At 67.5% G+C, this 56,661-nt stretch carries 54 protein-coding genes (2 of these 54 only partly in view); 42 read left to right on the forward strand and 12 right to left on the reverse strand.

Annotated features, from left to right (window positions below):
- The 12 genes from AAIL68_RS02595 to AAIL68_RS02650 all read left to right on the forward strand — a co-directional run.
- Positions 1 to 1,103, forward strand: partial view of a 2-isopropylmalate synthase gene (locus tag AAIL68_RS02595; protein WP_347137930.1) — the 3' portion only. 454 nt of this gene lie to the left of the window's left edge; 1,103 of the gene's 1,557 nt are visible here — the last part of the coding sequence; its start codon lies beyond the left edge, outside the window; the stop codon is at positions 1,101 to 1,103.
- Positions 1,104 to 1,403: 300 nt separating this feature from the next.
- Positions 1,404 to 2,000, forward strand: a complete 597-nt coding sequence (locus AAIL68_RS02600; protein ID WP_347137931.1) for a VPLPA-CTERM sorting domain-containing protein — start codon at positions 1,404 to 1,406, stop codon at positions 1,998 to 2,000.
- A gap of 240 nt (positions 2,001 to 2,240) precedes the next feature.
- Entirely contained in the window at positions 2,241 to 3,275 is a 1,035-nt protein-coding gene (locus AAIL68_RS02605) for a rod shape-determining protein (protein ID WP_347137932.1), read from the forward strand.
- 27 nt (positions 3,276 to 3,302) lie between these two features.
- Complete coding sequence (gene mreC, locus AAIL68_RS02610) at positions 3,303 to 4,238, forward strand: rod shape-determining protein MreC (protein WP_347137933.1); 936 nt, start codon at positions 3,303 to 3,305, stop codon at positions 4,236 to 4,238.
- Positions 4,238 to 4,762, forward strand: coding sequence for a rod shape-determining protein MreD (locus AAIL68_RS02615; RefSeq protein ID WP_347137934.1), 525 nt, complete (start codon positions 4,238 to 4,240; stop codon positions 4,760 to 4,762). The genes mreC and AAIL68_RS02615 overlap by 1 nt, the downstream gene beginning before the upstream one ends.
- Positions 4,762 to 6,702, forward strand: a complete 1,941-nt coding sequence (gene mrdA / locus AAIL68_RS02620; RefSeq protein ID WP_347137935.1) for a penicillin-binding protein 2 — start codon at positions 4,762 to 4,764, stop codon at positions 6,700 to 6,702. Before AAIL68_RS02615 ends, mrdA begins: the two co-directional genes overlap by 1 nt.
- A 4-nt stretch (positions 6,703 to 6,706) precedes the next feature.
- The gene (gene rodA / locus AAIL68_RS02625; RefSeq protein ID WP_347137936.1) at positions 6,707 to 7,846 is read left to right on the forward strand and encodes a rod shape-determining protein RodA; all 1,140 of its coding nucleotides are present in this window, start codon (positions 6,707 to 6,709) and stop codon (positions 7,844 to 7,846) included.
- 2 nt (positions 7,847 to 7,848) lie between these two features.
- The gene (locus AAIL68_RS02630) at positions 7,849 to 8,763 is read left to right on the forward strand and encodes a glyoxylate/hydroxypyruvate reductase A (RefSeq protein WP_347137937.1); all 915 of its coding nucleotides are present in this window, start codon (positions 7,849 to 7,851) and stop codon (positions 8,761 to 8,763) included.
- A 138-nt stretch (positions 8,764 to 8,901) separates the two neighbouring features.
- Positions 8,902 to 9,402 carry a biliverdin-producing heme oxygenase gene (locus AAIL68_RS02635; protein WP_347137938.1) on the forward strand — a complete coding sequence of 167 codons (501 nt, stop codon included), beginning with the start codon at positions 8,902 to 8,904 and terminating at the stop codon, positions 9,400 to 9,402.
- Positions 9,399 to 11,993, forward strand: coding sequence for an HWE histidine kinase domain-containing protein (locus AAIL68_RS02640; RefSeq protein ID WP_347137939.1), 2,595 nt, complete (start codon positions 9,399 to 9,401; stop codon positions 11,991 to 11,993). Before AAIL68_RS02635 ends, AAIL68_RS02640 begins: the two co-directional genes overlap by 4 nt.
- Positions 11,994 to 12,133: 140 nt before the next feature.
- On the forward strand, positions 12,134 to 13,432 hold the full coding sequence (locus tag AAIL68_RS02645; RefSeq protein ID WP_347137940.1) for an MFS transporter: 1,299 nt from the start codon (positions 12,134 to 12,136) through the stop codon (positions 13,430 to 13,432).
- Between the two features lie 10 nt (positions 13,433 to 13,442).
- The gene (locus AAIL68_RS02650) at positions 13,443 to 14,498 is read left to right on the forward strand and encodes an AbrB family transcriptional regulator (protein ID WP_347137941.1); all 1,056 of its coding nucleotides are present in this window, start codon (positions 13,443 to 13,445) and stop codon (positions 14,496 to 14,498) included.
- 255 nt (positions 14,499 to 14,753) lie between these two features.
- On the opposite strand, the gene AAIL68_RS02655 is transcribed toward AAIL68_RS02650, so the two are convergent.
- Positions 14,754 to 15,413, reverse strand: a complete 660-nt coding sequence (locus AAIL68_RS02655; RefSeq protein ID WP_347137942.1) for a GntR family transcriptional regulator — start codon at positions 15,411 to 15,413, stop codon at positions 14,754 to 14,756.
- Positions 15,414 to 15,575: 162 nt separating this feature from the next.
- Here AAIL68_RS02655 and AAIL68_RS02660 point away from each other — a divergent pair, with 162 nt between their 5' ends.
- From AAIL68_RS02660 to AAIL68_RS02670, 3 genes are read left to right on the forward strand one after another with little or no spacing between them, the layout of a single operon-like run.
- The gene (locus AAIL68_RS02660) at positions 15,576 to 16,955 is read left to right on the forward strand and encodes an SLC13 family permease (protein WP_347137943.1); all 1,380 of its coding nucleotides are present in this window, start codon (positions 15,576 to 15,578) and stop codon (positions 16,953 to 16,955) included.
- A gap of 30 nt (positions 16,956 to 16,985) precedes the next feature.
- Positions 16,986 to 18,365, forward strand: coding sequence for a malonyl-CoA decarboxylase (locus tag AAIL68_RS02665; RefSeq protein ID WP_347137944.1), 1,380 nt, complete (start codon positions 16,986 to 16,988; stop codon positions 18,363 to 18,365).
- Positions 18,362 to 19,873 carry a malonyl-CoA synthase gene (locus AAIL68_RS02670; RefSeq protein ID WP_347137945.1) on the forward strand — a complete coding sequence of 504 codons (1,512 nt, stop codon included), beginning with the start codon at positions 18,362 to 18,364 and terminating at the stop codon, positions 19,871 to 19,873. Before AAIL68_RS02665 ends, AAIL68_RS02670 begins: the two co-directional genes overlap by 4 nt.
- Positions 19,874 to 19,930: 57 nt before the next feature.
- Here AAIL68_RS02670 and AAIL68_RS02675 read toward each other — a convergent pair whose 3' ends face one another.
- Entirely contained in the window at positions 19,931 to 21,511 is a 1,581-nt protein-coding gene (locus tag AAIL68_RS02675) for a glucan biosynthesis protein D (RefSeq protein ID WP_347137946.1), read from the reverse strand.
- Positions 21,512 to 21,723: 212 nt separating this feature from the next.
- Between AAIL68_RS02675 and AAIL68_RS02680 the strand changes: the two genes are divergently transcribed.
- Complete coding sequence (locus AAIL68_RS02680) at positions 21,724 to 22,782, forward strand: endonuclease/exonuclease/phosphatase family protein (RefSeq protein WP_347137947.1); 1,059 nt, start codon at positions 21,724 to 21,726, stop codon at positions 22,780 to 22,782.
- Between the two features lie 193 nt (positions 22,783 to 22,975).
- On the opposite strand, the gene AAIL68_RS02685 is transcribed toward AAIL68_RS02680, so the two are convergent.
- From AAIL68_RS02685 to AAIL68_RS02725, 9 genes are read right to left on the reverse strand one after another with little or no spacing between them, the layout of a single operon-like run.
- Entirely contained in the window at positions 22,976 to 23,344 is a 369-nt protein-coding gene (locus tag AAIL68_RS02685; RefSeq protein ID WP_347137948.1) for a hypothetical protein, read from the reverse strand.
- A 7-nt stretch (positions 23,345 to 23,351) separates the two neighbouring features.
- Complete coding sequence (locus AAIL68_RS02690) at positions 23,352 to 24,413, reverse strand: flagellar type III secretion system protein FlhB (protein WP_347137949.1); 1,062 nt, start codon at positions 24,411 to 24,413, stop codon at positions 23,352 to 23,354.
- On the reverse strand, positions 24,410 to 25,165 hold the full coding sequence (locus AAIL68_RS02695; protein WP_347137950.1) for a flagellar biosynthetic protein FliR: 756 nt from the start codon (positions 25,163 to 25,165) through the stop codon (positions 24,410 to 24,412). Before AAIL68_RS02695 ends, AAIL68_RS02690 begins: the two co-directional genes overlap by 4 nt.
- A complete protein-coding gene (locus tag AAIL68_RS02700) occupies positions 25,165 to 27,246 on the reverse strand; it encodes a flagellar biosynthesis protein FlhA (protein ID WP_347137951.1) in 2,082 nt (693 codons plus the stop codon). The genes AAIL68_RS02695 and AAIL68_RS02700 overlap by 1 nt, the downstream gene beginning before the upstream one ends.
- Positions 27,243 to 27,527, reverse strand: a complete 285-nt coding sequence (locus AAIL68_RS02705) for a hypothetical protein (protein ID WP_347137952.1) — start codon at positions 27,525 to 27,527, stop codon at positions 27,243 to 27,245. The genes AAIL68_RS02700 and AAIL68_RS02705 overlap by 4 nt, the downstream gene beginning before the upstream one ends.
- Positions 27,527 to 28,393: a flagellar motor stator protein MotA gene (motA, locus tag AAIL68_RS02710; RefSeq protein ID WP_347137953.1), complete on the reverse strand. Its 867-nt coding sequence runs from the start codon at positions 28,391 to 28,393 to the stop codon at positions 27,527 to 27,529. The genes AAIL68_RS02705 and motA overlap by 1 nt, the downstream gene beginning before the upstream one ends.
- A gap of 3 nt (positions 28,394 to 28,396) precedes the next feature.
- Positions 28,397 to 28,948, reverse strand: a complete 552-nt coding sequence (locus AAIL68_RS02715; protein WP_347137954.1) for a hypothetical protein — start codon at positions 28,946 to 28,948, stop codon at positions 28,397 to 28,399.
- Positions 28,941 to 29,300 (reverse strand): hypothetical protein, encoded by a 360-nt coding sequence (locus AAIL68_RS02720; RefSeq protein WP_347137955.1) that lies wholly within the window; start codon positions 29,298 to 29,300, stop codon positions 28,941 to 28,943. The genes AAIL68_RS02715 and AAIL68_RS02720 overlap by 8 nt, the downstream gene beginning before the upstream one ends.
- A complete protein-coding gene (locus AAIL68_RS02725; protein WP_347137956.1) occupies positions 29,297 to 29,773 on the reverse strand; it encodes a flagellar basal body protein FliL in 477 nt (158 codons plus the stop codon). The genes AAIL68_RS02720 and AAIL68_RS02725 overlap by 4 nt, the downstream gene beginning before the upstream one ends.
- 126 nt (positions 29,774 to 29,899) lie before the next feature.
- Here AAIL68_RS02725 and fliF point away from each other — a divergent pair, with 126 nt between their 5' ends.
- The 11 genes from fliF to AAIL68_RS02780 all read left to right on the forward strand — a co-directional run bounded on the left by fliF (position 29,900) and on the right by AAIL68_RS02780 (position 39,075).
- A complete protein-coding gene (gene fliF / locus AAIL68_RS02730) occupies positions 29,900 to 31,438 on the forward strand; it encodes a flagellar basal-body MS-ring/collar protein FliF (RefSeq protein WP_347138039.1) in 1,539 nt (512 codons plus the stop codon).
- Complete coding sequence (locus AAIL68_RS02735) at positions 31,435 to 32,040, forward strand: hypothetical protein (protein ID WP_347137957.1); 606 nt, start codon at positions 31,435 to 31,437, stop codon at positions 32,038 to 32,040. The genes fliF and AAIL68_RS02735 overlap by 4 nt, the downstream gene beginning before the upstream one ends.
- On the forward strand, positions 32,028 to 32,285 hold the full coding sequence (locus tag AAIL68_RS02740) for a FliM/FliN family flagellar motor C-terminal domain-containing protein (RefSeq protein ID WP_347137958.1): 258 nt from the start codon (positions 32,028 to 32,030) through the stop codon (positions 32,283 to 32,285). The genes AAIL68_RS02735 and AAIL68_RS02740 overlap by 13 nt, the downstream gene beginning before the upstream one ends.
- Positions 32,282 to 33,013, forward strand: a complete 732-nt coding sequence (gene fliP, locus AAIL68_RS02745; protein ID WP_347137959.1) for a flagellar type III secretion system pore protein FliP — start codon at positions 32,282 to 32,284, stop codon at positions 33,011 to 33,013. The genes AAIL68_RS02740 and fliP overlap by 4 nt, the downstream gene beginning before the upstream one ends.
- 116 nt (positions 33,014 to 33,129) lie before the next feature.
- Positions 33,130 to 33,846, forward strand: coding sequence for an ABC transporter ATP-binding protein (locus AAIL68_RS02750; RefSeq protein WP_347137960.1), 717 nt, complete (start codon positions 33,130 to 33,132; stop codon positions 33,844 to 33,846).
- Entirely contained in the window at positions 33,821 to 34,444 is a 624-nt protein-coding gene (locus AAIL68_RS02755) for an energy-coupling factor transporter transmembrane component T (protein ID WP_347137961.1), read from the forward strand. Before AAIL68_RS02750 ends, AAIL68_RS02755 begins: the two co-directional genes overlap by 26 nt.
- A gap of 4 nt (positions 34,445 to 34,448) precedes the next feature.
- Positions 34,449 to 34,994, forward strand: a complete 546-nt coding sequence (locus AAIL68_RS02760) for a biotin transporter BioY (protein WP_347137962.1) — start codon at positions 34,449 to 34,451, stop codon at positions 34,992 to 34,994.
- Between the two features lie 162 nt (positions 34,995 to 35,156).
- Positions 35,157 to 36,281, forward strand: coding sequence for an extracellular solute-binding protein (locus AAIL68_RS02765; RefSeq protein WP_347137963.1), 1,125 nt, complete (start codon positions 35,157 to 35,159; stop codon positions 36,279 to 36,281).
- Between the two features lie 55 nt (positions 36,282 to 36,336).
- Positions 36,337 to 37,401 carry an ABC transporter ATP-binding protein gene (locus AAIL68_RS02770; protein ID WP_347137964.1) on the forward strand — a complete coding sequence of 355 codons (1,065 nt, stop codon included), beginning with the start codon at positions 36,337 to 36,339 and terminating at the stop codon, positions 37,399 to 37,401.
- A complete protein-coding gene (locus AAIL68_RS02775) occupies positions 37,394 to 38,275 on the forward strand; it encodes an ABC transporter permease (RefSeq protein WP_347137965.1) in 882 nt (293 codons plus the stop codon). Before AAIL68_RS02770 ends, AAIL68_RS02775 begins: the two co-directional genes overlap by 8 nt.
- On the forward strand, positions 38,272 to 39,075 hold the full coding sequence (locus AAIL68_RS02780) for an ABC transporter permease (protein ID WP_347137966.1): 804 nt from the start codon (positions 38,272 to 38,274) through the stop codon (positions 39,073 to 39,075). The genes AAIL68_RS02775 and AAIL68_RS02780 overlap by 4 nt, the downstream gene beginning before the upstream one ends.
- On the opposite strand, the gene AAIL68_RS02785 is transcribed toward AAIL68_RS02780, so the two are convergent.
- Positions 39,053 to 39,997 carry a LysR family transcriptional regulator gene (locus AAIL68_RS02785; RefSeq protein ID WP_347137967.1) on the reverse strand — a complete coding sequence of 315 codons (945 nt, stop codon included), beginning with the start codon at positions 39,995 to 39,997 and terminating at the stop codon, positions 39,053 to 39,055. The two genes, AAIL68_RS02780 and AAIL68_RS02785, sit on opposite strands and share 23 nt — an antisense overlap.
- 120 nt (positions 39,998 to 40,117) lie before the next feature.
- Here AAIL68_RS02785 and chvE (AAIL68_RS02790) point away from each other — a divergent pair, with 120 nt between their 5' ends.
- The 15 genes from chvE (AAIL68_RS02790) to AAIL68_RS02860 form a co-directional block, all read left to right on the forward strand.
- Complete coding sequence (chvE, locus tag AAIL68_RS02790; protein ID WP_347137968.1) at positions 40,118 to 41,173, forward strand: multiple monosaccharide ABC transporter substrate-binding protein; 1,056 nt, start codon at positions 40,118 to 40,120, stop codon at positions 41,171 to 41,173.
- 64 nt (positions 41,174 to 41,237) lie between these two features.
- Positions 41,238 to 42,299: a multiple monosaccharide ABC transporter substrate-binding protein gene (gene chvE, locus AAIL68_RS02795; protein WP_347137969.1), complete on the forward strand. Its 1,062-nt coding sequence runs from the start codon at positions 41,238 to 41,240 to the stop codon at positions 42,297 to 42,299.
- Positions 42,300 to 42,350: 51 nt separating this feature from the next.
- Positions 42,351 to 43,886: a multiple monosaccharide ABC transporter ATP-binding protein gene (mmsA, locus tag AAIL68_RS02800; protein ID WP_347137970.1), complete on the forward strand. Its 1,536-nt coding sequence runs from the start codon at positions 42,351 to 42,353 to the stop codon at positions 43,884 to 43,886.
- Positions 43,883 to 45,094 carry a multiple monosaccharide ABC transporter permease gene (gene mmsB, locus AAIL68_RS02805; protein ID WP_347137971.1) on the forward strand — a complete coding sequence of 404 codons (1,212 nt, stop codon included), beginning with the start codon at positions 43,883 to 43,885 and terminating at the stop codon, positions 45,092 to 45,094. The genes mmsA and mmsB overlap by 4 nt, the downstream gene beginning before the upstream one ends.
- 3 nt (positions 45,095 to 45,097) lie before the next feature.
- The gene (araD1, locus tag AAIL68_RS02810) at positions 45,098 to 46,087 is read left to right on the forward strand and encodes an AraD1 family protein (RefSeq protein WP_347137972.1); all 990 of its coding nucleotides are present in this window, start codon (positions 45,098 to 45,100) and stop codon (positions 46,085 to 46,087) included.
- An 8-nt stretch (positions 46,088 to 46,095) separates the two neighbouring features.
- On the forward strand, positions 46,096 to 47,838 hold the full coding sequence (araD, locus tag AAIL68_RS02815) for an L-arabinonate dehydratase (protein ID WP_347137973.1): 1,743 nt from the start codon (positions 46,096 to 46,098) through the stop codon (positions 47,836 to 47,838).
- Entirely contained in the window at positions 47,838 to 48,749 is a 912-nt protein-coding gene (locus tag AAIL68_RS02820; RefSeq protein ID WP_347137974.1) for a Gfo/Idh/MocA family oxidoreductase, read from the forward strand. The genes araD and AAIL68_RS02820 overlap by 1 nt, the downstream gene beginning before the upstream one ends.
- 10 nt (positions 48,750 to 48,759) lie before the next feature.
- A complete protein-coding gene (locus AAIL68_RS02825) occupies positions 48,760 to 50,274 on the forward strand; it encodes an aldehyde dehydrogenase (NADP(+)) (protein ID WP_347137975.1) in 1,515 nt (504 codons plus the stop codon).
- Positions 50,275 to 50,334: 60 nt separating this feature from the next.
- Entirely contained in the window at positions 50,335 to 51,294 is a 960-nt protein-coding gene (ytfQ, locus tag AAIL68_RS02830; protein WP_347137976.1) for a galactofuranose ABC transporter, galactofuranose-binding protein YtfQ, read from the forward strand.
- Positions 51,295 to 51,351: 57 nt separating this feature from the next.
- Positions 51,352 to 52,845 carry a sugar ABC transporter ATP-binding protein gene (locus AAIL68_RS02835; protein ID WP_347137977.1) on the forward strand — a complete coding sequence of 498 codons (1,494 nt, stop codon included), beginning with the start codon at positions 51,352 to 51,354 and terminating at the stop codon, positions 52,843 to 52,845.
- Positions 52,845 to 53,858 (forward strand): ABC transporter permease, encoded by a 1,014-nt coding sequence (locus AAIL68_RS02840; RefSeq protein WP_347137978.1) that lies wholly within the window; start codon positions 52,845 to 52,847, stop codon positions 53,856 to 53,858. Before AAIL68_RS02835 ends, AAIL68_RS02840 begins: the two co-directional genes overlap by 1 nt.
- Complete coding sequence (yjfF, locus tag AAIL68_RS02845; protein ID WP_347137979.1) at positions 53,855 to 54,829, forward strand: galactofuranose ABC transporter, permease protein YjfF; 975 nt, start codon at positions 53,855 to 53,857, stop codon at positions 54,827 to 54,829. Before AAIL68_RS02840 ends, yjfF begins: the two co-directional genes overlap by 4 nt.
- Positions 54,826 to 55,668: an SMP-30/gluconolactonase/LRE family protein gene (locus tag AAIL68_RS02850; RefSeq protein ID WP_347137980.1), complete on the forward strand. Its 843-nt coding sequence runs from the start codon at positions 54,826 to 54,828 to the stop codon at positions 55,666 to 55,668. Before yjfF ends, AAIL68_RS02850 begins: the two co-directional genes overlap by 4 nt.
- Positions 55,665 to 56,636, forward strand: coding sequence for an aldose epimerase family protein (locus AAIL68_RS02855; RefSeq protein ID WP_347137981.1), 972 nt, complete (start codon positions 55,665 to 55,667; stop codon positions 56,634 to 56,636). Before AAIL68_RS02850 ends, AAIL68_RS02855 begins: the two co-directional genes overlap by 4 nt.
- Positions 56,633 to 56,661, forward strand: partial view of a 2-dehydro-3-deoxygalactonokinase gene (locus tag AAIL68_RS02860; RefSeq protein WP_347137982.1) — the start only. Its footprint extends 850 nt past the window's final position; only the first 29 of its 879 coding nucleotides appear in the window; the start codon lies at positions 56,633 to 56,635; the stop codon falls past the right edge of the window. The genes AAIL68_RS02855 and AAIL68_RS02860 overlap by 4 nt, the downstream gene beginning before the upstream one ends.

Here is a 56,661-nt window from a genome sequence, read left to right on the forward strand (position 1 = left end):
TGTGCCGCGTGGTGGAAATCGCCATCAAGGCGGGCGCCACCACGATCAACATCCCCGACACCGTAGGCTATACCGCGCCGCGCGAATCCGCCGACCTGATCCGCATGTTGCTGGAACGCGTGCCGGGCGCCGACACGGTGGTCTTCGCCACCCATTGCCACAACGACCTGGGCATGGCGACCGCCAACAGCCTTGCCGCCGTCGAGGCGGGTGCGCGCCAGATCGAATGCACCATCAACGGTCTGGGCGAGCGCGCGGGCAACACCGCCCTGGAAGAGGTCGTGATGGCCATGAAGGTGCGCCACGACATCATGCCCTTCACCACCGGCATCGACACGACGAAGATCATGAACCTGTCGCGCCGGGTGTCCCAGGTGTCGGGCTTCGTGGTCCAGCCGAACAAGGCCATCGTCGGCAAGAACGCCTTCCTGCACGAATCCGGCATCCACCAGGACGGCGTGCTGAAGAACGTCGAGACCTTCGAGATCATGCGTCCGGCGGACATCGGGCTGAACGAGAACAACATTGTCATGGGCAAGCATTCGGGCCGCGCCGCCCTGCGCGCCAAGCTGGCCGATCTGGGCTATGACGTGGGCGACAACCAGCTGAAGGACATCTTTGTCCGCTTCAAGGCGCTCGCCGACCGCAAGAAGGAGGTCTATGACGAAGATATCGTCGCCCTTGCCCAGGACGCCTCGGCCAATACCGGCGATGATTTCCTGCAGGTGAAGCATCTGCGCGTCGTCTGCGGCAGCGACGGGCAGTCGGCGGATCTGACGATGATTGTGGACGGCGCCGAGAAGACGGTCCATGCCACCGGCGACGGCCCGGTCGATGCCTGCTTCAACGCGGTCAGGCAGATCTTCCCGCACAATGCCACGCTGAAGCTGTACCAGGTCCATGCCGTGACCGAAGGGACCGACGCCCAGGCCACTGTGTCCGTGCGCATGGAAGAGGACGGCCGCATCGTGAACGGCCAGGCCGCCGACACCGACACGATCCTGGCCAGCGTGAAAGCCTATGTCGGCGCGCTGAACCACCTGATCGTGCGCCGCACCCGCGCGGGCCGCGACGGCAAGGAAATCAGCATGTATTCGCATTGATTCGGCGGCTGGCCGTTCCGGCGCCGAATTCCGGCCATTTCCACGCCCCGCGCCAGCGCGTCGCGGGGCGTGACGCTGCGGCACGGGTGCCCTGACCGCAGGGTGCGGGCAAAAGCCTGTACAAAAGGACAAACGCCGCGTTGGCGCGGCAGGTTGACTTGCGCGTCAACCAATGCGAGATCTGTCCCCAGTCCCATCAGGATGACTGACGGCGAATGTGTCGGATGTGGCAGGCCCAGGGCTGCCGCGTCCTTTTTATACGGTTTGGGCGCCAGGAGGCGCCGGTTCACGAGGATGAAGATGCGGGCTTTTTGTCTTGCTGTCGCGGCTGCGTTTCTGTCGGCGGGTGCGGTCAGTGCCGCCACCCTGAGCGAAGGGACCGGCAGCGCGGAATTTTCGGGCGATTGGAAAAGCCCGACCATCATCGATGCGGGTTTCGACAGGATTTCGGGCAGCTGGAACGCCCAGAACGACTATGACATCCTGGGCTTCACCGCGCTGAAGGCAGGGGCGCAGACCATCACCCTCAGCTTTTCGCCGCAGAGCCCGATCGGCGATACGGACTGGTCGTTCTCGGCCGGGGGCAGCCTTTACTGGCAGACCGCGGCGCCCCGCTACAGCGCGTGGGAGGGAACGCAGTTCGGTTCGGTCGACATCCAGCACTGGAACCGCAAGGGCGACTTCACCTATTCGCTGCAACTGGGAGACGACTTCGCGGGCGTCCTGTACCTGTCGCTTTACGGCACGCATGGCAGCCTGAACTACAACATCGACGTGCCGGGCAACGCGGTGGCCGATCCGCAGCCCGCGCCGGTGCCGCTGCCCGCGGGCGCTGCCCTGCTGCCGGCGGGTCTGGCGGCCCTGGCCGTGCTGCGCCGCCGCCGCAAGGCGCGCTGACGACAGCCGACAGGAACAAGGGCGCCCATGCCGGTCATGGGCGCCTTTTGCATGGCTTGGCGCGCCGTCCGGTCCCCGCCATGTGCCCAGGTCTGCCCAAGGCTGGAACAGGGCTTTCGCGCTGCATCCGGGGCTTCTATATGGGGGCACCGTCGCGTGCGTCGATTCCGCGCCGTGGCTGCGCTTGAAGCGGACAAGAATGGGAACAGCCGGTGAAACCGGCGCGAAAGGAACACGGGCATGGCATTCGGCGGTTTGTTTTCGACCGATATCGCAATCGACTTGGGCACGGCGAACACGCTGATCTATGTCAAGGGCAAGGGCGTCATCCTGAACGAGCCCTCGGTCGTCGCCTATCACGTCAAGGACGGCAAGCGTCAGGTGCTGGCGGTGGGCGAGGACGCCAAGCTGATGCTGGGCCGCACCCCCGGTTCCATCGAGGCGATCCGGCCGATGCGCGATGGCGTCATCGCGGATTTCGACAGCGCCGAGCAGATGATCAAGCACTTCATCAAGAAGGCCTTCAAGCGCACCAGCTTTTCCAAGCCCAAGGTCATCGTCTGCGTCCCCCATGGCGCAACCCCTGTTGAAAAGCGCGCCATCCGCCAGTCGGTCCTGTCCGCGGGCGCCCGCAAGGCCGGGCTGATCGCGGAACCCATCGCCGCCGCCATCGGCGCGGGAATGCCCATCACCGAACCCACGGGCAGCATGGTCGTGGACATCGGCGGCGGCACGACCGAGGTCGCGGTCCTGTCGCTGGGCGACGTGGTTTACGCGCGGTCCGTCCGCATCGGCGGCGACCGCATGGACGAGGCGATCATCAACTATCTGCGCCGCAACCAGAACATGCTGATCGGCGAAAGCACCGCCGAACGCGTCAAGACCTCCATCGGCACGGCGCGGATGCCCGACGACGGGCGCGGCGCCACGATCATGGTGCGCGGCCGCGACCTTCTGAACGGCATCCCCAAGGAGATCGAGATCAGCCAGGCCATGGTGGCCGAGGCCTTGGCCGAGCCCATGCAGGCCATCTGCGAGGCCGTGATGGTCGCGCTGGAAGCCACGCCCCCGGATCTGGCGGCCGACATCGTGGATCGCGGCGTGATCCTGACCGGCGGCGGCGCGATGCTGGGCGACCTGGATCTGGCGCTGCGCGAGCAGACGGGCCTCTCGATCACGCTTGCCGACCAGCCGATGAACTGCGTGGCGCTGGGCACCGGCAAGGCGCTGGAATACGAAAAGCAGCTGCGCCACGTCATCGACTACGACAGCTGAAGACCGGCCCGGAAGGGGGCTGCGTGAATGGCACGCAAGGGACCAGATTTCGCAACGCCCATCCGGCGTGTGCTGATCGCGCTGCTGGCGCTGGTGCTGGTGGCGCTGTTCCTGTTCTGGCGCATCGACAGCCCGCGCGCCGAACGGATGCGCATCGCCATCATCGACCGGGTGGTGCCGGGCTTCGACTGGGCGCTGGCGCCGGTCACGCAGGCCGGCCAGATGATCGGCGGGTTCCAGTCCTATGCCCGGATCTATCAGCAGAACCAGGAACTGCGGCGCGAGCTGCAGAAGATGCAGGCCTGGAAGGAAGCCGCCGTCCAGCTGGAGCAGGAAAACTCCAAGCTGATGGCGCTGAACAAGGTCCGCATCGACCCCGCGCTGACCAGCGTCACCGGAACCGTGATGGTGGACAGCGGCTCGGCCTTCCGCCAGTCGGTGCTGCTGAATGTGGGCTCGGACGACGGCATCGTCGAAGGCTGGGCCACGATGGACGGGCTGGGGCTGGTGGGCCGGATTTCCGGCGTGGGCAAGCGGACCAGCCGGGTGGTGCTGCTGACCGATCCGTCCTCGCGCATCCCCGTGTCGGTCCAGCCTTCGGGCGAAAAGGCGCTGCTGACGGGCGACAACACGCCGCTGCCCTTCCTGGACTTCATCGAGAACCCGGACAATGTCCGTCCCGGCGACCGGGTCGTCACCTCGGGCGACGGGGGCGTGTTCCCGCCGGGGCTGCTGGCGGGACAGGTGGTCCAGGGCAGCGACGGGCGGATGCGGCTGCGCATGGCCGCCGATTACGGACGGCTGGAATTCCTGCGCGTGCTGCGGTCCCATCCGGCGGAAACCGTGGTCGATTCGGGCGCGGTCATCACCCCCGGCAGCCAGGGCCTGATCGGCCCGCAGATGCCCGCATCCCCGGTCGAGGCTGCGGCGGCATCGGACCCGCTGGCCACGGGAACCGAGTGATGAGACGGCCGGTGCTGATCGGCACGGTGCTGTTCTGCGCGGCCATGGCGGTCCTGCTGTTCCTGCGCCTGCTGCCCCTGACGGCGGGGGCCGTGCGCCTGCCCGGTCCCGACCTGGGTCTGTGCCTGACCTTCGCCTGGGTGCTGCGCCGTCCCGACCAGCTGGCGGCGGTGGTCATTGCCGCCGTCTTCACCGTCCAGGACATCGTCCTGTTCCAGCCGCTTGGCCTGTGGGCCGCCATCGTCCTGGCGGGAACCGAGACCGCACGCTTGCGTGAGGCCCGTTGGCGCGATCAGCCGTTCATGGTTGAATGGCTGCGCATCGCCATCCTGATGGGCGTGATGATGCTGGGCTATCGTATCATACAGGTGCTGTTCATGATGCCGGTTCCGGCCCTGGGCCAGGTGATCCTGCACTATATCGCCACCGCCGCCGCCTATCCGCCGGTGGTGCTGGCGGCGCGGGCGCTGATCGGGTTGCGCCGCATCACCCCCATCGAGGCCGAGCAGATGAGGTTCGCCTGATGACCAAGCCTGTCAATCCCTCCGATGCCACCGGCCGCAGCATCACCCGCCGGGGCCTGATGCTGGCGGGCATCCAGTTGGGCGTTGTCACGACGCTGGCCCTGAAGCTGCGGTCCATGCAGGTCGAGCATGCCGAGGAATACCGGATGCTGGCCGACGGCAATTCCATCAAGATCCGCCTGCTGGTGCCCGCGCGCGGGTTGATCCACGACCGCAACGGCATCGTGATCGCGGGAAACGAGCAGAATTACCGCGTCACGCTGACGCGCGAGGAGGCGGGCGGCGACGTGGAACCCGTGCTGCGCCGCCTGGCCCGGCTGATCCCGATCAGCGACGCGCGCATGGCGGAACTGCTGGACGAATTTTCCAGGCGCAGCGCGATCACGCCCATCGTCCTGGCCGACCGCCTGACCTGGGAACAGTTCAGCTCCATCGCCGTGAACGCGCCCGCGCTGGCGGGCGTCACGCCCGAATCGGGCCTGTCGCGCGTCTATCCCCGCGCGGGCGATCTGGCGCATGTGCTGGGCTATGTCGGCCCCGTGTCCGATTACGACCTGTCCAAGATCGAGAACCCCGATCCGGTCCTGATGCTGCCCGAGTTCCAGTTGGGCAAGGTCGGCTTCGAGGCGCGGATGGAGGATCACCTGCGCGGCAAGGCGGGCGCCCGCCGGGTCGAGGTGAACAGCACGGGCCGCGAGATGCGCCAGCTGTCCCGCCAGGAGGGCGAGCAGGGCGCGACCGTGCAGATGACCATCGACGCGCAGTTGCAGAACTACGCGGCCCAGCGCATGGGCACCGAAAGCGCCGCCGCCGTGGTGATCGACTGCGAAAGCGGCGACATCCTGACGATCTGTTCCTCGCCCAGCTTTGACCCCAACAAGTTCGTGCGCGGGATCTCGTCGTCCGACTACAAGGCGCTGATGAACCACGACCACCGTCCCTTGGCCGACAAGACGGTGCAGGGCGTCTATCCGCCGGGATCGACCTTCAAGATGGTCACGCTGCTGGCGGGGCTGGAAGCCGAGGTGATCAACGCAGGATCCCGTTTCTATTGCCCTGGCTACACCACCGCCGGAGGACGCCGCTTCCATTGCTGGAGCAGGGGCGGCCATGGCAGCGTCGATGCCATCGCCAGCCTGGTCCACAGCTGCGACGTGTATTATTACGAACTGGCCCAGAAGGTCGGCATCGACCGCATCGCCGCCATGGCCCGCAGGCTGGGGCTGGGCCAACGCCACGACCTGCCCATGTCCGCCGTGGCCGAAGGCATCGCGCCCGACCGCGCCTGGAAGCAGGCCCGTCACGGCCAGGCCTGGCAGGTGGGCGACAGCCTGAACGCCTCGATCGGGCAGGGCTATGTGCTGGCCTCGCCCCTGCAACTTGCGGTGATGACCGCGCGGCTCGCCACCGGGCGCGAGGTGAAGCCCCGGCTGGTCCGCGCGATCGACGGCGTGCCGGTCGCAACCTCTGATTTTTCTGTCTTGGATATCGACTCGGCAATCTTGCAGGTGGCACGCAATGGAATGGATGCGGTCGTGAACTCGGCCATTGGAACGGGCCGCAGGGTGCGCATCATCCGCGAGGGCTGGCGCATGGCGGGCAAATCCGGCACCAGCCAGGTCCGCAACATCACCGCCGCCGAACGCGCGCGGGGGGTAGTGTCGAACAGCCAGCTGCCTTGGAACAGGCGCGACCATGCGCTGTTCGTCTGCTACGCGCCCTACCAGGCGCCGCGCTATGCAGTGTCGGTGGTGGTCGAACATGGCGGCGGCGGATCCTCAGTCGCAGGACCCATCGCCCGTGACATCCTGCTGTTCGCGCTGAACAATGGCCTGCCGCCGCTGGACGCCGTTCCCGACGATCAGCGCGCCGCGATGGAAGAACGTCACACCGCCATGCACCTGTTCGCGCCCGATGCGCCCCGGCTGACGCGGGCCTGATCCGATGTCCTATCTCGACTACAAGGTCGCCCAGACCCCGACCGGCATCCGCAAGATCCTGTATCTGAACTGGCCGCTGGTCTTCCTGATCGCCGCCGTGGCGGGCATCGGCTTCCTGATGCTGGTGTCCGTCGCGGGGGGACGGGTCGATACCTGGGCCGAACCGCAGATGTACCGCTTTGCCGCGGGCATGGTCATCATGATCGCGCTGGCCTTCGTGCCGATGTGGTTCTGGCGCGGGATCTCCATCCCCGCCTATGTCTGCTGCTTCCTGCTGCTGATCGCGGTCGAACTGGTGGGCACCATCGGTATGGGCGCGCAGCGCTGGATCGACATCGGCCCGTTGCGCATCCAGCCGTCGGAACTGATGAAGATCGCGCTCGTGCTGCTGCTGGCGGCCTACTACGACTGGCTGCCGCAGCACCGGGTATCGCGCCCCCTGTGGGTGCTGATCCCGGTGGTGCTGATCCTGGCGCCGACCGGGCTGGTGCTGATCCAGCCGGACTTGGGCACCTCGATCATGCTGGTGGCGGGGGGCGGGATCCTGATGTTCGCGGCGGGCGTGTCCCTGTGGTATTTCGGCGTGGTGATCGCGGCGGCCGTGGGTCTGGTCGCGACCGTCATGGAAAGCCGGGGCACCGACTGGCAGTTGCTCAAGGACTATCAGTTCCGCCGCATCGACACCTTCCTGGACCCGACCGCCGATCCCCTGGGCGCGGGCTACAACATCATCCAGAGCCAGATCGCGCTTGGTTCGGGGGGCTGGTCGGGGCGGGGCTTCATGCAGGGCACGCAGTCGCGGCTGAACTTCCTGCCCGAAAAGCACACCGACTTCATCTTCACCGTCCTGGCCGAGGAGTTCGGCTTCGTGGGCGCCATGTCGCTGTTGGGCCTTTACACGCTGATCATCGGCTTCTGCCTGTATTCCGCGCTGACGAACCGCGACCGTTTCGCGGCCCTGATAACCGTGGGTATCAGCGGGACGTTCTTCCTGTATTTCTCGATCAACATGGCCACCGTGATGGGGATGCTGCCCGCCAAGGGTTCGCCCCTGCCGCTGGTCAGTTACGGAGGCACCTCGCTGATGATCCTGCTGCTTGGTTTCGGGCTGGTGCAGGCCGCCCATGTCCACAGGCCGCGCTGACGATGCGCGTCCTGTTCGCCGCCCCCGACGCGTCCTGGCCGGTCTGGGCGCCCGCCCTGACCCGGCTTGCGCCCGAGATGGAGTTGCTCCGCGCCGATCAGGCCGGGGCCGACCCCGCCAGCATCGACGCGATCATCTATGCGCCGGGCGGACCCATCAGCGACCTGTCGCCCTTCGTGAACGCGCGTCTGGTCCAAAGCCTCTGGGCCGGCGTCGAGCGCATCGTGACCAACCCGACCCTGACGCAGCCCTTGGCACGCATGGTCGATCCGGGTCTGGCGCGCGGCATGGCGGAATATTGCACCGGCTGGACGCTGCGCGCGCATCTGGGGATGGACGCCTATCAGCAGGACGGCGTCTGGCGCCATGATCTGACGCCCCCCTTGGCGGACGGGCGGCAGGTGACGATCCTGGGCATGGGCGAACTGGGCCGCAGCGTCGCCGCCATGCTGGGCGGCATCGGCTTTCGCGTCGCGGGCTTCAGCGCCTCGGGGCGGGCGGTCGAGGGGGTCGAGGTCACAATCGACCTTGGCCGTGCGCTGTCTCGGGCCGAGATCCTGATCAACCTGCTGCCCGACACGCCCCAGACCCAAGGGCTGCTGGACGCGGACCGGCTGGCGTTGCTGCCCCAGGGGGCCTGGCTGATCAATCCCGGACGCGGCACCGTCCTGGATGACGGTGCGCTGCTGACCGCACTGGACAAAGGCCGTCCGGCCCATGCCGTTCTGGACGTGTTCCGCACCGAGCCGCTGCCCCCGGACCATCCCTTCTGGTCCCATCCCCGCGTCACCGTCACGCCCCATATCGCCGCCGAAACGCGCCCCGAGACCGCCGCGCCCGTCGCGGTGGAGAACCTGCGCCGCGCCATGGCAAGGCGCCCCGTGCTGCATCTGGTGGACCGGCAAAAGGGATACTGACCTGTTTGCGACCGGAATTTGCTGGCGGCTTGCCGGAAAACCGCTATTGCGGCGCTTCGGCAATGACCGCTATGTCTGGGTGGACACGGGCCTTTGGACGGGGATGCGATGCAAGACGGCACACTCCGTCGCGTTCTGATGACGGAAACGCGCGACCTGCACGACAGGCTGGATCGGGAAATTGGAACCTTCGGCGATGCCGCCGATTATGGTGCCTTCCTGTCGGGCAGCCATGCCTTTCGCGCCGCGATCGAGCCGCAGCTTGCGCAGGCCGGGGGATGGCGGATCCAGCCCCTTCAGCTGCTGATCGCGCGGGATCTGTGCGATCTGGGCCTGCCCGTTCCCGCCGGTCCCGATCCGCTGCCCTTGCCGACCCCCGCCGCCAGGGCGGCGGCCTGCTATGTCCTGGAAGGCTCGGCCCTGGGCGGGCGGCTGCTGGCGCGAAGCGCGGCGGTCCTGGGCTTTGACGCGGGTCACGGCGCCCGGCATCTGGCCGCGCAGACGGCATCCCCCACGCGCTGGCGCGACTTCCTGGCCTGGCTCGAGGCGGGCGGCTTTCCCGCGCCGGAAGCCGCCGCCGCCGCGCGCGCGGTCTTTGGCCTGGCGCTGCGCGCATACGGCGTGAAGGCCCCCGCATGAACGACAGCGCCTCGGATCCCCTGCTTGCCGGCCAGCCGATCGACCTGACGAATTGCGACCGGGAACCGATCCACATTCCCGGCAGCATCCAGCCCCATGGCTGCCTGCTGGCCTGCGACCATGCCGCGCGGGTGGTCCGGTTCCGATCCGAAAACGCGGCACCCATGCTGAACCTGGGGGGCGACCCGCTGGACCGGCGGCTGGCCGAGGTGATCGGCGCCGATGCCGCCCATACCCTGCTGAACGCGCTTGCCATGTCGGGCGGCAAGCCGCGCCCGGCGCTTGTCTTCGGGCTGGAGGTCAACGGTCTGCAGTTCGACGCGACCATCCACCGCCACGACAACCGCACCATCATCGAGTTCGAGCCCGTGTCGCAGCGGCTTGGCCAGGTCCTCAGCCTGTCGCGCACCGTGGTGGAACGGCTGCGCGCCGCGAAGGACGCGGACCGGCTGGTCCAGCAGGCGGCGATGCTGATGCAGGCGCAGCTGGGCTATGACCGGGTGATGATCTATCAACTGGGCGAGGACGGCGCGGGCAAGGTCGTGGCCGAGGCGAAGCTGGACCAACACGAAAGCTTCCGGGGCCAGTATTTCCCCGCGGGCGACATCCCCAAACAGGCGCGCGCCCTGTATCTGCAGAACCCGATCCGGGTCATCGGCGACGCGGCCTTCACGCCGGTCCCGATCCTGGCGATGGATCCGCAGGACGGGCCGCTGGATCTGTCCTATGCCCATCTGCGCAGCGTCTCGCCCATCCATTGCGAATACCTGCGCAACATGGGGGTCGCCGCCTCGATGTCGGTGTCGATCATCATAGACGGCGCCCTGTGGGGGCTGATCGCCTGCCACCATTATGCGCCCAAGGTGCTGACCATGGCCGACCGCGCCGCGGCGGAAATGGTGGGCGAGTTCTTCTCGATGCATCTGGACGCGCTGAACCGCCGCCATGCGCGTGAAGCGGAACTGGCCGCCCGCGCCGCCCTGGACGAGCTGCTGGTCAACGCCATCCGCTACGAGGATGCCGGCCCCGCCCTGCACGGCCGCCTGCCGCAACTGGCCGACCTGATCCCGGCCGACGGCATCGCGCTGTGGTTCGACGGCACTTGGACCGCAGCGGGCGTTGCCCCGACGGACGCGCAGGCCGCCCCCTTGCTGGCCCTGGCCCGCGGGCTGTCGGAAGGGGATGTGTTCCACACCGACCACCTGTCGAACCTGTTGCCCGACACCCCGGACCTGACGGGTCTGGCGGCGGGCGTGATGATCATTCCGCTGTCCAGGCGCCCGCGCGACTTCATGTTCTATTTCCGCAAGGAAGCGATCCGAACGCTGGACTGGGGCGGCGATCCGGCCAAGACCTATGAAACCGGCAGGCACGGCGCCCGCCTGACCCCGCGCGGCAGCTTTGCGATCTGGAAGGAAACCGTCCGCGACAAGTGCCACCCTTGGACCGAATCCGACCGCCGCTTTGCCGAGGCGCTGCGCCTGGCCGTGGTCGAGGTGCTGTTGTTCAACAACGAGCTTCTGGCCGAGGAACGCACCCGCGCCGAAATCCGCCAGCGCGTGCTGAACCGGGAACTGAACCACCGCGTCAAGAATATCCTGGCCGTGATCCAGTCGCTGGTCAGCCGCAAGCCCGATGAGGGCGAGACGCTGGAAGGCTATGCCAATGCCTTGCGCGGCCGCATCAAGGCCCTGGCCTATGCCCATGACCAGGTGATCCGCGACGACCAGGGCGGGTTTCTGGGCGATCTGCTGGCGGCCGAGCTTGGCCCCTATGCGGGTGAGGGGCGCGAGGTCCGGATGGACGGCCCGGCCCTGGCCCTGGACGGGCGGGCCTTTTCCGTCATGGCGCTGATCCTGCACGAGATGGCGACGAATGCCGCGAAATACGGCGCCCTGTCGCGCCCCAGCGGGCATCTGGCGGTCGAATGGCGCTTGGACGATGGGGGGGACTGCCGCATCGACTGGATCGAAACGGGGCTTGAGGGGCTGGTCCCGCCCACCCGTTCCGGGTTCGGATCGGCCCTGGTCGAACAATCGCTGCCCTTCGACCTGGGCGGCCAAAGCCGGATCGAGTTCCGCCCGACGGGCCTTGTCGCGCAGTTCATGCTGCCCGCGCGCTTCCTGCGCGATGGCAGGGCCCCCGCGCCCCGCGCCGCTGACCCCGCCCCACAGGCTCCGGTCCCGGCGGCGGAACTGACCAACCGGCGCGTGCTTCTGGTCGAGGATCAGACCCTGATCGCCATGTCGCTGGAAGCCGAGCTTCTGGACCATGGGCTGCAGGTCTGCGGGCGCGCGGCCACGGTCGCGGCGGCGCTGGCGATGATCGACCGCGACCCGCCCGATCTGGCCGTCCTGGATGTCAACCTGGCGCAGGAGGATTCGCTGCCCGTGGCCGAACGCCTGCAGGGGCAGGGCATCCCCTTCGTCTTCGCGACCGGCTATGGCGCGGATTTCGGCATCCCCGCCCGGTTTTCCGGGACGCCCATTGCCAGCAAGCCCTATCAGCTTCAGGAAATTTTGCAGAAGCTGGTCGAGGCCGAGGCGCGCGCGGGGCGCGTGGCGACCAGGCGGGCGCTGACCGGCAGGTAATCCTTGGCTGCAAACCGGCCATGTTTGCGCAATTTTCGGCGCCTTTGGCATTCCCTCCGGGCATGGTTTGCGCTAGCGGAACCGCGCCCGGCATCATCCGCGATGCCCCGCACCCCTTTGGACAAGCGGATCAATGAACCATGACTGATCAGACGATTTCCGCGCGCGCTGCGGCGCGCGGCCCCGGCCCTGTCAATTCCCCGGCGCGGGTGCTGCTGGCAAGCCTGATCGGCACGACGATCGAGTTCTTCGACTTCTACGTCTATGCGACTGCCGCCGTGCTGGTCTTTCCGGCCCTGTTCTTCCCGGCTTCCGACGCGACGACCGCGCTCTTGGCGTCCTTCGCCACCTTTTCCATCGCCTTCTTCGCGCGGCCCTTCGGCGCCATCGTCTTCGGCCATTTCGGCGACCGGATCGGGCGCAAGGCCACGCTGGTCGCGGCGCTGCTGACCATGGGGATTTCCACCGTCATCATCGGCCTGCTGCCGACCTATGCCCAGATCGGCGTGGCCGCGCCCGCGTTGCTGGCGCTGTGCCGATTCGGGCAGGGCTTCGGCCTGGGCGGCGAATGGGGCGGGGCGGTGCTGCTGGCCACCGAGAACGCGCCCGAGGGCAAGCGCAGCTGGTACGGGATGTTCCCCCAGCTTGGCGCGCCGGTCGGGCTGTTCCTGTCATCGGGCTTCTTCTGGGTGCTGCTGCACTTCATGTCGCAGGACGACCTGCTGGCCTGGGGCTGGCGGCTGCCCTTCCTGGCCTCGATCATCCTGATCGTGCTGGGCCTCTGGGTGCGGCTGTCGATCACCGAAACCCCGGAATTCGCGGAAGCCATCAAGCGTGACCAGCGTGTCTCGGTCCCGGTGGTGGAGCTTTTCCGCAACCACAAGCGCAGCCTGTTCCTGGGCACCTTTGTCGCGCTTGTGACCTTCGTGCTGTTCTACATCTGCTCGGCCTGGCTTCTGTCCTATAACGTCAAGGTCCGCCAGATCACCTTCATGGACGCGCTGCTGGTCCAGATCTATGGATCGGTGATCTTCGGCGTGGCGATCCCGCTGGCGGGCAAGGTCGCGGACGCGGTTGGGCGCCGTCCCTTCCTGATGGTGGTCACGGTCCTGATCGGGGTGTTTTCCTTCTTCCTGGCGCCGCTGATGGGCGGGGACCAGGGCGGGCTTTACCTGTTCGTCACCCTGGGCATGTTCCTGATGGGCCTGACCTATGGCGTCATCGGGGCGGCGCTTGCCGCGCCCTTCCCGACGCGGGTGCGCTATACCGGGTCGTCGATCACCTTCAACTTCGCGGGGATCTTCGGGGCCTCGCTCGCGCCCTATGCCGCGACCTGGCTGCAGCAGCACTATGGCCTGACCCATGTGGGCTATTACATGCTGGCGGCGGCGGTGATCACGGCGCTCTGCATCCTTGCCTCGGGCCGGGACGAGGTCTGATCGGCAGAGGATGGGACGGGCAGGGGTGGCAAGCGGTCTGCGGGTGCGCCAGGGGGTGACGGTGCTGGTGGGCACCGGGGGCGTCGTCCTGTTCTGGCTTCTGCACCTGCCGCTGCCCTTCCTGTTCGGCCCCATGATGGCCTCGCTGGCAGCAAGCCTGATGGGGGTGCGGCTGATCGGGCTGGGCCCCGTCTCGGTCGCGGCGCGGTCGGTGCTGGGGGTGGCCATCGGTGCGGCGGTGACGCCCGCGCTTGTGGCCGAACTGCCCTCCATGCTGGCCTCGGTCGCGATCATCCCCTTCTACATCGCCGCCATCGGCCTGGTCGGCGTGCCGTTCTTCCGCCGCTTTTGCGGCTTCGACCTGGTGACGGCCTTCTATGCCGCGATGCCGGGCGGGGCCGCCGACATGACCATCTTCGGGGCCGAGGCCGGGGCCAATGTCCGCCAGGTCTCGCTGGTCCATGTCACGCGGCTTCTGGTCATCATGGTGGTGGGCCCCCTGCTTCTGGTCAGCGTCTATGGCGTCGAGCTGACCCATCCCGTGGGCCAGCCCGCCGCCGACATCCCCCTGTCCGAACTGGCGATCATGGTCGTGGCCGCCCTGCTGGGCTGGAAGGGGGCCGAGCGTATCGGCCTGTTCGGCGCCGCGATCCTGGGGCCGCTGATCGTCGCGGCCGCCCTGTCGCTGGCGGGCATCCTGCACATGCGCCCCCCGCGCGAGGCGCTGCTGGCCGCGCAGTTCCTGATCGGCATCAGCATCGGCGTGAGTTACGTCGGCGTGACGCTGCGCGAATTGCGCGAAACCGTGATCGGCGGGGCGGCCTTCGTGCTGATCCTGGCCCTGCTGGCGGGGGCGGTGACGGAATTCGTGACCCTGACCGGCCTTGCCCCGCCGGTCGAGGGCTTTTTGGCCTTCATGCCGGGCGGACAGGCGGAAATGTCGATGCTGGCGCTGATCGCGGGGGCCGATCTCAGCTTCGTGGTCGTCCACCACATCATGCGCGTCGTCTTGGTGCTGACCGGCGCGCCGATCCTGTTCCGGTTGATCCGGCGGCGGCGGGGGTGATCCATAGTCTGGGCGGGAAACGCATGCGTTTCCCCCGCCCGCGCGCGACGGTGCCGCAAGAGACGGTGCCATCCCGCGACCACGAGAGGCCAGCGCCCGACCCGGTGGACGTGAAACGCCCGCCGGTGGCGGGGCGCGGCGCTGGCCGGGCTTTTGAAGCCCGGCGGTACTCGTGGCACCCGCAGCGCGTGGCGAAGGCGATGGCCTTCGCCAATCAACCCGTCGGGTGGGGTTCCACCCCACCAGCCCCCCACGCTAGGCCAGCGTCTGCCGCAGCACCGCGATCAGGTCGTGGAACCTGTCCCCCTGCACGATCACATGATCCCGCAAGGCCTTCGCCGCAGCCTCGCCATCGCCCGCTGCGATGGCCGCAACGATGGCGTCATGTTCGGCGAATGACCGCCCCATGCGGTTCCTGACCTGCAACTGCATCCGCCGGTAGGGCTGCAGCATCGCGTGCAGCCTGGCCGCTTCCTGCGTCAGAAAGGCGTTCTGCGTCGCGCGATAGATGCAGTGGTGGAAGTCCGAGTTGCGGGCGTAATAGGCCTCGACCTCGCCCGCCTCGGCCAGACGGCGGCAGTCGTCGTGGACGGCCCGGAAGGCGTCCAGTTCGGCATCGGTGATGCGGCGCGCGGCCAGGCGACCGCAGCTTGCCTCGATCTCGGCCATGACCTCGAAGCGCTCGGCCAGTTCCTCGGGCGACCATTGGGTGACGAAGGTGCCGCGCTTGGGCATGACGCGCACAAGGCCGGATGCTTCCAGCTGCTGGAAGGCCTCGCGGATGGGAGTGCGGGAACAGGCGAATTCCTGCTCCAGGGCCTCGGGGTCCAGGCGCGTGCCGGGCAGGAAGCGGCCCGCGACGATGGCGTCCTCCAGGGCGCGCCGGATGCGCAGGGTATTGGGAACGCTGACCACGGGGCTGATCCTCCTTGAAGACAGCTTATCTGATAGAGGCGGAAACATCCATCATTGCATATGTTATATACATCATTCGCGCCGACGCTTATAACCGCCGTGGGAGGAGGATTCGTGTGGAGGCGGATCCCCGCGCCGATCATGCAGGAAAGGGAGAGCCGCATGACACCACATCTGATATCCATCTATGCCCTTGTGCTGATGTTCGTGGTCGCGACCATCTGGCCCATCAACATGGGCGTGCTGGCCTTTGTCGGCGCCTTTCTGGTCGGCACCCTGCTGGCCGCGCAGACCACCAAGGACATCATCGCGGGATTCCCCGGCGGGCTGTTCCTGACGCTGGTGGGCATCACCTGGCTGTTCGCGCTGGCGCAGAACAACGGCACCATCGACTGGCTGGTGCGCATGGCCGTGCGCGCGGTCAAGGGCCGCATCGGCGCGATTCCCTGGATCATGTTCGGGATTTCCGCCCTGCTGACCGCCGTCGGCGCCGTCAGCCCCGGCGCGGTTGCGATCGTCGCGCCGATCTCGCTGGGCTTTGCCTTCCGCTATCACATCAGCCCGCTGCTGATGGGCCTGATGGTGGTCCATGGCGCGCAGGCGGGGGGCTTTTCCCCGATCAGCATCTATGGCGGCATCACCAACGGCGTGGTCCAGGAAGCCGGGCTGCCGCTGTCGGCCATGACCACCTTCGCCGCCAGCTTCCTCGTGAACGCGGCGGTCGCGCTGATCCTGTTCATGGTCCTTGGCGGGCGCCGCCTGATGACGGCCCGCGACACGATCGAGACCGTCCCCGTCCCCCATGTCGAGATCGCCCGCGCCGCCACCGGCCCGCAGATCTTCGGCGACAGCGAGGCCGAGGCGCTGAGCCGCCGCATCAGTGAGGAAGCGGGCGGCGACTCTAACCGGCTGGTCGCCGAAGTCGAGGAGGGCAACCAGCCTGACGGCACGCCTCACCAGATCTTCACCCTGGCGGGGTTGGTCCTGCTGGCGGTGCTGGTCCTGGCCTTCAACCTAGACATTGGCTTTGTCGCGTTGACCATCGGCCTGGCGCTGGCCTTGTGGAACCCGACCATGCAGAAACGCGCCATGGCGCAGGTCGCCTGGCCCGAGATCATGCTGATCACGGGCGTGTCCACCTATGTCGCCGTGCTGCAAGAGATGGGCACCATCGACTTCGTGGGCGAATCCGTGGCGGGCATGGCCTCGCCCATGCTGGCGGCCTTGATGCTGTTCTTCATCGGCGCGGTGGTGTCGGCCTTTGCCTCCTCGACCGCTGTCCTGGGATCGCTGATCCCGCTGGCCGTGCCCTTCCTGCAGGGCGAGAACAGCGTCGGCGCCATCGGCTTCATCGCCGGCATGGCCGTCGCCTCGACCATCGTGGATGTCAGCCCGTTCTCGACCAATGGCGCGCTGGTCCTGGCCAATGCGCATGGCGTGGACCGGCAGGCCTTCTTCCGCAAGCTGCTCAGCTATGGCGCGCTGGTGACCGTTGTCGCGCCCGTGGTGCTGTGGCTGGTCTTCGTCGTGCTGCCGGGCTGATCCGGCGGCACCTTTTCACAGGAGAGACGCGTGACCAAGATCGTGCAGACCCCCCGGCAGAACCGCATCGGCGACCTGTTCGACATGCTGACCGACCGGGGTCGCGCCCTGCTGCGCTGGCGCGACCCGGCGGGGCAGGTGACCGCGCCCCCCGGCCTGCCCGAGATGGGCGAGCTTCTGCTGTCGCGCCGGGGCGAGGCCTCGGGCGTGGCCTTGGCCCGCGCCCTGGTCGTGGCCTTCGAGGAGGCGGACGAAGGCAAGCGGCTGGAGTTCCTGGCAACCTTGGCCGACCGCTTCGGTCCCGATCCCAAGGCCGTGGGCAACGCCCTGGCCGCCGTCCAGCAGGACGCCGGGTCGGTCGAGGCGATCGAGGCGCTGCATGCCGCCGCAGAACCCCGACGGCAGGAGCTGTTCCGCCGGCTGAACCTGGCCCCCGGCGGCACGGCGGCCCTGGTGAGGATGCGCGAGGAACTGCTGCGCCACCTCAAGGACAATCCCGCCCTGCGCCGGGTGGACAGCGATTTCGCGCATCTGTTCGCGTCCTGGTTCAACCGGGGCTTCCTGGTGCTGCGCCATATCGACTGGAACACCCCCGCCGCGATCCTGGAAAAGATCATCCGCTACGAGGCCGTCCATGCCATCCAGAACTGGGACGACCTGAGAAACCGCCTGCAGCCGACCGACCGGCGCTGCTATGGCTTCTTCCATCCGCAACTGGTCGATGAACCGCTGATCTTCGTCGAGGTCGCGCTGACCAGGGCCATCCCCGACACCGTCGCGCCCCTGCTGGACCTGAACCGCACGCCGATCGAGGCGGAACGGGCCAGCACGGCGGTGTTCTACTCCATCTCGAACACGCAGCGCGGGCTGGCGGGCGTGTCCTTCGGCAACTTCCTGATCAAGCAGGTGGTCGAGGAACTGAAGGCCGAACTGCCCGACATCCAGACCTTCGTCACCCTGTCCCCGGTGCCGGGCTTCGCCGCCTGGCTGGCCAGGGCGCGCGGAGGGGACGACCTTCTGGACGACGATCTGCGTGCGGCGCTGCAACTGCTGGACCAGCCCGGCTGGCACCTTGACCCCGACAGGGCCGAGGCCCTGCGCGAGCCGCTGCTGACGGCCGCCGCGATCTATTTCCTGCGCGCCCGCGACGACAAGGGCCGGGCGGTCGATCCCGTCGCGCGCTTCCACCTGGGCAATGGTGCGCGGCTGGAGCGGCTGAACTTCCTGGGCGATGTCTCGGCCAATGGCCTGAAGCAATCGCACGGGCTGATGGTCAATTACCTCTACGATCTGGACAAGATCGCGACCAACCACGAAGCCTTCGCCGAACGCACGGAAATCGCCGCATCCGAGGCGGTGCGCCGCCACCTGCCCGATGCACAAACCACGACCAAGAAAGAGAAGCCATGAACGCCAATCTGTTCGACATCCTGGAAACCGGCATCCCCGATCCCCAGGCCACCGCCATCGAGACCGCCAAAGGCGAGCGGATCAGCTATGGCGACCTGACGGGGCGCACCGGCCGCATGGCCAATGCGCTTGTGTCGCTGGGCGTCAAGCCCGGCGACCGGGTGGCGGCCCAGGTGGAAAAGTCGGTCGAGGCGATCATCCTCTATCTGGCCACCGTCCGCGCCGGCGCGGTCTTCCTGCCGCTGAACACGGGCTATACCCCGGCCGAGATCGACTATTTCATCGGCGACGCCACGCCCGCCGTCCTTGTCTGCGATCCGGCCAAGGCGGATGCGCTGAAGGATGCGGCAGACCGGGCGGGTGCGAAGATCGTCACGCTGGACGCAAGCGGGCAGGGCAGCCTGACGGATGCCGCGGCAGGCGCGCCCGCCGATTTCGCGACCGTTCCGCGCAAGGCGGACGATCTGGCCGCGCTGCTCTACACCTCGGGGACCACGGGCCGCAGCAAGGGCGCGATGCTGACCCATGGCAACCTGGTGTCGAACACCACCGCGCTGCGCGAGGCCTGGCATTACACGGCGGATGACGTGCTGATCCACGCCCTGCCGATCTTCCACACCCATGGGCTGTTCGTGGCGACCAATGTGACGCTGTTTTCCGGCGCCTCGATGATCTTCCTGCCGAAGTTCGACCCGGACCGGATCATCGCGCTGATGGATCGCGCCACCGTGCTGATGGGCGTGCCGACCTTCTATGTCCGGCTTTTGCAGGACGACCGGCTGAACCGCGACACGACCGCCCATATGCGGCTGTTCATCTCGGGCTCGGCGCCGCTTCTGGCCGAAACGCATCGCGAATGGCAGGCCCGCACCGGCCATGCGATCCTGGAACGATACGGCATGACCGAGACGAACATGAACGCCTCGAACCCCTATGAGGGCGACCGGATCGCGGGCACGGTGGGGATGCCCCTGCCGGGGACCGAGATCATCGTGACCGACCCCGAAACCGGCGCGGAACTGCCCCGGGGCGAGATCGGCATGATCGAGGTGCGCGGACCCAATGTCTTCAAGGGCTATTGGCAGATGGCTGAGAAGACCGCCGCCGAGTTGCGGGAAAACGGCTTCTTCATCACCGGCGATCTGGGGAAATTCGATGAACGCGGTTACCTGCACATCGTCGGGCGCGGCAAGGATCTGATCATCACCGGCGGCTACAACGTCTATCCCAAGGAGATCGAGACCGAGATCGACGCCCTGCCCGGCGTGGTCGAATCCGCCGTGATCGGGTTGCCCCATCGCGACTTCGGCGAAGGCGTGACGGCGGTGATCGTGCCGACCGGCGCGGGCGCCATCACGGAACAGGAGGTGCTGGCGGCGCTGGAAGACCGGCTGGCCCGTTTCAAGCAGCCCAAGCGCGTGCTGTTCGTGGAGGAACTGCCGCGCAACACCATGGGCAAGGTGCAGAAGAACCTGCTGCGGGAGCAGTTCGCAGATCTCTATAGGTAGGGTGCGTGCTTGCACGCACCGATGCGCCCGCCAAAACGGTGCGTGCAAGCACGCACCCTACGGCGTGCGGGCCAGCAGCGTGCGCAACTGCGACGGAAACAGTTGCAGGATCAGCGTTTCCGTCATGGCCGTGCCGCCATGATCGACATAGGCGCGCAGGTCGATGGGACTGGCGCCAGCATCCGCGAAGTCCAGGTCGAACAGCGCGCGCCAGGTATCGGTGCCGACCACCGGATAGACCGCGCTGTTCGACACCCGAGCCTGTTCGGTCGAAACCGACAGCGACAGCCCGTCGTCGCGGCCCAGGCCCTTCAGGTTCGGCCCGGCGAAATCGCACACGACCTTGACCACGCCCTTGGGACGCGGCTGGCCGGGAATGCCGCCCGCGCCCAGGCGGGTGGCGGTGAAATGCGCGATGGCGCTGACAGCCGGATTGTCGCGGACCCAGTCCAGCCGATAGGCGAAATCGTGTTGCTGCCCCTTGGCCGTCGGACCGGCGGGCTGCCAGAAGGCCACGATATTGTCGTGGATCTCGTCATCCGTGCGCAGTTCGGACAGCACCACCGCGCCGTCGCCCCAGTCGCCCTGGGGCGTGACCCAGGCGCTGGCCCGCCGGTCATAGAAGACCCCGTCGTCCTGGTATTGCGCGAAATCGCGTTCCCGCTGCATCAGCCCGAAGCCCTTGACGCTAGGTGCGGCAAAGCTGTTCACCATGGTTCCCGGCGGGTTGTTCAAGGGCCGCCAGATGCGTTCGCCATTGCCGGCCAGAATCTCCAGCCCGTCGGAATCATGCACCTCGGGGCGCCAGTCGGGCGAGACATGGGGCGTGTTCTTGCCGAACCAGAACATCGAGGTCAGCGGCGCAATCCCCAGCCGCTCCACCGCGTCGCGCAGAAAGACCGTGGCGGTGATATCCTGCGAAACCCCGTCGCCGCGCCGCGATTCGATGCGATAGGCGCCGGTCGCGCGCGGGCTGTCCAGCAGCGCATAGGCGGTGAGATCCCCGTTCTCCGCAGGCTCCAGCCAGAACTGGGTGAACAGGGGAAACTCCTCGGGACCGACGGGGATGGCGGTGTCGATGGCAAGGCCGCGTGCCGACAGGCCGAACTGTCCGCTGTATCCCGATGTCCGCCAATAGGACGCCCCCAGGAAGGCCATCCAGTCGATTTCCGTTTTCGCGTCCTGAACGCGGAACCCCGCGAAACCCCTGGTCCGGGTCAACTGGCGGGCCGGATTGCCTTCGGGGATGTCGAACAGGTCCAGCGAGAAGGGCACCTCGGTCGCCACGCCGTCTTTCACCGTATGGATGCGCACGGGGTTGCGGAAATACATGCCGGGAAAGAAGGCCTGCACGGGCGAGATATTGCCCTGGCCCTGCCACAGGCTGCGATCGGGCCGGAAGCGGACCTGGTTGTGGTGGTCGTAATCCACCTGGTCCAGGATCTCGGGATCGGCGATCTCGGCGGGGACATGGGGCCTGGCGGCCAGATCGCGCGCCATGTCGCGCAGCCAGTCGAAGGAAAAGGGCTGGCTGTCGCCCGCGCCTTGCGCCCGCGCCAGATGCGGCAGCAGGAAGAAGGCCCCGCTGCCCAGGGCGGCTTGCAGGATGTGGCGGCGGGACGGACGGTCGATCGGCATGGGAACCCGGATGGCTGGCGCTTGCACGGCATCAGTTGTTCGCATCCGTTGCAAATGCAAGGGCGGGCGCAGTTCCGGGCGCTTCGTTGGCATCCTTTTGCCCGGCACTGTCGCAGCGATGCCATTGCTGCGACCGGGCCGCGGGCTGCGGTCCTGCCGGGCATTGCCAGCCGGGGCTTGGCAGGACGCGCCGCTTGTGCAACCTCTGCATCATGCGGGCTTTTGTCTGGATCATTGCAGGCCTTTTCGCCACCGAGGTGTCTGCCCAGGATCTGCGCGTGGCAAGTTATGACCCCGGCCTGACGCGTAAGGGGCCGGGGCTGCTGTTGCGCGACATCCGCCGGGCCGACCCGCAGGTGCTGGCGGCCGCGCAGGTGATCGCGGCCAGTGCGCCCGATGTGATCGTGCTGACCGGGATCGACTGGGACGGCGACGGACAGGCGCTGGCGGCCTTTGCCGGGGTGCTGGAACAGGCGGGCCATCCCATGCCGCACCGCTTTGCCGCCCGCCCGAACAGCGGAATGCCGACCGGGCGGGATCTGGATGGCGACGGGCGGACAGGCGGGGCCGATGACCCGCAGGGCTTCGGGCAGTTTTCCGGCCAGAACGGTATGGCGATCCTGTCGCGCCTGCCCCTGGGCCCGGTCACCGATCATTCGGCCGCGCTGTGGCGCGACCTTCGGGGCAACCTGATGCCGCCCCTGCCGCCCGATGTGGCCGAGGTTCAGCGCCTGTCCTCGACCGCGCATTGGGACGTGCCGGTGCTGACCGAACGGGGGGCACTGCACCTGCTGGCCTGGGCGGCCACGCCCCCCGCCTTCGACGGGCCCGAGGATCGCAACGGTCGCCGCAACCATGACGAGACCGCCTTCTGGCTGCACCACCTGCCCCCTGTGCCCTTTGTGCTGGCGGGAAACCCGAACCTTGATCTGGCCGATGGGGACGGGCGACCGCAGGCGATGGCGGCGCTGCTGGCCCACGCCCAGGATCCGCAGCCGAAGGGCGCCTTCCAGCCGGAACAGGCGGGGGTGAATGCAGGCCATCGGGGAGATCCGGCGCTGGACACGGTGGTCTATGATCCGGGCGGGCCGGGCAACCTGCGCGTGGATTATGTCTGGCCCGCCAAGGGCCTGCGCGTGACCGCCAGCGGTGTCCTGTGGCCCGCGCCGGACGATCCGCTGGCCCCGGCGGTCGAGGTCGCGTCCAATCACCGGCTGGTCTGGGTGGATATAGACCTTGGGTCGTTGGCTGCGGGGCAGGGTGAGAAGTGACCCTTGGGCCTGCAGTGCTTCTGGGGCAACCGTTGGCGTGGGGAAGGGTGGGGTGGAACCCCACCCTACGGCGGCTGGGGGACTGGGCAGGGTAAGGAATGAACCCTTGTGCCTGCGACGCCCCTAAGGAGCAGGGGGCGGCGTGGAGAATGGTGGGTATAACCCCACCATCACAGCCCCCGCAAGGCTGCGGTCAATATCGCGGCGCCTTTTCATCGGCGCGGCGGGCGGCCGACAGGGACAGCAGCACCTCGGCCCGGCCGAATTCGCGAGCGGCGTCGCGGCGGGCGGCATCGAAGCGCGGCAGCATCCGCGCGACCTCGGCCTCGGCCTGGCGCAAGTCGCGGGCGCTGCGGCCCGCCTGGGCATTGGCGATGCGCGCCTCGGCCACCGACAGGGGCGCGCTGCTGCGATAGCTTTGGTCAAGCGCGGTGCGCATGGCGGCGGCCCGGTTCTGCGCCTGCGTCATGTGCAGGCTGAAGGCCGCGAAACGCTTGAGCTCCTGTTCCGCCTTGATGCGGGCGATGCGCTCCAGCTGCGCCAGCTTGTCGCTTTCCTGCATCTGGCCCTCACCATCCGGCCCTCGCTTTCTCTCGCATCTTTTCGGCAAACCGGATCGCGGCGGCGACGGCGGCGAACTGTTCGCGGCGGATTTCCTGGCCGATCTCGACCGTGGCATGGATCGCGCGGGCGCTTGGCGGGTCCGGGAAGATCGGCACGCGGTGTTCCCTGGCGCGTTCGCGGATCCGGGCCGCGATCTCGTCGGTGCCCTTGGCCAGGCAGACCGGCGCGCGTCCGCTGCCCCGCTTCCATTCCAGCGCCACGGCGTAATGGGTGGGGTTCACGATCACCACGTCGGCGCGTCCGACATCGGCCAGCATCTGATGCGTGGCGATGTCCACAGCGCGCTGGCGGCGGGCGGCCTTGAAATGCGGATCGCCCTCGGAGTCCTTGTATTCGTCCTCGATCTCCTTGCGCGTCATGCGGTTCTTGCGGCGGTGGTCGAACCATTGCCAGCCCATGTCGAGCCCCGCGAACAGGACCGAGATCGCCAGCGCCAGGGCCAGCACCCGCCCCAGCAGCACTCCCAGATCCGCGATCCAGCGGTCGCCCGCCAGCGGGCTGGAGGCCAGATGCCCCAGAAGATTGCGGAACAAAAACCAGCCGCTCAGGCCGACAAGCGCCACCTTGCCCAGCGAGATGCCGAAATTGACAAGCCCCGACTTGCCGAACTTCTGCGCCGCCGTCTTCATCGGGTTGATCCGGTTCAGGTCGAAAGCCAGTTTCTGCGGCGCAAAGACCAGCCCGCGCGTGCCGATCAGCGCCACCACGATCACCAGCGAAGGCACCGCCGCCAGCCCCAGCACCGCCCCGCCTGCATATTGGCCCAAGGCTGCGGCAATGGCCCCGGTCGCACCAGGCGTCCAGCCTTCGGACCCCAGGGCGCGCGCCGCCATCGAAAGCCATGCCTTGACGGCGAAGCCCGCGCCCACGGCAAAGGCCAGCCAGGCGCCCAGATACATGGCCGCGACGTTCAGTTCGGCCGAGCGGGGGATGTCGCCCTTTTCCCGGGCCCGGCGCAGCTTCTGGTCCGAGGCTTCGAAGGGCTTGTCGTCGTTCTCCTCGCTCATGGCGCCCTCGGCAGGACATGGCCCAGGATCGCATCGGCCCAGAGCCCGACCAGCACCGGCGCCAGCAGCGCCAGCGCCGCCAAGGCCAGCATGATCGCGGCGGGCGAACCGATGAAGATCACCGGCAGGGCTGGCATGACGCGGTTGATGACGCCCGACAGCGCCTGGAACATGAAGCCGCCCAGCGTGAAGGGCGCGGCCAGCAGCATGGCGATCCAGAAGCTGCGCGAGACAAGGCGGATCGCCTCGGTCGCAAGGCCGCCTGCATCGGGCCAGCCGCCGGGGGGCCAGAGGGCCAGGCTGTCGGCCATCAGCTGCACCAGCATCACTGGCAGGCCAAGCGCCATCAGCACCGCGATCCCCACCAGGTGGAACAGATTGCCGATGGGATGGGGCGCGGCCTCGTTCTGGCCGCCGACCAGTTGCGACAGCGATGCGGTGGCCGCAATGGCCGAGGTGGCGATGTCCAGCGACAGCGCCAGCAGCCGCAGCCCCATGCCTGCGGCAAGGCCGATCAGCGTCTCACCCGCAGCCTGTCCCAGCATTGCCAGCACATCACCCGGCGCCGCGGCAGGGGGCACCAGCCCCGCCAGCATCGGCGTGACAGCCAAGGCGGCGGCGGCGCGGACGCGGACGGGGATGGTACGTTCCCCCACACCCGGCAGCACCAGCACCAGCGCCTGCACGCGCAGATAGACCAGCACCCAGCTCCAGCTGAAGCCCGGCAGCAGCTGGGAAAGCTGGTCCCACATCACCCGACCTCAATGGTGCCGGCCAGCCGCAACTCGGCGCCGGGATCAATTTCTTCCAGCCCCAGAACCGGGATCGCGATTCCGTTTGAGCCCAGGACCGCCCGCAGCATCCGCCGCCGGTGGTCGGGCGCGACCAGCACGGTTTGCAACGCAGGCTCGACCGCCGCCATGGCACGGCGCGCGGACTCCAGCAGCTTGCGCGACAGGGCGGGCGTCATCGCCCCGCCGCCCGCGCGGCCGGTTTCCTGGTCGGCGCGGACGAACTCGGCCTCCCATGCCGGATGCAGTTGCAGGGCCGAGATGCCGCCCATGGGGTCGCTGTATTGCTGGGTGATCTGGCCGCGCAACCGCTTGCGGACCAGTTCATAGACCGTCTCGATCTGGTCGATGCCCCGGAACTCGGCCATGGCATCGACGATCAGCGGCAGGTTGCGGATCGAGACCTTCTCGTCCAACAGCGCGCGCAGCACCGCCAGCAGCGTCTCGGGCGAGACCTTGTCGGGGATCATGCCGTCGAAATAGCGCCGGTTGCGTTCGGCCCGCGCGCTGTCGGACAGGGTCTTCAGCTCCTCGATCTGGCGCTGCATGGCGCCAAGGGTCAGCAGCGCCGAGAGATTAGCCTTCACCACCTCCATCAGGTGGGTGGACAGCACCTCCATCGGGGTGACGACCGTAGCGCCGCGAGTGGCTGCGTCATCCTGGGCGTTGCGGTCGATCCAGCGCGCGGGGCTGAGATAGACGGGTTCGCGCACCGCATCGCCCGAAAGGCCCTGCAGCACATGGTCCGGGCCGAGCGCCAAGACCGCGCCGGGACGCAGGCTGCCGCGTCCGCGCACCACGCCATGGACGCGGATCTGGTAATCGCCGGGGTGCAGGTCGTCGGTATCGGTGATGCGAACGTCGGGCAGGATCAGGCCATAGGCGCGCGCGATATGGATGCGCAGGTTGGTGATCCGGCTGCCCAGGCCCCGCGCCTGGTCCAGCGCGGTCAGCACAAGGTCGCTGCCGATCTCGACGCTGATCTCGTCGGTGTCTAGAACGTCGCCGATGCGGGCGGCGGGGCGTGGGGCGGCTTGTTCCGCCTTGGGTTCGGGCAAGGGCGCGGGAAGGGTGCCGTGCCGGTAAAGCCGCCAGCCGCCGAAGGCCAGCGCAGCGGCAATGGCCAGGAACAAGAGGCGCGGCATCCCCGGCACGAAGGACATCAGCAGCATCGCCGCCGCGACCACGGCGGCAGGCTGCCAGCCCCGGATCAACTGGCTGGAGAGCAGCCGCGCGGTCGTGTCGGTGGCGCCCCCGCGCGACAGCAGAAGCGCCGCCGCCATCGAGGTGATGACAGCTGGGATCTGTCCCACCAGCCCGTCGCCGATGGTCAGGTGGGAATAGGTGGCCATCGCCTCGCCCACGGGCATGCCATGGGCCACGACGCCGATGCCAAGGCCGACCAGCAGGTTGACCAGCGTGATGACGATGCCCGCCACCGCATCGCCCTTGACGAATTTCGACGCTCCGTCCAGCGAGCCGAAGAAGTTGATCTCCTGCTGGTCGCGCTGGCGGCGAAGCTTCGCCTCCTGGTGGTCGATGGCGCCGGCGTTCAGGTCCGCGTCGATGGCCAGCTGCTTGCCGGGCAGCGAATCCAGCGCGAAGCGCGCCGCGACCTCGGCCATGCGGCCCGAGCCCTTGGTGATGACCACGAAGTTCACGATGGAAATGACGGCAAAGACCGTCAGCCCGACCATCAGCGACCCGCCCGCGACGAAGCTGGCAAAGCCGTTGATGATATGGCCCGCCGCATCCGTGCCCGTATGGCCCTGCGTCAGGATCAGGCGCGTGGAGGACACGTTCAGCGACAGCCGGATCACCAGCGTCACCAGAAGCAGCATCGGAAAGGCCTGGAAATCCGTCGGCCGGTCCACCAGCGAGGCCATGACCAGGATCAGCACGGTCGCCGCGATGGATAGGGCAAAGCCGACATCCAGGATCGCAGGCGGCAGCGGAATCACCATCGAGATGACGATCAGCACCAGACCGCACGTCACCAGGACCGAGGCGTCGAGCCGTTTCAGCGGGTTGGCAGCGGTCATTCGCCACCTGCCGGGGCGGGGGTCGTGGTAGGTTCCAGCACGTCCGACAGGGCCCATGCGTCCGCCGTCAGCAGGCCTGCCCGGCGGAGGAAGACCAAGGCCTGGAGCCGCGCCTCGGGCGGCATCCGCATCAGGCGGGCGCGGTAATCGGGGGGCAGGGCCTCGCCTTCCAGCAGCCAGCCGGTCGCCTCGGCGGCCAGGGCGGCCGCATCGGGCAGCAGGGCCGGATCGGCTGACGCTGCGCCGGCAAGTCCCATCACCATCACCAGCGCGCCCAGCATCACGCGGCTTTCTTCAGGTCGCGCAGCGCGGCCTCCAGCGTGTCGAAGCTGGGCCGGACATGGTCGGGCACCGCCTGCCGCCCAACCTCGACACAGAGGTTCGTGGCATGCTGGTGCAGGCCCGCGATCAGGACCGACTTGATCACGTCGAAGAAGGTCAGATCCTGCTTGATGACGCCGCCCAGCCTGCCTGCCAGCGGCGCCACGAAGCCATAGGCCAGGAACACGCCCAGGAAGGTGCCGACCAGGGCGCCGCCGATCATGCCGCCCAGGACGGCGGGCGGCTGGTCGATCGCGCTCATGGTCTTGATGACGCCCAGGACAGCGGCCACGATGCCAAGGGCGGGCAGGGCATCGGCCATGCTTTGCAAGGCATGGGGCACATGCATCGCGTCCTCTCGGAGACCGGCCAGGCGGCGCGACAGCATGTCCTCGACCTGATAGGGATCGTCATAGTTCAGGCTGACCGAGCGCAGCGTATCGGCGATCAGCGAGACGACCTCGTGGTCGGCCAGCAGCCGCGGATAGGCTGTGAAGATGGCCGATTCGCCGGGGTTTTCGATATGCTGTTCCAGCGCCACGGGGTTTTCGCGCGCGATCTTCAGCAGCTGGAACATCAGGCACAGCACGTCCTGGTGGTCGGCCTCGGTCCATTTGCTGCCCTTGAAGGCCTGGACGATCCCTTTCGGCGTCGCTTTCAGCGTGTGGCTGTCATTGGTCAGCAGATAGGAGCCGATGGCCGCGCCGCCGATCATCATCATCTCGAAGGGCAGCGAGTGCGTGATCACCCCCATCTTGCCCCCGGCGAGGATATAGCCCCCGAAGACCATCGCGAAGGTGACGACAATGCCGACGATGCCGAACATGGGTTATCTCTCCTGGTCGTTGCGGACGCTGCGCGCGCCCATCTGGGCGGTCAGCAGGGCGGCCTGGCGCGGCTCGACCGCCGCGATGATGCGGGCGCCGGTTTCGGGCTGGACGCGTATCAGGATCTCGGCTGCGAAATCGGGGGGCAGGTTGGCCAGGACGGCCGCGGCCTCGGCGGGCTTCATCTGGTCGTAGACGGCGACAAGGCGGTCGATATCGGCGCGCACGGCCTCCGAGGCCCCATCGCGGCGGGTCTGGATGCCGGATTTCTGCTGGCGCAACTCGGTGGCGCGGGCGCGCAGGGCGGCCTCGGCCGTGGCGATCTCGGCCTTGCGGGTGTCGAGCGCCTCCATGTAGCGCTCGATCCGCAGGGCGCGGTCGCGCAGCTCGGTTGCCAGCGCCACCGCCTCGGGGACATCGGTGCAGCCCGACAGCAGGTCGCCCGAACTGGCCGAGGCCGCGAAGAAGCGCGCCACATCCGCCCCCTGCCAGATCGCGGCGCCGGCCGGCAGGCCAAAGGCCAGCGTCAGCATCATCAGCGCGGATCTACGCATCGGCAGCCACCACGCGCTTGCGCAGGCGCCGCATCGGTACGACCGGAGCGGGAGGGGCAGCGGTTGCCTGGGCCTGGGTGATCTTCTGGCGCAGATCCCACAGCGCGCGTTCCTTTCGGGCGGCGGCGATTTCGCGCGACAGGGCCTCTCCCGCCTCGGTCGCCTCGGCCCGGGCGCTGCGGATGGCGTGGTCCAGGCGATCGACCTCGGCCGCCATGACGGCGATGGCGCCGCCCAGGCCGGTTTCCAGGTCATTCAGACGCCGCAGCCTGCGCGACAGGATCAGGCAGAAGGCGCCAAGGCCCAGGGATGCCGCCAGAAGCGCGGCCTGGAAGGCATGGTCCAGTATCATTTGAAGCGGAACTCCGTGATCAGCAAATCCTTGAGGGCCTCGTTGCCCAGCACATAGCGGGACCGCGTCACCAGTTCGGCCCGGATGATCTCCAGCACGCCGCGCTTGTCGTAAGCCGCGGGGTCGATGCCCGACAGGAAGGCGTTGAAGCTGTCCAGCACGCGGGGCATCAGATGCGTCACCTCGGCCTGGTGGGCGCTGTCGGTCTCGATGCTGGCGGCAAGGATCAGGTTTTGTCCCGATCCGCCGGGGATGGTCAGTTCGATCACCGGAATGGCGACGAACACGGTTTCGGGGACGACGGTGGCGTCCCCCTTCGGCGCCAGCATCGCGGCGGGCGACCACAGCCCCAGATAGGTCGAGGCAAAGCCGCCCCCGGCCAGCACGACCGGCAGCAGAAGCGCGATCAGCTTCTTCCTGCCCGACGCCTTCGCGGGCGGGTCGGAAGCCGGATTGGCGGTCGCATCGGTCATGGTGATTCTCCGTCGTGACAAGACGGAACTAGCACCCCGCGACTAACCAAATCTTAACGCCGCCCATGTCATCAACAGCGGGACAGGGAACCCGATTCTGATTCGAAGGGGGCGGTTTTGCAAAAATTGCAGGACTATTGGACCGAGCGAAGCTCACAACAGAAAGCCATCCTGGTGGCAGCCTTTCTGACGACCTTTCTGGCCATCGCGGGCTTTGCCTGGATCGCCAACCGCCCTTCGATGAGCCTGCTCTACGGGGGCCTTGACCCTGCCCAGGCGGGGGAGGTCGTGGCGGGCATCGAACGCGCGGGCGTGACCTACGAGGTGCGCGGCGATTCGATCTGGGTGGACGGCGCCAGCCGCGACAGGCTGCGCATGGATCTGGCCGCGCAAGGGCTGCCCGCCGCGGGCGGCGCCGGATACGAGCTGTTGGACGGCATGTCGGGCTTCGGCACGACCTCGCAGATGTTCGACGCCGCCTATTGGCGCGCCAAGGAAGGCGAGCTGGCCCGCACCATCCTTGCCCTGCCCAATGTGAAGACCGCCCGCGTCCACCTGGCGATCGAGACTGGCCGGGGCTACCGGCGTGACGGGAAGGGCAGCGCCTCGGTCACGGTCGGCACCAATGGCCAAGGGGTCAGCCGCGAACAGGCGGCGGCGCTGAAATACCTGATCTCCTCGGGTGTTCCCGGCATGGCGCCCGATGCGGTCACGGTGATCGACACCCGGCACGGCATCGTCGCGGCAGGCGAAGACGAGGCGGGCGCCGACCGCGCGGCGGAAATGAAGCGCAACGTCGAGCGCATCCTGGAGCCCCATGTCGGCATCGGCAACGCCATCGTCGAACTGAACCTGGACCTGGTGACCGAGGCCGAGATGCTGACCGAGCAGCGCTTCGACCCCGACAGCCGGGCGCTGATTTCCCAGGTGACGGAGGAGACGACGGATCAAAGCAACAGCACCGGGTCGGGCGCGGTGACGGCGGCCTCGAACCTGCCCGATGGCGATCAGGCGCAGGGCGACCGGTCCGAGGCGAACCGCCAGGAAACCCGCCAGCAGGCCAATTACGAGGTGTCGCGCCAGCCGGGATCCACCCGGCGGCTGACGGTGGCGGTGCTGGTCAACGGCGTCCCCGAGGAGAACGCCCAGGGCGAGACGCAGATGGTCCCCCGCCAGCAGGGCGAACTGGACGTGCTGCGCGACCTGGTGGCATCCGCGGTGGGCTATGACGAGGCGCGGGGCGACCAGATCACCGTCAAGTCGCTGCCCTTCGCGGCCTTGGGCGAAGGCGGCACGGCCGCCGCGCCCGGCTGGATGGACCGGCTGGAGCTGAACGGACTGGCGCGGATCCTGATGATCGGACTCTTCGCACTGGCGGTGGTCTTCCTGATGCTGCGCCCGGTGCTGAAGGGCCGCAACCTCCGGCCCGCACTGGACGACAGCCGCCCGCCGGTTGACGCGCCAGCCCTGACCGGCACGGTGCTGCCCGCCTCCGAGGTCATCGCGGAACCCGTGGTGCCGCAGCCCGCCCCCCGCGCGCCCGAACAGCTGGCCTTGCCGCCCGGCGATCCCGTGGCCCGGCTGCGCAGCATGATGAAGGAACGCCATGACGAAAGCGTCAAGATCCTGACCGGCTGGATCGACAACAAGGAGAATGCGCTGTGACCCTCGCCGTCCTGAAACTTGAATCCTTCAGCGCGGCGGTGGCGGCGCAGGGCGCGCCCCTGACCTTCACCCGCGAGGCGCTGGACCAGGCTTTCGCCGATGGTCTGGCCGAGGGCATCGCGCGGCAGGCGGACGAACAGGCCCGCACCCTGAGCGCCGGGCTGGACCGTCTGGCGCGCGCCCTGGCCGATGACGAGGTGCGCCGGGCCGGGTTGCGGCGCGAGGCGGTCGATGCCCTTGCCCCGATTCTGTCGCAGATCCTCGACTGCCTGGCCCCTGCCGCCGAATCGCGCCGGCTGGAGGCTGCGCTGACCGAGGAATTGCTGCGCTTGTCGCGCAGCGCGCCGCCCTTGCGCGCCCGCATCGCCTGCGGGCCTTCGCTGCGGGCGCTGGTGGATCGCTGCCTGGCCGAAACCGGGCTGGAGGGGATCGATGTGAGCGAATGCGAGGGCGAACGCATCTCTCTGGCGCTTCAAGGCGGGCGCATCGACCTGGAACCGGCCAGCGTGGCCCAGGGCATCCGCAGCCTGATCGCTGAAATCAACGGGTCCGCATCGAACGGACCCAACCCCAATGAGGACGGGACATCATGGACGCATTGAACCACCTGATCGACACCGACACCATCCAGGTCGAGGTGACGGTGCGGCTGGGCCGCACCCGCCAGACCGTCGCGCAACTCTCGGCGCTGCGGGCCGACGACATCCTTCTGCTGGACCAGTCCATCGACGAAGGGGTCGAGATCTGCGTGGGCGACAAGGTCATCGCGCGCGGAGAACTCACCTCGGACGGCTCGGCCGAGGACCGGCTTTGCGTGCGCATCCTGCCCGCCTTCGGCACCGCATGATCCGCAGGATCGCCCTTGCGGCGGCGCTGCTGGCCTGGCCCGCCGCCGCCTTGGCGCAGGACGGGCTGGACCAGATCGCGGGCCAGGTGGGACAGGGCTTGGGCGGCGGCCTGGGCCAGAACGCCGTGCTGCTGGTCGGCGCGCTGACGGCGCTGTCGCTGGCGCCGGGCATCGCCATCACCATCACCTGCTTTCCGTTCCTCGTCACGGTGCTGTCGATCCTGCGCCAGTCGATCGGGCTGCAATCCTCGCCCCCGAACATGCTGATCGTGGCATTGGCGATGTTTCTGACCTGGTTCATCATGGACCCGGTCCTGCGCGAGGCCTGGGCTGTCGCGGGCGCCCCCCTGCAGGACGGAACCATCACCTTGGGCGAGGCGATCCGGCGCGGCATCCTGCCCTTCCAGGACTTCATGGCCGCCCGCACCGATCCCGACACGCTGGCGGGCCTGGCCGAGATCGCGCCGGGCAGCGGCGACCGCAGTGGTCAGTTGTCGGTGCTGATCCCCTCCTTCATGCTGTCCGAAATCCAGCGCGCCTTCGAGATCGGCTTCCTGATCGCGCTGCCCTTCCTGATCATCGACCTGGTGGTCTCGGCGGTGCTGATGTCCATGGGCATGATGATGGTGCCGCCGGCGGTCGTGTCCTTGCCCTTCAAGCTGGCCTTTTTCGTGGCCGTGGACGGCTGGTCGATGATGGCGGGGGCCCTGGTGCGCAGCTATCAGTGACGCGCCACCCTTGCGCGGCGACGCCATTCCGGCGCAGATGCGGGCGGCGAACGAAGCGGAAGCCTTGGGCAGATGGCATCACGATCCACAAGACAACCCGGCGGGACCGGCGGGCGATGAGCGTCGATCTGCACGACATCGGCGTGACGCTGGGCGGCCGCCCTGTGCTGGAGGGTATCACGGCCCGGCTGGCCGAGCCGCGCGTGGGCATCGTCGGCCGCAACGGCTCGGGCAAAACGACGCTGGCGCGGGTGATCGCCGGGCTGATCGCGCCGGAGGCGGGCCGGGCGCGGACCTTTGGCATCGACATGGCGCAGGATCGCCGCGCCGCGTTGAAGCACGTTGGAATCATTTTCCAGAACCCCGACCACCAGATCATCTTCCCCACCGTGCTTGAGGAAATTGCCTTCGGCCTGACCCAGCAGGGGCAGCGCCCGCGTGAGGCCGAGGTTGCGGCCGGAACCATCCTGGAACGCTTCGGCAAGGCGCATTGGGCACCCGCTGCGACGCACAGCCTGTCGCAGGGGCAGAAGCAGCTTCTGTGCCTGATGGCGGTTCTGGCGATGCAGCCGCAGGTGATCGTCATGGACGAGCCCTTCTCGGGCCTCGACATCCCGACGCGGTTGCAGCTGATGCGCTATCTAGACGGGATCGCGGCGCAGGTGGTGATGGTCACGCATGATCCGGGCCAGTTGCGCGGCTTTGACCGCATCCTGTGGCTGGACGGGGGACGGCTGATCGCCGACGGCCCGCCGGATGCCGTGCTGCCCCGCTTCGAGGCGCAGATGCATGAATGGGGAGGCGCCGATGATCTCGCTCACCTCGCCGGTTGAAACCTGGGCGCATCGCATCCCTGCGGGGATGAAGCTGCTGGCGCTGTCGGTGCTGACCGTGGCGCTGTTCCTGACCGACCGGCCCGCCGCGCTGGCTGCGGCCTTGCTGGCCGTCCTGCTGCTTTATCTGTCGGCGGGCGCGACCTTTCTGCGCCAAGGGCTGCGCCATCTGCGGATGCTCTGGCCCTTCCTTCTGCTGATCGCGCTGTGGCACGGGCTGACCGGGCAGACCCAGGCGGGCGCAGCCATCGCCCTGCGCCTGCTGGCCGCGCTGGCGCTGGCGAATTTCGTGACCATGACGACGCGGCTGACCGACATGGTCGCGGTGCTGACCTGGCTGCTGGCGCCCCTGCGCCGCCTCGGCCTGCCCACCCGCGCCGTCGAGCTTGCCATCGCCATGGTCCTGCGCTTTACCCCGATGCTGGTGGAGAACGGCCAGCGGCTGGCCATGTCCTGGCGCGCGCGGTCGGCGCGGCGGCCCGGCTGGCGGATCGTGGTGCCGATGGCGGCGCTGGCGCTGGACGATGCCGACCGCGTGGCCGAGGCCCTGCGCGCGCGGGGCGGCATCCTGAACGACATTCCTGATGGGAGGGACTGAGACAATGGAACGCAACATGACCCAGGTCGCGCTGTTCGCGGCGCTGATCGCGGCCCTGGGGCTGATCCCCAGCCTGACGCTGGCCTTCGGCGTGCCGATCACCGCACAAAGCATGGGCGTCATGCTGGCGGGCGCGATCCTGGGGGCGAAACGCGGCACGCTGGCCGTGCTGCTGTTCATGGCGCTGGTGGCGCTGGGCCTGCCGCTGCTGGCGGGCGGGCGCGGAGGCCTGGGGGCCTTTGTCGCGCCCACCTCGGGCTTTTTCCTGGGCTGGCCGGTTGCCGCCTTCGTGATCGGCCTGATCGTCGAACGGCTGCGCCGGGGGCCGCTGGCGGTCACGGTGACGCTGGCATCCGTCATCGGCGGGATCGTTGTGATGTACGGCTTCGGGATCGTCGGCATGTCGATCGCGCTGGAGAAGACCTTGGCCGAATGCGCGCTGCTGGTCACGGCCTTCATTCCCGGCGACATCATCAAGGCGGTGCTGACCGGGCTGATCACCCAGGCGCTGGCCCGGTCGCGTCCCGCCGCCCTGCTGTCGCGGTCCTGAGACCCGCCGGAATTTCCGGTGGAAGATCAAAGAGTCTTTGACCTGTCATGCCGCCCGGATATGCTTCACCCCGATTGAGCGCGGCCCGGATCGGCCGCCGGTCATGGATCATGCCGCCTTGCGGGCAAGCCCCGGCGGGGCGGCGCAATCGGGGGACGACTTATGAACAGACTTGATCGCCGCGGGCTTCTGAAGGGCGCGGGGGCAGCCGCTGGCCTGGCGCTGGCGGCGCCGCTGGTCGCGCGGCCGGGCTTTGCCCAAGGGTCGGGCACGCTGAACATCTTTGCCTGGGCGGGCTATCTGAACGACGAGATCCTGGGTGCCTTTGAAAAGGCCACCGGGATCAAGCCGAACTTCACGCCCTATGGCACGAATGACGAACTGCTGAACCAGCTTCGCGCCAATAACGGCGGCGGCTTCGACCTGATCTGGCCGACCGTGGACCGGGTGCCGAACTATGTCGAGTTCGGCCTGGTCCAGCCGCTCGACGAATCGAAGATCGAGGTGGCGAAGGTTTTGCCCTCGGCCTGGGAAAACTCGACCAGCCTGGGCGCGGTCGTGGACGGCAAGCGCTACCAGGTGCCGACCGACTGGGGGACCGAGGCGGTGGCCTTCGACAAGGACCAGATGCCGCTGGAATACGGCAAGGCCTCCTATGGCGACATCTGGGGCGAAGCGGCGGAAGGCAAGGCCACCGTGCGCGCCCATTCGGCGCTGGTGGGCCTGGGCCTGTGGCTCGAAGCCGAGGGCAAGCTGCCCCGTCCGCTGCTCGACGCCTTCAAGACGCCCGAGGCGCAGGTCGAGATCTTCGACGTGATCCTGGCCGAGGCCGTGGCCCGCAAGGGCAACATCATCCAGTTCTGGAACAACGAGAACGAGGCCCAGGGCGCCTTCCGCGTCAATGGCGCGGCCATCGGCCAGACCTGGGATTCGACCGCAGCCGCGCTGTCCAAGGAAGGCCTGCCGGTGGGCTTCATCGCGCCCAAGGAAGGCGCGCTGGCCTGGATGGAGGGGCTGTCGATCCCGGCGGGGGCGGCGAACCTGGACGCGGCCTATGCCTTCATCAACTGGTTCCTGACGCCGGAAGCGGGGGCGATGTACACCAACGCGACCTCGATCAACTCGACCGCGGTGGGATCGGCGGACCTGCTGTCGGACGACGCCAAGGCCTTCTTCGCCGCCGCCTATCCGGGCGATGCGCTGGACAAGCTGTGGTGGTGGCCGATCCAGGAAAACTGGTACATCACCAAGCGCAACGAATACCAGGACCGCTTCCTGTCGGCCTGACGACAACGGGACAGGGGGTGCTGCCCCCTGTCCCCACCAACAAAACGGGGGATGGATGTCGCATTCGGTGGAACTTGACGGGATCGGAATGACCTTCGGGACGACGCGCGCGGTCAGCGACGTGTCCTTCCAGGTCCAGGCGGGCGAGTTCTTCTCGATCCTGGGGCCGTCCGGCTGCGGCAAGACCACCATCCTGCGCATGGTCGCGGGGTTCCTGGAGCCGACCGAAGGGCGCGTCCTGATCGGCGGGCGCGACATGCGCGGTCTTGGCCCGAACCAGCGGCCGACCGCGATGATCTTCCAGTCGCTGGCGCTGTTCCCGCTGATGCCCGTCTGGGAAAACATCGCCTTCGGGCTTGAGGCGCGGGGCATGGGCCGCGCCGAGCGCCGCAAGCGCGCCGACGATCTGCTGCGCCTGATCGCGCTGGAAGGGTATGGCGACCGGATGCCCGGCGAATTGTCGGGCGGGCAACGCCAGCGTGTCGCCATCGCCCGCGCGCTTGCGGTCGAACCGGGCGTCCTGCTGCTGGACGAGCCGCTGTCGGCGCTGGATCTGAAGCTGCGCCAGCACATGCGGGCGGAACTGCGCGCGTTGCAGAAACGCACGGGCGTCACCTTCATCTATATCACCCATGACCAGTCCGAAGCCTTGGCCATGTCCGACCGCGTGGCCGTCATGTCGGCGGGCCTGCTGCAACAGGTCGCCACGCCGCGCCAGCTTTACGACAACCCCGCCACGTCTTTCGTCGCGCGCTTCGTGGGCGAGACGAACGCCATTGCGGGCCGGGTCAGCGCCATCGGCGACGGCATGGCCCGCGTCGATACCGCCTTGGGTCCGCTGCACGGGCGCGCGCAGGGCGCCGTCGCTATCGGCCAGACCGCGACGCTTTACGTCCGCCCCGAGGCGCTGGTGCCCGGCGTCGGCGCCAATACCCTGCGCGCCCGTGTCAGCCGCATGGATTTCGAGGGCGCCTTTGCCCTGGTCCACGGCCAGTTTCCCGACGGGGCAGACCTGACGGCGGCGGTGCCATCCACGCGGCTGTCTGACGCCCCCGCGCCCGGCAGCGATGCCAGCTTCTTCTTTGCCCCCGAACATGCCGTGGTGCTGGCCGATGCGTGATCTTTACGCGCGTTTCGGCGGGGGGCTGGCCACCATCTTCCTGTCGCTGGTGCTGGTCTGGCTGGCGGCGATGGTGCTGGCGCCGAACCTGATGATGATCGACTATGCCCTGCGCCCGAACCTGCCGCCTGCGCAGATCGGCGGACCGCAGGACGTGTGGTCGCTGAACAACTTCCTGTATCTGGCGAACGAAGGCGTGCATCGCGCGATCTTCCTCAAGACCATCTGGGCCAGCGCGCTGGTCGCGGCCCTGACGCTGGTCGTCTGCTATCCCATCGCCTTCTGGATGGCGCAGCGCGCGACGCCCGGCCAACTGTCCATCGCGCTGATGCTGGTCATCATCCCCTTCTTCATCAACGAAGTGCTGCGGACGCTGGCATGGTTCATCCTGCTGGCCTATCGCGGGCCGCTGAACGCGGTGCTGCAAGGGATCGGGCTGATCGACCAGCCTGTCCGCTGGCAGGGCGACGGCGGCGTGCTGGCGGGGATGGTCTATGCCTATATCCTGTTCATGCTGCTGCCGATCTACAACGCCATAGAATCGCTGGACAAATCCCAGCTTGAGGCCGCGCGGGATCTGGGCTCGTCCACATGGCGGACGCATCGGCGCGTGGTCATTCCCCATGCCAAGGCGGGCATCGCCACGGGCTGCGTCTTCACCTTCATGCTGGCCGCCGGATCCTATGTCGCGCCCGCATTGCTGGGCAGCCCCGGCAGCCGCTGGTTCACCGAGATCATCTACAACTGGTTCTTCGAGGGCGGCGACTGGAACCGCGGCGCGGCCTATGCGCTGACGCTTCTGGTTCTGTGCCTGGGCGTCGTGTTGGTCACGCTGCGGCTGTTCCGGGTAAACCTGACGGATGTGGCGAAATGACGGCGGAGCGGATCTTTCGCGGGCTGTTCGTCCTCTATCTGCTGGCCTTCGTGGCTTATCTGTTCGCGCCCCTGCTGATCATGTCGGTCGCGGCCTTCAACACCAGCCGCTTTCCGACGGTGATCCCTTGGCAGGGCACGACGCTGCAATGGTTTTCCGCCATGTGGGCGGATGCGGCGATGTGGAAGGCGCTGTGGACATCCGCCATCGTCGCCGCGCTTGTGGTGGTTGTGGCGCTGCCGGTGGGGACCGCCGCAGCCCTGGTCTTGACCACGCTGCACGCGCGGGCGCGCAGCTTTGCCTATGCGGTGATGGTATCGCCCCTGCTGACGCCGGGGGTGGTGATCGGGATTTCCACCCTGATCCTGTGGCGGCAGGTGGGGGTCGGCGGGGGGATCGCGCTGATCGTGGTGGCGCAGACGACCTTCATCATCTGCTATGTCATGCTGATGGTCATGGCGCGGCTGCAACGCTTCGACCGCACGCAGGAAGAAGCGGCCCTTGGCCTGGGCGCGTCGCGCGTGATGGTGTTCCGCCGGGTGCTGCTGCCCTTCCTGCGGCCGGCGCTGCTGGCATCGGGGGGGCTTGCGATCCTGCAATCGGTCGAAAACTACAACACCACCCTGTTCGTGCGCGGGTTCGAGACGCCCTTGACGGTGTTCATCGCCACCAAGGTCCGCACCGGCCTGACGCCTGCCGTCAACGCCCTGGCCCTGGTCATCATCGCGGCGACCGTCATCGGTGCGGTCGCATACGAGATTGCGCGGCGCAGGCAGGTCACAAGGCAGCCGCGTTCCTGATCGGGCTGCGCGACATCTGCGCCACCGCATCCCGCAGCCGCTTCGCCAGCGGCGACAGGGGTCGGCGCTTCAGGTCCAGCAGGAAATAGGGCGACACGCGGATCGGCTGCGGCGTCGGCAGGATCGTGAAGCCCGCCTTGACCGGCGGCCGGATCAGCAGGTCGGCCACCTCTCGCGACACCGGCGTGATGGCATTGGTCTGCGCCAGATAGGCGATGGTCAGCAGCAGCGAGGGGCTGTTGACGATGTTGTCGGGTTCCGACAGGCCGACGCTGGCGAAGGCGGCCAGGGTCGCTTCGCGGATCGGCGCGCCGCGCTGCTGCATGATCCATTCCTGGCCCGCCAGTTCGGTCAGCGTCACCAGCCGGGCGCGGGCCAGCGGATGGTCGGCCCGCGCCATCAGCGCGACCTTTTCGTCCGACATGGGCAGGATATTGAAACTGTCGCTGTCGAAGTCGGGCAGGATCCGGCCCAGCACGAAATCCATCTCCCCCGCCGCCAGGTGCAGCAGCAGATCGCGCGAGGGCATCACGTCCACGGTGATATCGGCCTGGGGGCTTTCCTCCTTGATCCGGCGGATCGCGCTGACAAGATAGCTGATCGCGGGGCCGGTCACCGCGCCCACGCGCACCGTCCCGGCATAGCCGCCGCGCAGGGCGCGCACGTCGGCCTCGATGCTGGCCATCTCGCGCAGGATCACGCGGGCGCGGCGCAGGACGGTTGTGCCGATCTCGGTCGGCTCCATCCCCTTGGGCTGGCGGATGAACAGGGGCGCGCCGATCTGGCGTTCCGCCTCGGCCAGCATGCGCGATGCGGCGGGCTGTGTCATGGCCAGCGATTCCGCTGCAAGCTGCAACTGGCCGTGCAGGGCGACTTCGTGGATCAGCCGAAGCTGGGCCGGTTTCAGCGCGTGGAAGGACATATCAGTTCCGGTATGCGGTTTGCCGATTTTATCATTTTACCGGCATGAAGGCGCTGCGCTACATCTTTCTGACCTATGGAGGATGTGCGGCCAGCGATGCCGCGCCAGGGGAGGATACAGATGAAGTTCAGAACCGCAGCGGTCGCGCTGGCGCTCGGAGTCTCGTGGCTGGCGACTGGCGCCATGGCCGAAACCATCGGCATCGCCATGCCCACGAAATCGTCGGCCCGCTGGATCGACGACGGCAACAACATGGTCAAGCAGTTGCAGGAAGCGGGCTACGAGACCGACCTGCAATATGCCGAGGACGACATCCCGAACCAGCTTGCCCAGGTCGAGAACATGATCACCAAGGGCGTGAACGTCCTGGTGATCGCCGCCATCGACGGCACCACCCTGTCGAACGCGCTGGAAAACGCCGCCGCCGCCGACATCAAGGTGATCGCCTATGACCGCCTAATCCGCGGGTCGGAACACGTGGACTATTACGCGACCTTCGACAACTTCAAGGTGGGCGTCCAGCAGGCCACCACGCTGGTGGACGGGCTGAAGGAACGCTTCCCGGACGTGAAGCCCTGGAACGTGGAGCTGTTCGGCGGCAGCCCCGACGACAACAACGCCTTCTTCTTCTATGACGGCGCGATGTCGGTGCTGCAGCCGCTGATCGACGACGGGTCCATCGTCATCGGGTCCGGCCAGACGGGCATGGAGAAGGTCGGCACCCTGCGCTGGGATCCGGCGGTGGCGCAGGCGCGCATGGACAACCTCCTGTCCTCGAACTACGGCGACAAGCAGGTGCATGGGGTTCTGTCGCCCTATGACGGGCTGTCCATCGGGATCCTGTCGTCGCTGAAGGGCGTGGGCTATGGCTCGGGCGACATGAAGATGCCCATCGTCACCGGCCAGGACGCCGAGGTGCAGTCCGTCAAGTCCATCGAGGCGGACGAGCAGTATTCGACCATCTTCAAGGACACCCGCGAACTGGCCCGCGTCACCGTGGGCATGGTCGATGCCGTCCTGAAGGGGACCGAGCCGGAAATCAACGACACCAAGACCTATGACAACGGCGTCAAGGTCGTGCCCTCCTATCTGCTGGAGCCGGTGCCGGTGACAAAGGCCAACATCAAGGAGGCTCTGGTCGATTCCGGTTATTACACCGAAGACCAGTTGAAGTGACCCTTGCTGGGGCGGGCCGAAGCGTCCGCCCCTTGATCGACCGGCACCTTGGGAGGGGATGCGAATGACGAAGCTGAGACAGATGCTGACCGTTGCCGCCATCGCGCTGACGGTTCCGCTGGCCGCGGTGGCGGCCGACGAGAAGGTGGGCATCTCGATGCCCGAGAAGGTCACCGCGCGCTGGGTCGCGGACGGTGAGAACATGGTCAAGCAGTTCCAGGAGGCCGGGTATCAGACCGACCTGCAATACGCCAATGACGACATCCCGGCGCAACTGAGCCAGATCGAGAACATGATCACCACCGGCGCGAAGGTGCTGGTCATCGCGGCCCTGGACGGCACGACGCTGTCGAACGCGCTGGAAAACGCCAAGGCGTCGGACATCAAGGTCATCGCCTATGACCGGCTGATCCGCGACACGCCGAATGTCGATTATTACGCCACCTTCGACAACTTCAAGGTCGGCGTCCAGCAGGGCACTTCTCTGGTGGAGGGCCTGAAGGAGCGCTTCCCGGACCAGAAGCCCTGGAACGTCGAACTGTTCGGCGGCAGCCCCGACGACAACAATGCCTATTTCTTCTATGACGGCGCGATGTCGGTCCTGCAGCCGCTGATCGACGCCGGTGACATCGTGATCCCCTCGGGGCAGATGGGGCTCGACAAGGTCGGCACGCTGCGTTGGGACGCGGCCACGGCGCAGGCGCGGATGGACAACATCCTGTCGGCGAACTACGGCGACAAGGAGGTCCATGGCGTGCTGTCGGCGAATGACGGGCTGGCGCGCGGGATCATCTCGTCCGTGAAGGGCGTGGGCTACGGCTCGGGCGACCTGAAGATGCCGATCATCACCGGGCAGGACGCGGAAATCCCCGGCATCAAGGCGATCATCGACGGCGAACAGTATTCGACGGTCTTCAAGGACACGCGCGAGCTGGCCAAGGTCACGGTCGGCATGGTCAACGCCATGCTGGAAGGCAAGGAACCCGAGGTGAACGACACCAAGACCTATGACAATGGCGTCAAGGTCGTGCCGTCCTATCTGCTGGAGCCCGTCGCGGTCACGGCCGAGAACTGGAAACAGGTTCTGGTGGATTCGGGCTATTATACCGAAGACCAGCTGAAGTGATCCCGGCGGTCCCGGCACAGGCCGGGACCGTCCCGCGAAGGGAGAAACACGATGACGGCCATCCTTGAGATGCAGGGCATCACCAAGACCTTTCCCGGCGTCAAGGCGCTGAGCAACGTGAACCTGTCCGTGGCCGAGGGCGAGATCCACGCCATCTGCGGCGAAAACGGCGCGGGCAAGTCCACGCTGATGAAGGTGCTGTCGGGCGTCTATCCCCATGGCAGCTATGACGGCCAGATCCTCTATGACGGCAAGCCCGCGCAGTTCCGCGACATCCGCGACAGCGAACATGCGGGCATCGTCATCATCCATCAGGAACTGGCGCTTGTGCCGCTGCTGTCCGTGGCCGAGAACCTGTTTCTGGGCAACGAGGTCGCGACCGGCGGGGTCATCAACTGGCCGCTGGCCTATCAGAAGACCGAGGCGTTGTTGCGCAAGGTCGGGCTGACCGAGGCGCCGACGACCCGCGTGGAAAAGCTGGGCGTCGGCAAGCAGCAGTTGGTGGAAATCGCCAAGGCGCTGGCCAAGAACGTGCGCCTGCTGATCCTGGACGAGCCGACCGCCGCGCTGCAGGAAAACGACAGCCAGAAGCTGCTGGACCTGATGCTGGAATTGAAGGGCCAGGGCGTCACCCAAATCATCATCAGCCACAAGCTGAACGAAATACGCCGCGTGGCCGACCGCGTGACGGTGATCCGCGACGGATCCACCGTGTCCACGCTCGACCGCAGCGAGATCACCGAGGACCGGATCATTCGCGACATGGTGGGCCGCGACATGGCCCATCGTTACCCCGAGCGCACGCCCAGGATCGGCGAGATGCTGATGGAGGTGAAGAACTGGTCGGTGATGCACCCCGACCAGCCGCGCCAGGTGATCCGCAACGTGTCGATGAACGTCCGCAAGGGCGAGATCGTGGGCATCGCGGGCCTCATGGGCTCGGGCCGCACCGAATTCGCCATGAGCCTGTTCGGCCGCAGCTATGGCCGCGACATTCAGGGCGAGGTGACGCTGGCGGGCGCCAAGCCCGACCTGTCCACCGTGTCCAAGGCCATCGACGCGGGGCTCGCCTATGTGACCGAGGACCGCAAGGCCCTGGGCCTGATCCTTGAGGAACCGATCCTGCGCAACGTGTCCCTGGCGAACCTGGAAGGCATCGCCTCGCGCTTCATCCTGTCGCGCGGACGCGAACAGCAGGTGGCCGAGAAATATCGCAGCGCCATGAACATCCGCACGCCAAGCGTGTTCCAGCGGGTGATGAACCTGTCGGGCGGCAACCAGCAGAAGGTGGTGCTGTCCAAGTGGCTGTTCACCGATCCGCAGGTGCTGATCCTGGACGAACCGACGCGCGGCATCGACGTGGGCGCCAAGTTCGAGATCTACAACATCATGAACGACCTGGCCGCGCAGGGTCACGGCGTCGTCATGATCAGTTCGGAAATGCCCGAATTGCTGGGCATGTGCGACCGCATCTATGTGATGAACGAGGGCCGGATCGCCGGTGAGCTGACCCGCGAACAGGCCAGCCAGGAACGGATCATGGCCCTGATCCTGCAGGACGGAATGAAGGGAGGGGAGGCCGCATGAGCAGCGCCGACACGGGCAAGCCGGCAACGGCCAAGACAGGGATCGGCGCCCATCTGGGCAGCCACCTGCGCGAAAACGGAATGATGCTGGCGCTGGTCGCCATCGTCCTGTTCTTCTTCATCATCGTGCGCGCCGTGCAGGGGGTGGACTTCCTGTCGGCGCAGAACATCACCAACCTGTTCCTGCAGAACTCCTATGTCATCATCATGGCGCTGGGGATGCTGCTGGTCATCGTGGCGGGCCATATCGACCTGTCGGTGGGCTCGGTCGCGGCCTTCACCGGGGCGGTCGCCTCGATGCTGCTGGTCAAGATGGATCTGCCCGTGCTGCTGGTGCTGCCGATGGTGCTGGTCGTGGGCGGGCTGATCGGCGCCGCGCAGGGCTACTGGATCGCCTATTGGCGCATCCCGTCCTTCATCGTGACTCTGGCGGGGATGCTGGTCTTCCGGGGCTTGACCCTGTGGCTGCTGGGTGGGCAGAACATCGGCCCGTTCGAGCGGTCCTTCCAGGCGCTGTCCACGGGCTTCATTCCCGACCTGTTCGGCCCCGACAAGCCGAACCTGACGGCCATGCTGCTGGTCGCGCTTGCCGCCGCCGCCATCGTCTGGGCGGGCATCCGAAGCCGCGCGCGCGAGGCAGAATTCGGCATCGCCCCCGAACCCGCGGGCTTCTTCTGGGCACGTAACGCGGTTGTGGTGATCGCGCTCCTGTTCGTGGGCTGGAAGCTGGCCAGCTTCCGGGGCCTGCCGAACGTGCTGCTGATCATGTCGGTGCTGATCGTGCTTTATGCCTTCTTCACCGAATCCACGACCACCGGGCGGCGCATCTATGCCCTTGGCGGGAACGAGAAGGCGGCGAAGCTGTCGGGCATCAAGACCGAGCGGCTGGTCTTCTTCACCTTCGTCAACATGGGCGTGCTGGCCTCGCTGGCCGGGATGATCGTCACCGCGCGCCTGAACAGCGCCACCCCCAAGGCGGGCGTCGGGTTCGAGCTTGACGTGATCGCGGCCGTCTTCATCGGCGGCGCCTCGATGACCGGGGGATCGGGACGCATCATCGGGGTCGTGGTCGGCGCGCTCATCATGGGCGTGATGAACAACGGCATGTCAATCATGGGCATCGGCATCGACTACCAGCAGGTGATCAAGGGGCTGGTGCTGCTGGCCGCCGTGATCTTCGACGTTTACAACAAGACCAAGCAAGGCTGAACCATGTTCCTGTCGCAACTGAAAAGCCCCGGCGGGGACCGGGCTGTCGCCGCACGGACTGGCGACCGGGCCTGGATCGTGCCGGGCGTGCGCTCCACCCGCGACCTGGCGCAGGCGGCCATCGCCGCCGGGCGCGGCCTTGAGGCCGAAGTCACGGCGCGCGGGCAGGGTGAGGCTGTCGATCTGGCCGCCGCCCTGGCCGAAGGCCGGGTGCTGCTGCCGCTGGATCACGACGATCCCGCGCATCTGCACCTGACCGGCACCGGACTGACGCATCTGGGCAGCGCCGCCACCCGCAACTCGATGCACGCCAAGGCGGATGCCGAGGCGCTGACCGACAGCATGAAGATGTTCCGCATGGGCCTGGAAGGCGGCAAGCCCCAGGGGTCGGGCGTCGGCGTGCAGCCCGAATGGTTCTACAAGGGCAATGGCGCCAATGCGGTCGCCCCCGGCGCGGCGCTGGTCTCGCCCGGCTTTGCGCTGGACGCGGGGGAAGAGCCCGAGATCGCGGGCCTCTACCTGATCGGCCCGGACGGCACGCCCTTCCGGCTTGGCTTTGCGCTCGCGAACGAGTTTTCCGACCATGTGACGGAACGCGGCAACTACCTGTGGCTGGCCCATTCCAAGCTGCGCCCGGCAAGCTATGGCCCCGAAATGCTGGTGGGCGATCTGCCGCAGCATATCGAAGGGACTAGCCGCATCTTGCGAAACGGCCGCGTGATCTGGGAAAAACCCTTCCTGTCGGGCGAGTCCAACATGTCGCACAGCCTGGCGAATCTGGAACACCACCACTTCAAATACGCGCTGTTCCGCCAGCCGGGCGATGTGCATGTGCATTTCTTCGGCACCGCCACCCTGTCCTTCGCGGACGGCGTCAAGGCGCGATCCGGCGAAGTCTTCCAGATCGAGGCCCCCGCCTTCGGCCTGCCGCTTTCAAACCCGCTGGACCAGCAGCAGAACGGCGAGATCCCTGTCGCCGTCGCCACTCTTTGAGGCCCTGAATGACCTTTACCCCCGCCCCCTGGCCGCGCCAGCTTCGTTCCCAGCACTGGTATGGCGGCACCTCGCGCGACACGATCTATCATCGCGGCTGGATGAAGAACCAGGGCTGGCCGCACGACCTGTTCGACGGGCGGCCCGTGATCGGCATCCTGAACACCTGGGCGGATCTGACGCCTTGCAACGGCCACCTGCGCGAACTGGCCGAAAAGGTGAAGGCGGGCGTCTGGGAGGCGGGCGGTTTCCCGGTCGAGGTGCCGGTGTTCTCGGCATCCGAAAACACCTTCCGCCCGACCGCGATGATGTTCCGCAACCTGGCAGCACTGGCGGTCGAGGAAACCATCCGGGGCCAGCCCATCGACGGCGCCGTGCTGCTGGTCGGCTGCGACAAGACCACGCCGTCGCTGCTGATGGGGGCCGCGTCCTGCGACATCCCGTCCATCGTCGTCACCGGCGGGCCGATGCTGAACGGATACTTCCGGGGCGAACGCGTCGGGTCCGGCACGCATCTGTGGAAGTTCTCCGAGGCCGTGAAGGCAGGCGAGATGACGCAGGAGGAGTTCCTGGAGGCCGAAGCGTCGATGTCGCGTTCTACCGGCACCTGCAACACCATGGGAACGGCGTCCACGATGGCGTCGATGGCCGAGGCGCTTGGCATGGCGCTGTCCGGCAATGCGGCGATCCCGGCGGTGGATTCGCGCCGCCGCGTGATGGCGCAGCTGTCTGGCCGTCGTATCGTGCAGATGGTCAAGGACGACCTGAAACCCTCCGACATCATGACCCGTCAGGCTTTCGAGAATGCCATCCGTACCAACGGCGCCATCGGTGGGTCCACCAATGCCGTCATCCACCTGCTGGCCATCGCGGGCCGGGTCGGCGTGGACATCACCCTGGACGACTGGGACCGCTGCGGGCGCGACGTGGCGACCATCGTGAACCTGATGCCCTCGGGGCAATACCTGATGGAGGAGTTCTTCTATGCGGGCGGCCTGCCCGTCGTCCTGAAGCGCCTGGGTGAGGCGGGACTCCTGCACAAGGACGCGCTGACCGTCAGCGGCAGCACGATCTGGGACGAGGTCAAGGATGTCGTCAACTGGAACGAGGACGTGATCCTGCCCGCCGATCGCCCGCTGACGGCCCAGGGCGGCATCGCCGTGCTGCGCGGGAATCTGGCGCCCAAGGGGGCGGTGCTGAAGCCGTCCGCCGCCAGCCCGCATCTGCTGGTCCATCGTGGCCGCGCGGTCGTGTTTCAGGACATCGACGACTACAAGGCGCGGATCAACGACGAGGAACTCGACATCGACGAGACCTGCGTGATGGTGATGAAGAACTGCGGTCCCAAGGGCTATCCCGGCATGGCCGAGGTGGGCAACATGGGCCTGCCGCCCAAGGTGCTGCGCAAGGGCATCACCGACATGGTGCGGATTTCCGACGCCCGTATGTCGGGGACGGCTTATGGGACTGTGGTCCTGCATACCTCGCCCGAGGCGGCCGCCGGTGGTCCGCTGGCCGTGGTCCGCGACGGGGACATGATCGAACTGGACGTGCCGAACCGCCGGTTGCACCTGGACATCCCCGATGCCGAACTGGAGGCGCGGCTGGCCGCATGGCGCCCCACGCATGAGGTGCCGGCCAGCGGCTATGCCTGGTTGCACCAGGCGCATGTGGAGGGCGCGGATACCGGGGCGGATCTGGACTTCCTGAAAGGCTGCCGCGGCAATCCGGTGGGAAGGGACAGCCATTGATGAAGATCGCGCTCGTCGGCATCGGGAAGATCGCGCTGGACCAGCACGTCCCCGCGCTGGAGGCCAGCCCCGACTGGGAATTGGCCGCGACTGTTAGCCGCCACGGCAGGGTCGAGGGAATCGAGGCCTTCACCGACATCAATGCCATGCTGGACGCGCGGCCCGATATCGAGGTGGTCAGCCTGTGCCTGCCGCCCGTGCCGCGCTATGCCGTGGCCGAGGCCGTGCTGCGCGCGGGCCGTCACCTGATGCTGGAAAAGCCCCCCGGCGCGACGCTGGCCGAGGTTCATGCCCTTTGCGATCTGGCCCGCCAACAGGGCGTCACGATCTTCGCCACCTGGCATTCGCGCATGGCCATGGCCGTTGCGGCGGCAAAAGACTGGCTGGCGGGCAAGACGCTCCACGAAGGCCGCATCACCTGGCGCGAGGACGTGCGCAAATGGCACCCCGGCCAGGACTGGATCTTCGAGGTGGGCGGCATGGGCGTTTTCGATCCCGGTATTAATGCCCTGTCGATCCTGACCGAAATCCTGCCCTCGCCGGTGCGCCTGCTGTCCGCCGACCTGGACTTTCCGACCAACCGCCAGGCCCCCATCGCCGCGCGGCTGCAGTTCAGCCAACGGATCGAAGCGGATTTCGACTTCCGCCAGGAAGGTCCGCAGACCTGGGACATGGAGTTCCAGACCGATGCGGGCCGGATGGCGCTGCGCATGGGCGGCAACCGGCTGGAGATCGATGGCCGACATGTGCAGGGGACCGATGACATCATGGGCGAATATCCGGCGCTTTATGCCCGCATGGCGCAACTGGTCCGCGGCGGGCAATCGGACGCGGACCTTGCGCCCATGGTGCTTGTGGCCGATGCCTTCACCCTCGGGCGGCGGAACAGCGTCGCGGAGTTCCATTTCTGAGGATAATGCAATGACCTTCACCCCCCATGGCAAACATCTGATCGCAGGCGAATGGCTGGCGGGAGAGGGGACGTTCCAGTCCGCGCCCGCCCAAGGCGAGCCGCATGAGTTCAGCACCGGGACGGTGGACCTGGTGAACCGCGCCTGCGAGGCCGCCGAGGATGCCTTCGCTGCCTATGCGGCCACCAGCCGAGAGGATCGCGCCCGCTTCCTGGAAGCCATCGCCGACCAGATCGAGGCACGGGCCGAGGCGATCACCGCCATCGGCAGCCAGGAAACCGGCCTACCCGAGGCGCGGCTGCAGGGCGAACGCGGGCGCACCACCGGCCAGTTGCGGCTGTTTGCCGACCATATCCGCAAGGGCGATTACCTGGACCGCCGCCATGATGTGGCGCTGCCCGACCGCCAACCCATCCCGCGCCCCGACCTGCGGCTGATCCAGCGGCCCATCGGCCCGGTCGCGGTCTTTGGCGCCTCGAACTTTCCGCTGGCGTTTTCCACGGCGGGCGGTGACACGGCCTCGGCCCTGGCGGCGGGCTGCCCGGTCGTCGTCAAGGGCCACCCGGCGCATCCCGGCACCGGAGAGATCGTGGCCGAGGCGATCCATGCCGCCATCTCGGCAACCGGCATGCCCGCCGGTGTCTTCAGCTTCATCCACGGGGACAGCCATGCCGTGGGCGCCGCGCTGGTCCAGCACCCGCTGATCAAGGCCGTGGGCTTCACCGGCAGCCTGCGCGGTGGCCGGGCGCTGTTCGACCTTTGCGCCGCGCGGCCCGAGCCGATCCCCTTCTTCGGCGAGTTGGGCAGCATCAACCCGGGCTTCGTCCTGCCGCAGGCGCTTGCCGCGCGCGGGGCCAAGATCGCCGAAGGTTGGGCGGGCAGCCTGACCATGGGCGCGGGCCAGTTCTGTACGAATCCCGGCCTGATCGTAGTGCCCAAAGGCGTGCTGGCCGATGCCTTCGCCAAGGCAGCGGGCGACACGCTGGCCAAGGTCGCGCCGCAGGTGATGCTGACCGACGGCATCGCCGAGGCCTATCGCACGGGCACCGAACGCGCGGCGGGCGTCGCCACCCCGGTCTTCGAGGGCGTCAGCGAGGGCCGCAATGCCCTGCCTGCCATCTACAAGACCACGGCCGAGGAATTCCTGCGCGACCACACCCTGGCCGAGGAGGTCTTTGGCCCCATGGGCGTGATCGTCACCGTCCAGGACGGCGACCAGATGCTGGACGTGGCCGAGGCCATGGAGGGCCAGTTGACCGCCACCCTGCATCTGGACGATGCCGACACCGACCTGGCGCGGCGGCTGATGCCGGTGCTGGAGCGCAAGGCGGGCCGGATCCTTGCCAATGGCTGGCCCACCGGGGTCGAGGTTTCGGACGCCATGGTCCATGGCGGGCCTTACCCCGCATCCACCAATTTCGGCGCGACCAGCGTGGGAACCATGGCGATCCGCCGCTTCCTGCGACCGGTCAGCTACCAGAACATCCCCGAGGCGCTGTTGCCCGAGGATTTGCGGGGCCTTTGAGGCCCCGCACCCATCGGCCGGTGGAGGACCGGCCTGTCCATTCACGAGGGAGGATAACTGATGACCATCAAGACCCTGCTGGGCACGGCGGCATTTCTGGCCGTCACCGCGACCGGCGCATTCGCTGACGGCGAAACCGTCGGCTTTTCGCAGATCGGATCGGAATCCGGCTGGCGCGCGGCGGAAACCACGCTGACCAAGCAACAGGCCGAGGAACGTGGCATCCAGCTGCAGTTCTCGGACGCGCAGCAGAAGCAGGAAAACCAGATCGCCGCGATCCGGTCCTTCATTGCGCAAGGCGTGGACGCGATCCTGCTGGCCCCGGTCGTCGCGACCGGCTGGGACGCCGTGCTGCAGGAAGCCAAGGAGGCCGAGATCCCCGTCGTGTTGCTGGACCGGCAGGTGGACAGCGCCGACGACCTGTACCTGACCGCCGTGGGCTCGAACCTGGTCCATGAGGGTGAGGTCGCGGGAGAATGGCTGGTGGGTGAGGTCGGCAACAAGGAATGCCGCATCGTCGAACTTCAGGGCACCACCGGATCCAGCCCCGCCATCGACCGCAAGACCGGCTTCGAGAACGCCATCAAGGATCACCCGAACCTGACCATCGTGCGCAGCCAGACCGGCGATTTCACGCGGGCGCTTGGCAAGGAGGTGATGGAAAGCTTCATCCAGGCCGAGAATGGCGGCAAGGACATCTGCGCGCTTTACGCCCATAACGACGACATGGCCGTGGGCGCCATCCAGGCCATCAAGGAGGCCGGGCTGAAGCCGGGCAGCGATATCCTGGTCGTCTCCATCGACGGCGTGCCGGACCTGTTCCAGGCCATGGCGAACGGAGAGGCGAATGCCACGGTCGAACTGACGCCGAACATGGCTGGCCCCGCCTTCGACGCGCTGGCGGCCTACTGGAAGGACGGCACCATGCCGCCGAAGTTCATCCAGACGGAGTCGAAGCTTTACACCCAGGCCGACGATCCTGCGGGCGAATACGAGCGCCGCAAGGGCCTGGGCTACTGACCGCCTTTGCCGGGCCGCCCGCCGCGGCCCGGCGTCCATGACGAAGGGGAAGGCGTCATGCTGCTGTCGATCCGGTCCTTGACCAAGACATTTCCGGGCACGCGCGCGCTGGATGCGGTCGATTTCGACCTGCGCGCGGGCGAGGTCCATGCGCTTCTGGGCGAAAACGGCGCAGGCAAGTCCACGCTGATCAAGTGCCTGACCGGCGCCTATCGCCGCGACGGCGGCACGGTGACGCTGGACGGCGCCCCCATCGACCCCCATTCCACCGCCCACGCGCAGGAACTGGGCATCGGCACGGTTTATCAGGAGGTGAACCTGCTGCCGAACCTGACGGTCGCGCAGAACCTGATGTTCGGGCGGGAACCGCGCCGCTGGGGCCTGATCCAGACCCGCGCGATGCGCGCGCAGGCCCGTGCGATGCTGGCCGAATACGGGCTGGATCTGGACGTGGACCGCGACCTTGGCACCTGTTCCGTGGCCATCCAGCAGATCATCGCCATTGCCCGCGCGGTCGCCCTGTCGGGCAAGGTGCTGATCCTGGACGAACCCACCGCATCGCTGGACGCGGCCGAGGTGCGGATGGTCTTCGACGTGGTGCGGGGGTTGCGCGCGCGGGGCCTTGGCATCGTCTTCGTGTCGCATTTCCTGGACCAGGTCTTCGACCTGACCGACCGGGTGACGGTGCTGAGGAACGGCCGCAAGATCGTGACCGCCGACACGGCCAGCCTGGACCGCGTCCGCCTGATCGAACACATGCTGGGCCGCGAACTGGAGGATGCGACCGCGCATCAGGCCGTGGATCGCGGCCCCCGCCCGCCGATGCTGGAATTTCGTGGCATGGGTCGTCGCGGCACTGTCGAACCCTTCGATCTGGCCGTGGGGCAGGGCGAGGTCGTGGGCCTCGCCGGTCTGCTGGGATCGGGCCGCACGGAAAGCGCGGAACTGCTGTTCGGGCTGCGGAACGCCCATTCGGGTCAGGCGCGCGACCAGCAAGGCGCGCTTGACCTGCGCAGCCCCCGCGCGGCCATCGCGGCAGGCTTCGGCTTCGTCCCCGAGGAGCGCAAGACCGACGGGATCGTGGCCGATCTGTCGGTGCGCGAAAACATCATTCTGGGCCTGCAAGCCCGGCGCGGCTGGGCGCGGGCGATCCCGCGCGCGGAACAGAACCGGCTGGCCGACGACTATATCCGGCGGCTGGACATCCGCACCTCGGGCCGGGAAAAGCGCATCGGAGAGCTGTCGGGCGGCAACCAGCAGAAGGTCGTGCTGGCCCGCTGGCTGGCGATGAACCCGCGCTTCCTGATCCTGGACGAACCCACGCGCGGCATCGACGTGGGCGCGCATGCCGAGATCGTCCGGCTGATCCACGACCTGGTGGAGCAGGGCATGTCGCTGCTGGTGATTTCCTCGGAAATCGACGAGCTGATCGCGGTGTCGGACCGCGTGATCGTGCTGCGCGACCGCCGCCATGTCGCGGAACTGACCGGCGAGGAGATCGCCCCGAACCGCATCATGGGGGCCATCGCCGCCACCGAGAGGGCCGCGTGATGGAGATGCTGCGACGCCTTGCCCCGCAATTGATCGCGCTTGCCGCCCTGGTGGCGGTGGTGACGGCCTTCTATCCGGCCTTCCTGAATGTCCAGATGAACGACGGGCGGCTGGTCGGCCCGGTCATCGACGTTTTGAAGCGCGCGGCGCCCGTGGCCCTGCTGGCGGTCGGCATGACGCTGGTGATCGCCACGCGCGGCATCGACCTGTCGGTCGGCACGATCATGGCGATCTGCGGCGCGGTCGCGGCATCCGCCGTCGCCGCAGGCTGGGGGCTGCCTGCCGCGCTGGTCCTTGCCCTTGGCGCGGGCGCCTTGGCGGGGCTGTGGAACGGCGCGCTTGTGGCAATCGTCGGCATCCAGCCCTTTGTCGCCACGCTGATCCTGATGACCATGGGGCGCGGCGTCGCGCAACTGATCACCGAAGGGCGGATCCTGACCTTCACCGATCCGGGCTTCGGATGGATCGGGTCGGGCGCGGTCCTTGGCCTGCCGGTGCCCACCTGGATCTGGATCGTCACCGCCGTCGCCACCGCGCTTCTGATGCGCCGCACCGCGCTTGGCCTTCTGGTCGAGGCGATAGGCATCAACCGCCGCGCCAGCGCGCTGGCGGGCGTCAACGCCACCGTGCTGCTGATCGCGGTCTATGTGGCCTCGGGCCTCTGCGCAGCCTTGGCCGGGCTGATCGTCACCGCCGACATCCGCGGGGCGGATGCCAACAATGCCGGGCTGTGGCTGGAACTGGACGCGATCCTGGCGGTGGTGATCGGCGGCAATTCCCTGCTGGGCGGGCGGTTTTCCATCGCCGCATCCATCGTGGGCGCGCTCATCATCACCACCATCAGCATCGGCATCCGCCTGATCGGCTTTCCGTCCGAATACAACCTTATCATCAAGGCCGGGCTGGTCCTTGTGATCCTGGTCCTGCAATCGCCCCGCATCGCCTCGGAATGGCGGTTGTGGCGCGATAGCCACCGCGCACAGCGCGAAGCCATTACGCGGAGGCAAGCATGAACACCCGCGCGCTGCCCCTTTACGTCACCATCGGCATCTTCCTGCTGGCTTACGCGATCTTCTGGCTGCAGTTCCCGAACATCCTGTCCACGCGGGTCATCGGCAACCTGCTGACCGACAACGCCTATCTGGGCATCGTCGCGGTCGGCATGACGCTGGTGATCCTGTCGGGCGGCATCGACCTGTCGGTGGGATCGGTCATCGCCTTCTCGGGCGTGTTCATCGCGGTCCTGTTGCGCGACACCTCGCTGCATCCGCTGCTGGTCTTTGCCCTGCTGCTGGCGCTGACGACCGCCTTCGGCGCGGGCATGGGCTTCCTGATCGACCGGCTGGCGATGCCCGCCTTCATCGTCACGCTGGCCGGCATGTTCCTGGCAAGGGGGGCGGCCTATATCCTGTCGATCGATTCCGTGCCGATCCAGCATCCCTTCTATGACGCCCTGCAGAAGGCCTATTGGCTGATGCCCGGCAAGGGGCGGCTGACGCTGATCGGCGTGCTGATGGTCCTGACCTTTGTCCTTGGCATGATCGTGGCCCACAAGACGCGCTTCGGCACCTCTGTCTATGCCCTTGGCGGGGGCGAGGCGACCGCCCGGCTGATGGGCGTCAGGCAGGGGCGCACGACGGTGCTGGTCTATGCCTTTTCCGGGGCGATGGCCGGGCTGTCGGGGATCGTGTTCTCGATCTACACCGGGTCCGGCTATTCGCTGGCGACGGTGGGGACGGAACTGACCGCCATTGCCGCCGTGGTGATCGGCGGCACGCTGCTGACGGGGGGCGCGGGCTACATGTTCGGCACCTTCGTGGGCGTGCTGACCATGGGGCTGATCCAGACCTATATCGTCTTCGATGGCAGCCTGTCGTCGTGGTGGACCAAGATCGTCATCGGGATCCTTTTGCTGGCCTTCATCCTTCTGCAAAAGGGCTTGCTGAAACTGTCGCAGATGCGGCTTGCCAAGGGGGCACCATGATCCACGACGACCGCCAATGCCAGTTGGGAGAGGGGGCGCTGTGGCACCCCGAGCGGGAACAGTTCTTCTGGTTCGACATCCTGGGCAAGCGGCTTCTGTCGCAGGACGCGGAGGGTCAGCCGCTGGAATGGCGCTTCGACAGGATGGCTTCGGCCGCGGGCTGGATCGACCGCGACAGGCTGCTGGTTGCCACCGAAACCGGGCTGGCGGTGATGTCGCTGACGGAGGGATCGTTGACCGAGGTCGCGAAGGTCGAGGCCGACAACCCCGCCACCCGGTCCAACGACGGCCGCGCGGACCGGCAGGGCGGGTTCTGGTTCGGCACCATGGGCAGACAGGGCGAACCCGGTCTGGGCGCGATCTATCGCTTTTATCGCGGAGAGGTCCGAAGGCTGGTGGATCCCATCACCATCCCGAATTCGATCTGCTTTTCGCCGGATGGCGGGACGGTGCATTACTCGGACACGGACCGCAGCATCGTCTGGCGGCAGGGCTTGGACGCGGACGGCTGGCCGGTGGGCGAGCGACAGGTCTATCTGGACCTGTCCGCCCAAGGCTGGTCGCCCGATGGGGCGGTGATCGACGCAGGCGGCGGCTTCTGCTGCGCGGTCTGGGGGCAGGGCGCAGTCATGCGCTTTGACGCGGATGGCAACCGGACGCATCATTGGACGGTCGGCGGGCAGCATTCGTCCTGCCCGGCCTTCGGCGGCCCCGATCTGTCGCATCTGCTGGTCACGACCGCGAAGGACGGGATCAAGGATCCCGACGGCGCGCAGGGCAAGACCTACCGGCTGGAGACCGGCCTGACCGGACTGCCGGAACCCAGGGTGATCCTGTGAGCGGATGGACCCTGCCGGACGGACGCCGCGTAGACCGTCTGACGCTGACCGGCGGCGGGCTGACGGCGCAGGTGCTGACCCTGGGCGCGACCGTGCAGGATTTGCGGATGGAGGGGGTGGATCACCCCTTGGTCCTGGGCTGCCCCGACCCGGCGGATTACCTGGGCGACGGCTTGTATATGGGCGCCATCGTCGGGCGTTTCGCCAACCGCATCGGCGGGGCGCGGTTTACGCTGGACGGGCGGGAATACCGGACCGATCCGAACTTTCGCGCCCGCCACACGCTGCATGGCGGCGCGCAGGGGACGAACTGGCATCTGTGGAGGGTCGAGGAGGCGCGCGAGGACAGCGCCACCCTGACGCTGACCCTGCCGGATGGAGAGATGGGCTTTCCCGGCACCATGAGCATCCGCGCAGATATTGCCCTGCGCGACGGTGCGCTGGTCTTCGGCCTGCAGGCCCAGACCGACGCGCCGACACCCTGCAACCTGGCGCATCATGGATACTTCAACCTCGACGGCGGGGGCGACGTGCGCAGCCACCGCCTTCGGATCGTGGCCGACCGCTATCTGCCCGTTGATGACGACCTGATCCCCCTGCCGGGCACCGCCCCGGTCGAAGGCACGCGTTTCGATTTCCGGCAGGCGCGGCCCATTACGCCGGGCGAATACGACCACAACTTCTGCCTGTCGGACCGCCCTGTTGCGCCGCGCGTCGTGACCGAACTGACCGGCCAAAGCGGTATTCGCATGGAAATCGAGACCGATCAGCCCGGCCTGCAACTCTATGACGGTGTGCATTTCGACGGGCTGCCGGGACTGGATGGCCGTCGCTACCAACGCTTTGCCGGTGTCGCGCTGGAAACGCAGGGCTGGCCCGATGCGCCGAACCGGCCCGATTTCCCCGACGCGATCCTGCGCCCCGGCCAGACTTATCGTTGCTACGCCGCCTACAGGTTTTCCCGATGACCGCGCTGATCGGCATCGACTGGGG

Origin of the sequence: Paracoccus sp. SSK6 (assembly GCF_039770665.1) — a bacterium.
GTDB lineage: Bacteria > Pseudomonadota > Alphaproteobacteria > Rhodobacterales > Rhodobacteraceae > Paracoccus.

Coding starts and splice junctions, on each gene's coding strand:
- AAIL68_RS02600 (WP_347137931.1), top strand. CDS start 1,404: ATGCGGGCTTTTTGTCTTGCTGTCGCGGCTGCGTTTCTGTCGGCGGGT.
- AAIL68_RS02605 (WP_347137932.1), top strand. CDS start 2,241: ATGGCATTCGGCGGTTTGTTTTCGACCGATATCGCAATCGACTTGGGC.
- mreC (WP_347137933.1), top strand. CDS start 3,303: ATGGCACGCAAGGGACCAGATTTCGCAACGCCCATCCGGCGTGTGCTG.
- AAIL68_RS02615 (WP_347137934.1), top strand. CDS start 4,238: ATGAGACGGCCGGTGCTGATCGGCACGGTGCTGTTCTGCGCGGCCATG.
- mrdA (WP_347137935.1), top strand. CDS start 4,762: ATGACCAAGCCTGTCAATCCCTCCGATGCCACCGGCCGCAGCATCACC.
- rodA (WP_347137936.1), top strand. CDS start 6,707: ATGTCCTATCTCGACTACAAGGTCGCCCAGACCCCGACCGGCATCCGC.
- AAIL68_RS02630 (WP_347137937.1), top strand. CDS start 7,849: ATGCGCGTCCTGTTCGCCGCCCCCGACGCGTCCTGGCCGGTCTGGGCG.
- AAIL68_RS02635 (WP_347137938.1), top strand. CDS start 8,902: ATGACGGAAACGCGCGACCTGCACGACAGGCTGGATCGGGAAATTGGA.
- AAIL68_RS02640 (WP_347137939.1), top strand. CDS start 9,399: ATGAACGACAGCGCCTCGGATCCCCTGCTTGCCGGCCAGCCGATCGAC.
- AAIL68_RS02645 (WP_347137940.1), top strand. CDS start 12,134: ATGACTGATCAGACGATTTCCGCGCGCGCTGCGGCGCGCGGCCCCGGC.
- AAIL68_RS02650 (WP_347137941.1), top strand. CDS start 13,443: ATGGGACGGGCAGGGGTGGCAAGCGGTCTGCGGGTGCGCCAGGGGGTG.
- AAIL68_RS02660 (WP_347137943.1), top strand. CDS start 15,576: ATGACACCACATCTGATATCCATCTATGCCCTTGTGCTGATGTTCGTG.
- AAIL68_RS02670 (WP_347137945.1), top strand. CDS start 18,362: ATGAACGCCAATCTGTTCGACATCCTGGAAACCGGCATCCCCGATCCC.
- AAIL68_RS02675 (WP_347137946.1), bottom strand. CDS start 21,511: ATGCCGATCGACCGTCCGTCCCGCCGCCACATCCTGCAAGCCGCCCTG.
- AAIL68_RS02680 (WP_347137947.1), top strand. CDS start 21,724: ATGCGGGCTTTTGTCTGGATCATTGCAGGCCTTTTCGCCACCGAGGTG.
- AAIL68_RS02685 (WP_347137948.1), bottom strand. CDS start 23,344: ATGCAGGAAAGCGACAAGCTGGCGCAGCTGGAGCGCATCGCCCGCATC.
- AAIL68_RS02690 (WP_347137949.1), bottom strand. CDS start 24,413: ATGAGCGAGGAGAACGACGACAAGCCCTTCGAAGCCTCGGACCAGAAG.
- AAIL68_RS02695 (WP_347137950.1), bottom strand. CDS start 25,165: ATGTGGGACCAGCTTTCCCAGCTGCTGCCGGGCTTCAGCTGGAGCTGG.
- AAIL68_RS02700 (WP_347137951.1), bottom strand. CDS start 27,246: ATGACCGCTGCCAACCCGCTGAAACGGCTCGACGCCTCGGTCCTGGTG.
- AAIL68_RS02705 (WP_347137952.1), bottom strand. CDS start 27,527: ATGCTGGGCGCGCTGGTGATGGTGATGGGACTTGCCGGCGCAGCGTCA.
- motA (WP_347137953.1), bottom strand. CDS start 28,393: ATGTTCGGCATCGTCGGCATTGTCGTCACCTTCGCGATGGTCTTCGGG.
- AAIL68_RS02715 (WP_347137954.1), bottom strand. CDS start 28,948: ATGCGTAGATCCGCGCTGATGATGCTGACGCTGGCCTTTGGCCTGCCG.
- AAIL68_RS02720 (WP_347137955.1), bottom strand. CDS start 29,300: ATGATACTGGACCATGCCTTCCAGGCCGCGCTTCTGGCGGCATCCCTG.
- AAIL68_RS02725 (WP_347137956.1), bottom strand. CDS start 29,773: ATGACCGATGCGACCGCCAATCCGGCTTCCGACCCGCCCGCGAAGGCG.
- AAIL68_RS02740 (WP_347137958.1), top strand. CDS start 32,028: ATGGACGCATTGAACCACCTGATCGACACCGACACCATCCAGGTCGAG.
- fliP (WP_347137959.1), top strand. CDS start 32,282: ATGATCCGCAGGATCGCCCTTGCGGCGGCGCTGCTGGCCTGGCCCGCC.
- AAIL68_RS02750 (WP_347137960.1), top strand. CDS start 33,130: ATGAGCGTCGATCTGCACGACATCGGCGTGACGCTGGGCGGCCGCCCT.
- AAIL68_RS02755 (WP_347137961.1), top strand. CDS start 33,821: ATGATCTCGCTCACCTCGCCGGTTGAAACCTGGGCGCATCGCATCCCT.
- AAIL68_RS02760 (WP_347137962.1), top strand. CDS start 34,449: ATGGAACGCAACATGACCCAGGTCGCGCTGTTCGCGGCGCTGATCGCG.
- AAIL68_RS02765 (WP_347137963.1), top strand. CDS start 35,157: ATGAACAGACTTGATCGCCGCGGGCTTCTGAAGGGCGCGGGGGCAGCC.
- AAIL68_RS02770 (WP_347137964.1), top strand. CDS start 36,337: ATGTCGCATTCGGTGGAACTTGACGGGATCGGAATGACCTTCGGGACG.
- AAIL68_RS02775 (WP_347137965.1), top strand. CDS start 37,394: ATGCGTGATCTTTACGCGCGTTTCGGCGGGGGGCTGGCCACCATCTTC.
- AAIL68_RS02780 (WP_347137966.1), top strand. CDS start 38,272: ATGACGGCGGAGCGGATCTTTCGCGGGCTGTTCGTCCTCTATCTGCTG.
- AAIL68_RS02785 (WP_347137967.1), bottom strand. CDS start 39,997: ATGTCCTTCCACGCGCTGAAACCGGCCCAGCTTCGGCTGATCCACGAA.
- chvE (WP_347137968.1), top strand. CDS start 40,118: ATGAAGTTCAGAACCGCAGCGGTCGCGCTGGCGCTCGGAGTCTCGTGG.
- chvE (WP_347137969.1), top strand. CDS start 41,238: ATGACGAAGCTGAGACAGATGCTGACCGTTGCCGCCATCGCGCTGACG.
- mmsA (WP_347137970.1), top strand. CDS start 42,351: ATGACGGCCATCCTTGAGATGCAGGGCATCACCAAGACCTTTCCCGGC.
- mmsB (WP_347137971.1), top strand. CDS start 43,883: ATGAGCAGCGCCGACACGGGCAAGCCGGCAACGGCCAAGACAGGGATC.
- araD1 (WP_347137972.1), top strand. CDS start 45,098: ATGTTCCTGTCGCAACTGAAAAGCCCCGGCGGGGACCGGGCTGTCGCC.
- araD (WP_347137973.1), top strand. CDS start 46,096: ATGACCTTTACCCCCGCCCCCTGGCCGCGCCAGCTTCGTTCCCAGCAC.
- AAIL68_RS02820 (WP_347137974.1), top strand. CDS start 47,838: ATGAAGATCGCGCTCGTCGGCATCGGGAAGATCGCGCTGGACCAGCAC.
- AAIL68_RS02825 (WP_347137975.1), top strand. CDS start 48,760: ATGACCTTCACCCCCCATGGCAAACATCTGATCGCAGGCGAATGGCTG.
- ytfQ (WP_347137976.1), top strand. CDS start 50,335: ATGACCATCAAGACCCTGCTGGGCACGGCGGCATTTCTGGCCGTCACC.
- AAIL68_RS02835 (WP_347137977.1), top strand. CDS start 51,352: ATGCTGCTGTCGATCCGGTCCTTGACCAAGACATTTCCGGGCACGCGC.
- AAIL68_RS02840 (WP_347137978.1), top strand. CDS start 52,845: ATGGAGATGCTGCGACGCCTTGCCCCGCAATTGATCGCGCTTGCCGCC.
- yjfF (WP_347137979.1), top strand. CDS start 53,855: ATGAACACCCGCGCGCTGCCCCTTTACGTCACCATCGGCATCTTCCTG.
- AAIL68_RS02850 (WP_347137980.1), top strand. CDS start 54,826: ATGATCCACGACGACCGCCAATGCCAGTTGGGAGAGGGGGCGCTGTGG.